The 57671-nt window shown below is 60.8% G+C and carries 49 protein-coding genes and 1 pseudogene (2 of these 50 only partly in view); 24 read left to right on the plus strand and 26 right to left on the minus strand.

All coding sequences use genetic code 11. The features are described 5' to 3' along the window. The 5 genes from BA011_RS28205 to BA011_RS28225 all read right to left on the minus strand — a co-directional run. On the minus strand, positions 1-143 hold the 5' portion of the coding sequence (locus BA011_RS28205; protein ID WP_065283239.1) for a carbohydrate ABC transporter permease. 790 nt of this gene lie to the left of the window's left edge; 143 of the gene's 933 nt are visible here — the first part of the coding sequence; its start codon is at positions 141-143; its stop codon lies beyond the left edge, outside the window. A gap of 73 nt (positions 144-216) precedes the next feature. Continuing rightward, the gene (locus tag BA011_RS28210) at positions 217-1509 is read right to left on the minus strand and encodes an ABC transporter substrate-binding protein (protein ID WP_065283240.1); all 1293 of its coding nucleotides are present in this window, start codon (positions 1507-1509) and stop codon (positions 217-219) included. 44 nt (positions 1510-1553) lie between these two features. Then, on the minus strand, positions 1554-2564 hold the full coding sequence (locus BA011_RS28215; RefSeq protein WP_065283241.1) for a LacI family DNA-binding transcriptional regulator: 1011 nt from the start codon (positions 2562-2564) through the stop codon (positions 1554-1556). A gap of 186 nt (positions 2565-2750) precedes the next feature. Further along, a complete protein-coding gene (gene putA / locus BA011_RS28220; protein WP_065283242.1) occupies positions 2751-6458 on the minus strand; it encodes a trifunctional transcriptional regulator/proline dehydrogenase/L-glutamate gamma-semialdehyde dehydrogenase in 3708 nt (1235 codons plus the stop codon). A gap of 28 nt (positions 6459-6486) precedes the next feature. Beyond that, positions 6487-6693 (minus strand): hypothetical protein, encoded by a 207-nt coding sequence (locus tag BA011_RS28225; protein ID WP_065283243.1) that lies wholly within the window; start codon positions 6691-6693, stop codon positions 6487-6489. A 150-nt stretch (positions 6694-6843) separates the two neighbouring features. Here BA011_RS28225 and BA011_RS28230 point away from each other — a divergent pair, with 150 nt between their 5' ends. Continuing rightward, a complete protein-coding gene (locus BA011_RS28230) occupies positions 6844-7338 on the plus strand; it encodes an Lrp/AsnC family transcriptional regulator (protein ID WP_065283244.1) in 495 nt (164 codons plus the stop codon). A gap of 30 nt (positions 7339-7368) precedes the next feature. On the opposite strand, the gene BA011_RS28235 is transcribed toward BA011_RS28230, so the two are convergent. Beyond that, positions 7369-7749, minus strand: coding sequence for a winged helix-turn-helix transcriptional regulator (locus BA011_RS28235; protein WP_065283245.1), 381 nt, complete (start codon positions 7747-7749; stop codon positions 7369-7371). Between the two features lie 157 nt (positions 7750-7906). On the opposite strand from BA011_RS28235, the gene BA011_RS28240 reads away from it, so the two are divergent. Then, on the plus strand, positions 7907-8299 hold the full coding sequence (locus tag BA011_RS28240) for a DoxX family protein (RefSeq protein WP_065283246.1): 393 nt from the start codon (positions 7907-7909) through the stop codon (positions 8297-8299). Between the two features lie 40 nt (positions 8300-8339). Then, positions 8340-9086: an SDR family NAD(P)-dependent oxidoreductase gene (locus tag BA011_RS28245; protein ID WP_065283247.1), complete on the plus strand. Its 747-nt coding sequence runs from the start codon at positions 8340-8342 to the stop codon at positions 9084-9086. Between the two features lie 56 nt (positions 9087-9142). Here the strand turns inward: BA011_RS28245 and BA011_RS28250 are convergent, their stop codons facing one another. Next, positions 9143-10039 (minus strand): LysR family transcriptional regulator, encoded by an 897-nt coding sequence (locus BA011_RS28250; protein WP_065283248.1) that lies wholly within the window; start codon positions 10037-10039, stop codon positions 9143-9145. A 94-nt stretch (positions 10040-10133) separates the two neighbouring features. Here BA011_RS28250 and BA011_RS28255 point away from each other — a divergent pair, with 94 nt between their 5' ends. From BA011_RS28255 to BA011_RS28265, 3 genes are read left to right on the plus strand one after another with little or no spacing between them, the layout of a single operon-like run. Beyond that, positions 10134-11321, plus strand: a complete 1188-nt coding sequence (locus BA011_RS28255) for an MFS transporter (RefSeq protein ID WP_065283249.1) — start codon at positions 10134-10136, stop codon at positions 11319-11321. A 32-nt stretch (positions 11322-11353) separates the two neighbouring features. Continuing rightward, positions 11354-12100, plus strand: coding sequence for an SDR family oxidoreductase (locus BA011_RS28260; protein ID WP_065283250.1), 747 nt, complete (start codon positions 11354-11356; stop codon positions 12098-12100). Positions 12101-12113: 13 nt separating this feature from the next. Beyond that, positions 12114-12584, plus strand: a complete 471-nt coding sequence (locus BA011_RS28265) for a cyclophilin-like fold protein (RefSeq protein ID WP_065283251.1) — start codon at positions 12114-12116, stop codon at positions 12582-12584. Between the two features lie 16 nt (positions 12585-12600). Here the strand turns inward: BA011_RS28265 and BA011_RS28270 are convergent, their stop codons facing one another. Further along, positions 12601-13638: a class I SAM-dependent methyltransferase gene (locus tag BA011_RS28270; protein WP_065283252.1), complete on the minus strand. Its 1038-nt coding sequence runs from the start codon at positions 13636-13638 to the stop codon at positions 12601-12603. Positions 13639-13818: 180 nt separating this feature from the next. Between BA011_RS28270 and BA011_RS28275 the strand changes: the two genes are divergently transcribed. Then, entirely contained in the window at positions 13819-15816 is a 1998-nt protein-coding gene (locus tag BA011_RS28275; protein ID WP_065283253.1) for a putative bifunctional diguanylate cyclase/phosphodiesterase, read from the plus strand. A 301-nt stretch (positions 15817-16117) separates the two neighbouring features. Further along, positions 16118-17770, plus strand: a complete 1653-nt coding sequence (locus tag BA011_RS28280) for an acyltransferase (protein WP_065283254.1) — start codon at positions 16118-16120, stop codon at positions 17768-17770. Between the two features lie 11 nt (positions 17771-17781). On the opposite strand, the gene BA011_RS28285 is transcribed toward BA011_RS28280, so the two are convergent. Beyond that, positions 17782-18669: a LysR substrate-binding domain-containing protein gene (locus BA011_RS28285; protein WP_065283255.1), complete on the minus strand. Its 888-nt coding sequence runs from the start codon at positions 18667-18669 to the stop codon at positions 17782-17784. Positions 18670-18780: 111 nt separating this feature from the next. On the opposite strand from BA011_RS28285, the gene BA011_RS28290 reads away from it, so the two are divergent. Genes BA011_RS28290 through BA011_RS28300 form a run of 3 tightly spaced genes read left to right on the plus strand, consistent with a single transcriptional unit; the run spans position 18781 to position 22436 of the window. Next, positions 18781-20034, plus strand: coding sequence for an aromatic ring-hydroxylating oxygenase subunit alpha (locus BA011_RS28290; protein WP_065283256.1), 1254 nt, complete (start codon positions 18781-18783; stop codon positions 20032-20034). A gap of 10 nt (positions 20035-20044) precedes the next feature. Next, positions 20045-21115, plus strand: a complete 1071-nt coding sequence (locus tag BA011_RS28295; RefSeq protein WP_186806570.1) for a hybrid-cluster NAD(P)-dependent oxidoreductase — start codon at positions 20045-20047, stop codon at positions 21113-21115. Positions 21116-21155: 40 nt separating this feature from the next. Beyond that, positions 21156-22436: a M24 family metallopeptidase gene (locus tag BA011_RS28300; protein ID WP_065283258.1), complete on the plus strand. Its 1281-nt coding sequence runs from the start codon at positions 21156-21158 to the stop codon at positions 22434-22436. Positions 22437-22442: 6 nt separating this feature from the next. On the opposite strand, the gene BA011_RS28305 is transcribed toward BA011_RS28300, so the two are convergent. From BA011_RS28305 to BA011_RS28345, 9 genes are all read right to left on the minus strand, one after another. After that, positions 22443-23456, minus strand: a complete 1014-nt coding sequence (locus BA011_RS28305) for a GlxA family transcriptional regulator (RefSeq protein ID WP_065283556.1) — start codon at positions 23454-23456, stop codon at positions 22443-22445. A gap of 322 nt (positions 23457-23778) precedes the next feature. After that, positions 23779-24351, minus strand: a complete 573-nt coding sequence (gfa, locus tag BA011_RS28310) for an S-(hydroxymethyl)glutathione synthase (protein WP_065283259.1) — start codon at positions 24349-24351, stop codon at positions 23779-23781. 54 nt (positions 24352-24405) lie between these two features. Continuing rightward, entirely contained in the window at positions 24406-25242 is an 837-nt protein-coding gene (gene fghA / locus BA011_RS28315; protein ID WP_065283260.1) for an S-formylglutathione hydrolase, read from the minus strand. A 3-nt stretch (positions 25243-25245) separates the two neighbouring features. Next, positions 25246-26373 (minus strand): S-(hydroxymethyl)glutathione dehydrogenase/class III alcohol dehydrogenase, encoded by a 1128-nt coding sequence (locus BA011_RS28320; protein ID WP_065283261.1) that lies wholly within the window; start codon positions 26371-26373, stop codon positions 25246-25248. Positions 26374-26525: 152 nt separating this feature from the next. Then, entirely contained in the window at positions 26526-27221 is a 696-nt protein-coding gene (locus BA011_RS28325) for a dimethylsulfonioproprionate lyase family protein (RefSeq protein ID WP_027664588.1), read from the minus strand. A 15-nt stretch (positions 27222-27236) separates the two neighbouring features. Then, positions 27237-28166, minus strand: coding sequence for an electron transfer flavoprotein subunit alpha/FixB family protein (locus tag BA011_RS28330; protein WP_065283262.1), 930 nt, complete (start codon positions 28164-28166; stop codon positions 27237-27239). Between the two features lie 25 nt (positions 28167-28191). Beyond that, complete coding sequence (locus BA011_RS28335; RefSeq protein ID WP_065283263.1) at positions 28192-28941, minus strand: electron transfer flavoprotein subunit beta/FixA family protein; 750 nt, start codon at positions 28939-28941, stop codon at positions 28192-28194. 19 nt (positions 28942-28960) lie between these two features. Next, on the minus strand, positions 28961-29566 hold the full coding sequence (locus BA011_RS28340) for a dimethylsulfoniopropionate lyase (protein WP_065283264.1): 606 nt from the start codon (positions 29564-29566) through the stop codon (positions 28961-28963). A gap of 48 nt (positions 29567-29614) precedes the next feature. Further along, positions 29615-31651: an NADH:flavin oxidoreductase gene (locus BA011_RS28345; RefSeq protein WP_065283265.1), complete on the minus strand. Its 2037-nt coding sequence runs from the start codon at positions 31649-31651 to the stop codon at positions 29615-29617. 147 nt (positions 31652-31798) lie between these two features. Here BA011_RS28345 and BA011_RS28350 point away from each other — a divergent pair, with 147 nt between their 5' ends. The 7 genes and pseudogenes from BA011_RS28350 to BA011_RS28385 all read left to right on the plus strand — a co-directional run bounded on the left by BA011_RS28350 (position 31799) and on the right by BA011_RS28385 (position 38652). Continuing rightward, positions 31799-32428, plus strand: a complete 630-nt coding sequence (locus tag BA011_RS28350) for a TetR/AcrR family transcriptional regulator (RefSeq protein WP_029871401.1) — start codon at positions 31799-31801, stop codon at positions 32426-32428. Positions 32429-32439: 11 nt separating this feature from the next. Continuing rightward, positions 32440-33234, plus strand: coding sequence for a pyrroline-5-carboxylate reductase family protein (locus tag BA011_RS28355; RefSeq protein ID WP_065283266.1), 795 nt, complete (start codon positions 32440-32442; stop codon positions 33232-33234). Positions 33235-33301: 67 nt separating this feature from the next. Further along, positions 33302-34303 (plus strand): ABC transporter substrate-binding protein, encoded by a 1002-nt coding sequence (locus BA011_RS28360; protein WP_017956863.1) that lies wholly within the window; start codon positions 33302-33304, stop codon positions 34301-34303. A 94-nt stretch (positions 34304-34397) separates the two neighbouring features. Beyond that, complete coding sequence (locus tag BA011_RS28365; RefSeq protein WP_017956864.1) at positions 34398-35285, plus strand: ABC transporter permease; 888 nt, start codon at positions 34398-34400, stop codon at positions 35283-35285. Then, entirely contained in the window at positions 35278-36357 is a 1080-nt protein-coding gene (locus BA011_RS28370; protein ID WP_028744028.1) for a quaternary amine ABC transporter ATP-binding protein, read from the plus strand. Before BA011_RS28365 ends, BA011_RS28370 begins: the two co-directional genes overlap by 8 nt. Before the next feature lie 128 nt (positions 36358-36485). After that, positions 36486-36638: pseudogene (locus tag BA011_RS46355) on the plus strand (malate dehydrogenase); the annotation flags it as partial. Positions 36639-37650: 1012 nt separating this feature from the next. Then, on the plus strand, positions 37651-38652 hold the full coding sequence (locus BA011_RS28385; protein ID WP_065283269.1) for an AraC family transcriptional regulator: 1002 nt from the start codon (positions 37651-37653) through the stop codon (positions 38650-38652). A gap of 26 nt (positions 38653-38678) precedes the next feature. Here BA011_RS28385 and BA011_RS28390 read toward each other — a convergent pair whose 3' ends face one another. From BA011_RS28390 to BA011_RS28420, 7 genes are all read right to left on the minus strand, one after another. Then, positions 38679-38963 (minus strand): hypothetical protein, encoded by a 285-nt coding sequence (locus BA011_RS28390; protein ID WP_065283270.1) that lies wholly within the window; start codon positions 38961-38963, stop codon positions 38679-38681. Next, the gene (locus tag BA011_RS28395) at positions 38960-41254 is read right to left on the minus strand and encodes an FdhF/YdeP family oxidoreductase (protein ID WP_065283271.1); all 2295 of its coding nucleotides are present in this window, start codon (positions 41252-41254) and stop codon (positions 38960-38962) included. The genes BA011_RS28390 and BA011_RS28395 overlap by 4 nt, the downstream gene beginning before the upstream one ends. A gap of 76 nt (positions 41255-41330) precedes the next feature. Continuing rightward, positions 41331-43259, minus strand: coding sequence for a diguanylate cyclase (locus tag BA011_RS28400; RefSeq protein WP_065283272.1), 1929 nt, complete (start codon positions 43257-43259; stop codon positions 41331-41333). Between the two features lie 428 nt (positions 43260-43687). Next, positions 43688-45127 (minus strand): coniferyl aldehyde dehydrogenase, encoded by a 1440-nt coding sequence (locus BA011_RS28405; RefSeq protein ID WP_065283273.1) that lies wholly within the window; start codon positions 45125-45127, stop codon positions 43688-43690. Between the two features lie 21 nt (positions 45128-45148). Then, entirely contained in the window at positions 45149-46255 is a 1107-nt protein-coding gene (locus BA011_RS28410) for an NAD(P)-dependent alcohol dehydrogenase (protein WP_065283274.1), read from the minus strand. A gap of 54 nt (positions 46256-46309) precedes the next feature. Further along, positions 46310-47134, minus strand: coding sequence for a p-hydroxycinnamoyl CoA hydratase/lyase (locus tag BA011_RS28415; RefSeq protein WP_065283275.1), 825 nt, complete (start codon positions 47132-47134; stop codon positions 46310-46312). Between the two features lie 41 nt (positions 47135-47175). Next, on the minus strand, positions 47176-48762 hold the full coding sequence (locus BA011_RS28420) for an AMP-binding protein (RefSeq protein WP_065283276.1): 1587 nt from the start codon (positions 48760-48762) through the stop codon (positions 47176-47178). 202 nt (positions 48763-48964) lie between these two features. Between BA011_RS28420 and BA011_RS28425 the strand changes: the two genes are divergently transcribed. The 5 genes from BA011_RS28425 to BA011_RS28445 all read left to right on the plus strand — a co-directional run bounded on the left by BA011_RS28425 (position 48965) and on the right by BA011_RS28445 (position 54681). Then, complete coding sequence (locus BA011_RS28425) at positions 48965-49450, plus strand: MarR family winged helix-turn-helix transcriptional regulator (RefSeq protein ID WP_065283277.1); 486 nt, start codon at positions 48965-48967, stop codon at positions 49448-49450. 123 nt (positions 49451-49573) lie between these two features. Next, positions 49574-50980 carry an adenylate/guanylate cyclase domain-containing protein gene (locus BA011_RS28430; RefSeq protein WP_065283278.1) on the plus strand — a complete coding sequence of 469 codons (1407 nt, stop codon included), beginning with the start codon at positions 49574-49576 and terminating at the stop codon, positions 50978-50980. A gap of 439 nt (positions 50981-51419) precedes the next feature. After that, a complete protein-coding gene (locus BA011_RS28435) occupies positions 51420-52550 on the plus strand; it encodes a TRAP transporter substrate-binding protein (protein ID WP_065283279.1) in 1131 nt (376 codons plus the stop codon). A 59-nt stretch (positions 52551-52609) separates the two neighbouring features. Further along, complete coding sequence (locus BA011_RS28440) at positions 52610-53257, plus strand: TRAP transporter small permease subunit (RefSeq protein ID WP_065283280.1); 648 nt, start codon at positions 52610-52612, stop codon at positions 53255-53257. Continuing rightward, positions 53254-54681 (plus strand): TRAP transporter large permease, encoded by a 1428-nt coding sequence (locus BA011_RS28445; protein WP_027668437.1) that lies wholly within the window; start codon positions 53254-53256, stop codon positions 54679-54681. Before BA011_RS28440 ends, BA011_RS28445 begins: the two co-directional genes overlap by 4 nt. A 678-nt stretch (positions 54682-55359) precedes the next feature. Here BA011_RS28445 and BA011_RS28455 read toward each other — a convergent pair. Then, positions 55360-56259 carry a helix-turn-helix transcriptional regulator gene (locus BA011_RS28455; protein ID WP_065283281.1) on the minus strand — a complete coding sequence of 300 codons (900 nt, stop codon included), beginning with the start codon at positions 56257-56259 and terminating at the stop codon, positions 55360-55362. A gap of 240 nt (positions 56260-56499) precedes the next feature. Here BA011_RS28455 and BA011_RS28460 point away from each other — a divergent pair, with 240 nt between their 5' ends. Then, positions 56500-57671 carry the 5' portion of an aldehyde dehydrogenase gene (locus tag BA011_RS28460; protein WP_065283282.1) on the plus strand. Its footprint extends 292 nt past the window's final position, so 1172 of the gene's 1464 nt are visible here — the first part of the coding sequence; the start codon lies at positions 56500-56502; its stop codon lies off the right edge, out of view.

The raw sequence follows: 57671 nt of genomic DNA on the forward strand, positions 1-57671 counted from the left end.
GACAAGAGGAACGGCGTGATCAGGAATATCGCCATAAGCAGAAAGGCAGGCGCGATCATCGCCATTTCCTGCCAGAGCCGCTGCCTATCGCGGCGTTTCGCCGGACGCCGCAAAGCGGGCGTGGAGGTCTGTTGCAAAGTCATTGTTTCCTCCTCATCGGTCGTCCTCCCGTGATAGTCCAGGGCCGGCAGGACGCACCGGCCCCGTCAAAACACCTTACTGCTGCTCGTCGAAGGGCGGGTAGCCGGCGTTGTCCTCGATATCCTCGTCGATCTTCTTGGCAGCGGCCGTCAGCGCTTCCTGCGCGTCACCACTGTTGAAGATCTTGTCGACCGCCTGCATGAAGGCCGAGGTGATCGTCGGATATGCCGGGTGCGGCGGACGGGCGATCGCGGTCTTGGAAGCCTGCTCAAAGGCGACGGCGAGCGGACCGCCTTCCGCATAGAGCGGGGAGCCGGCGGCGAAGCTCTTCAGGCCCGGATAGGCGGACTGGGTCTTGGCGTACTCCCGGTACTCCTTGTCCTTCAGCAGGAAGCTCAGGAACTTGCCGGCGATCTCAGGGTTTTCCGAGGTCGCGGAAATGCCCCAGATCCAGGTCCCGTTCGGGCTCACGCCCTTGTCGCCGATCTTCGGCAGCGGCATGACGACGATATTGTCCTTCATCGCTGCCGATGCCTCCGCGTAGAACCAGTGGCCACCCATGGCGAGCGCGGCCGGCTGTCCCTCGGCGTAGAACTGGTTGGTGCCCGACGAAGTCGGCACGACCCAGCCCTTCTTCACCCAGTCCTGCATCATCGTCAGCGCCTTGACGCAGGCCTCGCCATCGAGCGTGCCGGTGGCCTTCCAAGTCTTGCGGTCTATCAGGTCGCAGCCGGCGCTTTCGAGCAGGGGGCCGTAGGCATAGGTGATCCACTCGGTCTTGATGCCGTAACCTCGGAAGGTGTCGATCGGCCACTTCACGCCTTCGAGCTTGGAAAGCTTTTCGAGATAGCCTTCGAATTCCTCGCGGGTCCAGGCATCATCGACCGATTTCGGAATGCGGGCGCCAATGGCTTCAAGATATTTCTTATTGCCGTAGAGCACGACCGAGGAGTCGGTGAGGCCGATCGCATAGAGGTCCTTGTCGATCGGATAGGTGCCCTGGGCGATATTCGAATCCGTCATGTCATCGAGCAGGTCCTTGTCAATGAGCGGCTTGACGGGTTGCAGATAGCCGGACCAGACATAATTGGCGAGGAACGGAGCATCGAGTTCCATGATATCGGGCAGCTGCTTGGCCATGACGGCGGCGCTGAACTTTTCGTTATAGGCATCGTGCGGCGCGTAGATCATCTCGATGTCGACATCGGGATTGGCGGCCTCGAAGCGGGCGGCAACGTCGCCATAGGCCTTCACCCAGCCCGGATCGCCCTGGTGCATAACGTGGACGACGGTCTTCGCCTCGGCCAAACCGCCGGTCGCGACTAGCGCGGCGGATGCGAAGAGTGCGGAAAGTAAACGATTACCCATTGAAGTGCTCATTGATATTCTCCTCCTGTTAGACACTCGATGTTTCAGACGGATGCCCGTTCGACCAGATGGAACGGCAGTTTCCGCAGATGCGGCGGTTCGGGCTGCTCGGCCAGGAGGATCTCCATGGCAAGGCGGCCCATGGCGCGGTGCGGCAGGGCCATCGTCGTCAATGGCGGGTCCAGCCGCGAGGCAATCTCGACCTGGTTGTCGAAGCTTGCCACCGCGATATCATCCGGAATGCGAAGGCCGGCGCGGGCAAGCGCCGCATAGACTTCCATCGCCACGCGGTCATTGCCGCATAGGATGGCGTCCGGCCGTTGACCGGATTTCAGAAGCGCCTCCACATGAGAGGCAACAAGGCTTGGCGCGCGGTCGCTGTAGACGCTGCGGCGCACAGCCGGCAACACCCCGACGGGGTCGATGCCCGCCTCCTCAAGCGCCGCACGAAACCCCATCTCGCGTAGCGTGCCGGCGAGAATGCCCGGCAGATTGATGAAGGCGATACGCCGGCGGCCGGCGACGAGGAGATAACGCACGATCTCCCGCGCGCCGCCCTCTTCGTCCGGGACCAGCGCGGTGACGCGGCCGGCAGCCTCGCGGCAGTTGATCATCACGCCGACGGCGCCCGCCAACCTGTCCGGCAGGGCGACATCCTTGTGGTACATGGCGGCGTAAGCAACGGCGCGCGGCCGGAACTGCTGCACCTCGTCGAGCACCGAGCCGATAGACTGGCCGCTGCGGTGGTTGACCGCAAAGACCGCCATGCCGGCGCTGCGGGCCGCCCCGTCGAGGCCACGTACGATCTCGGTGGCGAAGGGCGAAGTGATGAGACCGTCGGAGACGACGCCGACCAGCGGCAGCCAGCCCTGACGCACGCCACGCGCTGCAAGGTTGGTCACGTAGCCGAGTTCTTCCGCAATGGCCTTGACCCTCTGGCGCGTATCGTCCGACATGCGGGCGGAGCCGCCGTGCAATGCGCCGGAAACCGTCTTTACCGAGACTCCCGCACGTTCCGCGATGTCAGAAAGAGATACTGCCACGATCCGCACCATCCTCCTTGGGTGATCGATTACCCAATAGTTGCGGCGGACGTGTTTTGTCAAGCGGCTTTTACGCGCACTGCACGACGGAACACGGCCTTTGCCTTATGAACATCCCTGGAATGGGCTTCTTCATTGGTAGATCGGCGCATGCTGTAGGCGGACGAAGGCGCATTTTCTGCGCCCTCGTCTTATCACTCAGCCGATGGCCATCAGGCTTGCATTGCCGCCGGCAGCCGCGGTGTTGATCGACGTCGACACCTCCTCCAGCAGCCAATTCAGGCAATAGGCTTCGGGATCGTCCGCCAATTCCTCGGTCGTCGCGGCCTGGACCAGCAGCAGCGGACCGGGCAGGTGAGCGATCTTCTGATTGACGGCCCGAACCCTGTCGCGATCCCCTTCGACGAGCGCGCCAGAGAACGGCCCGTCCTTCTCCCAATCCGAGGTCCAGGAAATCCGGCCGGCGACAGCCGCCGGAAGATCCGCCAGGACTGACTTCGATAGGGAACCCGCGTCCACGACGATGTGGTTACCGGTCGATAGGGCCGCGGCGATCTGGCGATGAAGCCCGCCTTCCGTCTGCGGCACGACGAGAATACGGCCGCGGGGATGGAGCGCGTAGAGATTGAGCTCCCCGACCGGACCGGTGAGTTCACGTTCGAGCCCGAGCGCCGAGCGGCTCGCATATCCACGCGCCACTTCCCCCTCGCCCGACAAGCCCTTCTTGTCGAGCCAGACGATGTAGTCACGAAGGGCAAGGTCCGTATGAACCGAATCCTGCTGCGGCGGCACGGGCGCACGTTGCACCAGCCGGCCGATGTAGAGCGGACCGCCGGCCTTCGGACCCGTTCCCGACAGGCCGCGGCCGCCGAAAGGCTGCACGCCAACGACGGCGCCGATGATGTTGCGGTTGACATAGAGGTTTCCAGCCTTGATGCGGCTGGTCACATGCGCGATCGTTTCATCAAGCCGGGTGTGAAGCCCGAATGTGAGACCATAACCCGATGCGTTGATATCGTCGATCAGACGGTCGAGCCCATTCCGCTTGAAGCGGATGACGTGCAGCACCGGGCCGAAGATCTCCCTCGTCAGGTCTGCCAGGGATTTGATCTCAATGATCGTCGGCGGAACGAAGGTCCCCGCCGCAGCACTTTCAGGCAGTGGCAGCTGATCCACCTTGCGGCCCAAGCCGCGCATATGCTCGATATGCTGGTCGATTTCCGTCTTTGCGCTGTCGTTGATGACGGGGCCGACATCGATGTTCAGCCGATCGGTACGGCCGATCGTCAGCTCGCGGAAGGCGCCCTTCAGCATGGCGAGGGTCCTGTCGGCCACATCGTCCTGAAGGCAGAGAACCCGGAGCGCCGAGCAGCGCTGACCGGCACTGTCGAAGGCAGACGCAATGACGTCAGCCACCACCTGCTCGGCCAAAGCCGAGGAATCGACGATCATGCCGTTCTGGCCGCCGGTTTCGGCAATCAGCGGAATCGGCTTGCCGGTCGCCGATAGCCGTTCGGCCAGCTGCGCCTGGATCATGCGGGCAACTTCGGTCGACCCGGTAAACATGACGCCTGCCGTCTCCTCCGCCCCGACCATGCCGGCGCCGAGACGGCCGCTGCCGGGCACGAACTGCAGGGCACCGACAGGCACGCCCGCCTCGTGGAGGATCTTCACGCTTTCCGAAGCGATGATCGGCGTGACGCCGGCTGGTTTTGCGAGCACGGGATTGCCGGCCACCAAGGCTGCGGCGACCTGTCCGGTGAAAATCGCCAGCGGGAAATTCCACGGGCTGATGCAGACGATCGGGCCGAGGGGCGCATGCGAGGGGCCGAGCGTCTTGCGAGCCTGTTCGGCATAGTAGCGCAGGAAGTCGATCGCCTCACGCACTTCGCCGACGGCATTGGCCGCCGATTTGCCGGCCTCACGCATGACGATGCCCATCAGCACCTTGACGCGGGCCTGCATGATGTCGGCCGCCCGTTCCAGGCAGGCGGCACGCTCGGCCGGCGGCACGGCTGCCCATTGCGGCGCATGCTCCGCCGCCATGCGAACGATGCGCGCAGCCTCGTCGACCTTCACCTCGGTCACCGTGCCGACGACATCCCGGTGATCGGCAGGATTGAGAACATCGCGCGTCACCCCATCCGTAGAGCCGTCGGCAAGGAGGGGAAGCGCATGCCACGGAGCAGCAGCCGTGGAGGCGAGCGCCTGTGACAAATCCAAAAGAGTGGCCTCGTTCGAGAGATCGACACCATCGGAATTGGTCCGGGCGTTGCCGTAAAGAGCCTTTGGCAAGGCGATCTGCGCGTGGGGCGCGCCAACGACGGGCATGGCCGCGACGATTTCGGCGGGATCGGCGATCAGCGCCTCGACCGAGACATTCGGATCGGAGATGCGGTGCACGAAGGAGGAATTGGCGCCATTTTCCAGAAGGCGTCGAACCAGATAGGCGAGCAGCGTCTCATGCGTTCCCACAGGCGCATAAATGCGGCAAGGCCGGTCGAGTTTTTCCTTCCCGACAACCTCGTCGTAGAGAGGTTCGCCCATGCCGTGCAGGCATTGGAACTCGTATTTGCCGACGGTGAAATCAGCACCCGCCAGACGATAGATCGTGGCGAGCGTCTGCGCATTATGGGTGGCAAATTGCGGGAAGACCGCATCCGGAGCATCGAGCAGCTTGCGCGCGCAGGCGACGTAGGCGACGTCAGTGTAGATCTTGCGGGTATAGACCGGATAGTCGTCGAGACCGTCAAGCTGGGCGCGCTTGATCTCCGCATCCCAGTAAGCGCCCTTGACGAGACGGACCATGACCCGACGCCCGGAGCGGCGCGCGAGATCAATGATATACTCGAGGACGAAGGGGCAGCGCTTGCCATAGGCCTGCACGACGAAGCCCAGCCCGTTCCATCCGGCAAGATCAGGCGCAAAGCAAAGCTCCTCGAGGAGATCGAGCGAAAGCTCCAGCCGATCGGCCTCCTCGGCGTCGATATTGAGGCCGATATCGTAGGTCTTGGCGAGAGCGGCGAGCTTCTTCACCTTCGGCAGCAACTCGCTCATCACCCGGCCGGCCTGCGACCTGACGTAGCGCGGATGCAGGGCCGAAAGCTTGATCGATATGCCCGGGCCGTCATAGATGCCGCGCCCGTCCGACGCCTTGCCAATGGCGTCGATCGCCTTTTCGTAATCCCGGTAATAACGCTCGGCATCGGCGCCCGTCGTCGCGGCCTCGCCCAGCATGTCGTAGGAGTAACGGAAGCCCCGCGCTTCCAGCGGCCGGGCGCGTTTCAGCGCCTCCGCAATCGTTTCGCCGGTGACAAACTGCTCGCCCATCATGCGCATCGCCATATCGACGCCGCGACGGATGACCGGCTCGCCGGCGCGCGCGATCAGCCGCGTCAGCGCTGCCGACAGGCTTCGGTCGTTGACCGTCGAGGTAAGCTTGCCGGTGACGACGAGGCCCCAGGTTGCAGCATTGACGAACATGGATTTTCCGCCGCCGATGTGGGAGGTCCAGTTGCCCTCGGCGATCTTGTCGCGGATCAGCGCGTCCCGGGTTTCGGTATCGGGAATACGCAGCAGCGCTTCGGCGAGGCACATCAGCGCCACGCCTTCCTGGCTGGAAAGCGAATACTCCTGTACCAGCCCTTCGACACCGGTTCCCTTGTGCTTGGCGCGCAACGCCTCGATCAGGCTGCGGGCCGTGCTGCGAATGTCATAGCGTTTTGCCTCGGAGACGCGCGCTGCTGCCACGAGCGGCGGCAAGCATTCGGTTTCCGGCCGGCGATAGGCTGCGGTGATGGACTGGCGAAGTTCGGATTGCGGCCGGATCGGTGGGGCAAAGCCGGAAAACGGCGCGCCGTCGGCGGGATCATTGGAGGGGGCGGGGTCGATCGCTGCGTTCAACATGGGAGTCCCTATTCAATCGATGTCTGTTTTAACGGATGAATGAGATGCCGGGCTCGTCGTCCCACTGCGCATCGTCCGTGAAGGCGGGGCCGGAATATTCGGTCTCCCGCAGCGGGCGCACATCCGGTCTGTCGCGCTTGAGGGTGAGCGCCGCGGCCACGGCTCTGATGGCCAGCGGCCGGTAGTGAGCGAGCAAATCCGGCGTCCGATCGTCATCCGCTTCTTTGTTATGCATGTATGATCCCCGTTTTGAGCGCGGCGCCGATACCGATTTCAGCACTCTTCTACCCGGCAGATAATCTATCATAATCCCAAATCGCAATCTCACTTGATTTCAACAGTTTCCAGGCTGTATGAACTTATTAATCCGTCCACGAGAGTTCAAATGGCTACTGAAACCGACATCTTTAGTGAATTGGACCAATTCGACAGAAAGATCCTCACCGCACTCACCGAGGACGGCAGGCTGTCGATCACCGATCTGGCCGCGCGTGTCGGATTGTCGAAGACACCGTGCCAGATCCGCTTCAAAAGGCTGATCAGCGAAGGATATATCGAAGGCTTCAAGGCCGTCCTCAATCCGTCGAAAATGCAGCTCGACCATATTGCTTTCGTCGAGGTGAAGCTTTCCGATACCCGCGAGGACGCGCTGAAAAGCTTCAACGATGCCATCAAGAAGATCAGCGAAGTCGAAGAGTGTCATATGATCGCCGGCAGGTTCGACTATCTCCTGAAGATCCGCACGCGCGATATCGGCCGCTACCGCCGTGTCCTCGGCGAGCGCATCTCGACGCTGCCCCACGTTGCCAACACCTCGACCAACGTCGCAATGGAGACGATCAAGGAAGGCTGGGACAAGTCCGGTTCGAGTTTTTCGTGAGGGTAATGTCGTTTATCGACCCGAAGCAGTTCAGCCACCTTTCGCTTTACGCCCGCGTGTGCTCGGTTTCACTGGCACACTCTTCCCGTACTCATTCCACCATGCCGTCAAGGCTTCCATGGTGGGACCGAGGCCCCGCGCCTTCTGCGTGATTGCATATTCGACGCGCGGTGGAACCTCCGCAAAGACTGTGCGGGATACGAGGCCGTCCGCTTCCAGCTCGCGGAGTTGCACCGTCAGCATGTGTTGGGTGATGCCGGGAATAGCCTTTCTCAGTTCGCCAAACCGGTGGACCCGCTGATGGAGCAGCCACATGACTTCCAGCTTCCATTTGCCGGAGAGCAGCGCGAATGCGCGACGCATCTCCTCATGCATATTGATTTCGCCATCGGCCATAGTCTGGTTTTCCATACTAGCTGCAAGTAATTCATCCTACTTGCAAAGATAGACCTTAGACGACATTTTCCATCCGTGCATCAGGGGCGCAGTAAAAGGAGCGCCTCTCACATAGAAACCGACAGACGCGACGAGAGGAATGTTGCTGCGTGAGCAGCGACAGGATGAACTTATGCTTGAATTTTACGGATACTGGATCAGCACGGCACTTCTATCCGCGCTCTACCTCGCTTCAGCCTACATGTATGCCACAAAGAAACAGTGGGTTCGTGAGGCGCTGACGGAACTCGGATATAGCGCCAACAACCTCGTTCCGTTCATGATCATTGTTAAGGTCCTCGGCCCGCTCGCGATCCTTTCGCGCGTCAGCGTCCCGCTCAGCGATCTCGCCTATGCGGGCATCTTCTTTCACCTGCTGCTATCGGGCCTCGCGCATATCGGCGTTCGAAAACCTGTCGGCGCCCTGCCAGCGGCGATCGGCCTGGCGCTGCTGATCGCATCGTTCATGACGCAGAACGACGTTCGCGACGTCCCCTCCCCTTACGTCCAGGCTGCCGTCCTCTGACGCCTCGACGATTCCCAAGCCTTATCAAATGGAGATACACATGGATCGACTCAATGGAAAAGTTGCCGTCATCACTGGCGCAAGCCGCGGAATTGGCCGCGCCACCGCAAAGCTGTTTGCGGCCGAAGGCGCGAGGGTGGCAGTTCTTTCGCGGACATCCGAAGGCGTCGAACGCGTTGTCGCGGATATCGTCGAAGCCGGCGGCACCGCGCTAGGCGTCGTCTGCGACGTCGGTGAAGCCGATCAGATCACGGCCGCGGTGGACAAGGTTGTCGCCGCATACGGCCGCATCGACATTCTCGTGAACAATGCTTTCGATGGTTCTGCCGTCTTGTCTTCAGTCATCGACCTTTCGGTCGAGCAACTGCAACGGAACTTCGACACCGGGCCGATCGCGTATCTGCGCTTCATGCAGGCTTGTTATCCTCACCTCCGGGAAAGCGGAGAAGGCCGGATCATCAACTTCGGGTCGATGGCCGGCACGATTGGATTGGCCGGGTACGGCCCGTACAACATGGCCAAGGAGGCGGTGCGCGCGCTCACTCGCACGGCGGCACGCGAATGGGGTGCCGACAAGATCACCGTGAACAACATCCTGCCGGTCGCGGACACTTGGGGCGCAGCAGAAAAGGAGGTTCCTCCACCGATGAGCGCACTTGCTCGTTTCGGCTCGCCGGAAGACGACATTGCCCCCGTGGTGCTGTTCCTGGCCAGCACGGATTCCCAATTCATTACGGGCTACAGCCTTACCCCCGACGGCGGCGCCATCATCGACAGCGCCCGGTAATTGTCGACGAATAAGAGGCGCGACGGGTTGCGCTGCTTCGCCCGGCCTGTTTTCCGCTACCGATACCGGTAGCCGAAAGCTTCAACAAAGGCGGAGAAAGCAGGGGATGGATGGCGCCGGCTGGGGTAATAAAGATGATAGCCCTGGAACGTTGGCGCCCAGTCCGCGAGCACTTCGTGCAGTTGACCGCTGTCACAATATTGCCGGACGAGGTCCCTCGGCACATAAGACAGCCCCGCCCCATCGAGAGCGGCATTGATCGCGGGCCCTATGTTGCTCATCACGAGCTGGCCTTCCACACGAACGCTGAACTCGCGGCCATCCCTTTCAAACTCCCAGGCATAGAGAGCGCCTGACGTCGGAAGACGCAGGTTCACGCAATTGTGGTCCGTCAAGTCTTGCGGGGTCGAAGGTGCAATGCGGGTCGAAAAATATTCCGGTGATCCGACTACGGCATAAGAGATATCGGGCCCGATGCGAACGGCCACCATGTCGCGCGCAATCGCCTCGCCGAGCCGCACGCCGGCATCGAATTGGCGCTCCACGATATTTGTGAAACCGTTGTCGACGATGAGTTCCACGGTGATATCGGGGTAATCCCGTAAAAATGCCGGCAGCCTCGAACGGAAGACCAGTTCCACCGCATCATCGGGACATACGAGGCGGACTGCGCCCGAAGGCTTGTCGCGCAACGCGCCGAGGGCACTGATCCCGGCGGCGATGCTATCGAAATGCGGCTGGATAGTTTCCAGGAGGCGCGCACCGGCCGCCGTGGGAGCCACGTCCCGCGTCGTGCGGGAGAGAAGCCGGACGCCGAGCCGGGCTTCGAGCGCGCTGATCGTATGGCTCAGCGCCGAGCGCGTGACTCCCAGCTTTGATGCAGCGCGCGTGAAACTCCGCTCCTGAGCCACCTCCAGAAACGCACGCATTTCCGTAAACTCGTCGCGCCGCATTGTTGAGTCTCCTTCATCACCACGTTCACATTATAGCGCCTAGTCGCGCAAAACCAGTCCGGCTATCTATCTGGCAACGGACAGGAGAACGTGAATGACCGTCGAGTTGACATTGAATGAGACCTCACTGATGGACGACACGGCGACCTCATGGTCTGCTGTGACCTGTCTCTCGCTTCTCACTTTCCTTTTGGTGGGTCTGGAATTTCTCCCTGTGAGCCTTCTGACCCCAATCGCCAGGGACCTCTCTATTTCAGAGGGGCAAGCCGGATTGGCGATCACCGTGTCGGGTGTCTTTGCGGTTATCACCAGCCTTTTCGGCAATGCGTTCCTGGCGAGGATCGACCGGAAGTCTGTCGTCTTGCTCTATACTACGGTTCTTGTTGCATCGAGCTTGGCGGTTGCCCTCGCGCCTAACTTCCTTGTTTTTCTGGTCGGGCGGTCCCTGGTCGGTGTTTCAATTGGCGGCTTCTGGTCGCTGTCGACGGCTATTCTGGCACGCTTGGCTTCGGACCGTGATCTGCCCAAGGCCATTGCGCTTCTGCAAGGTGGCACCGCATTCGCGCTCGTCCTTGCCGCGCCACTCGGCAGTTTTCTTGGCGGGTTCATCGGATGGCGCGGAACCTTCTTCATTACCGTGCCGATCGGAATTGCCGCACTCGTCTGGCAACTGGTCGTTCTGCCGAGGATGCCGGCGACCTCAACCGTCTCGATGGCCAGAATATTCGGGCTGCTGCGCAATCGCACATTCGCGGTTGGAATGGCGGCGACCGGCTTGGCCTTCATTGGCCAGAACGCACTGTCTATTTATCTTCGCCCGTTCCTCGAAGGCGTCACGGGACTGGAATTGAATGTCCTGTCGATGGTGCTTCTCGGCCTCGGCGTCGGCGGGCTAGCTGGAACCTCCGTGATCGGCTTCGTCGCCCGGCGCCACCTCCTCCTCGTTCTCGTAGGTCTGCCGGCTGCTCTTGCTGTCCTTGCCCTGCTGCTGATCGCTCTCGGGCCGTTCGCAGCGGTTACGACATTCCTGCTCGTCATCTGGGGATTTTTCTCGACCCCGATTCCGGTCGCCTGGAACACCTGGATGGCCGCCATCGTTCCCGGTGAATTGGAAGCGGCAGGTGGACTGCAGGTGGCGCTGATCCAGCTCGCCATTGCAGGCGGCGCTTTTGCTGGCGGCATGCTGTTCGACACCGCCGGATGGTGGAGCACCTTCCTTCTGGCCGCCTGCCTTCTCGCCGGTTCGGCTGTACTAGCCGCGATCGCCGGCCGCCGCGCCTGAAACCTTCCGAAACCTCAAAGCAGGAGATCATCATGTCTCAAGGAATTGAAAACAAAGTGGTCGTCATTACCGGGGCAAGCAGCGGGCTTGGCGAAGCCACGGCGCGTCACCTTGCTGAGCGTGGCGCTTCCGTTGTCCTCGGCGCCCGGCGTAGCGACCGCATCGCTAAGCTGGCTGAGGAACTGACCGCGAAAGGCTATAAGGCGCGGGCAGTCCAAACCGACGTCACGGACCAACATCAAGTCAAGAAGCTCGTCGACACCGCCGTCAACGCGTTCGGTCGCATCGACGTGATGCTGAACAATGCCGGACTGATGCCACTTGCGCCGCTCGAACGGCTCAAAGTTGACGAGTGGGATCGCATGATCGACGTGAACATCAAAGGGGTGCTCTACGGCATCGCAGCAGCGCTTCCGCACATGAAGGCGCAGAAGTCGGGGCACATCATCAACGTGTCCTCCGTCTACGGTCATGTGGTCGATCCGGGTGCCGCCGTCTATTGCGCCACGAAATTCGCCGTGCGCGCCCTCTCCGAAGGGCTGCGGAAGGAAGTCAAGCCATACAATATCCGCACCACGATCATTTCACCCGGCGCAGTGAGCACCGAACTGCTCGAGCACATCAGTGAGAAGGACATCCAGGCAGGCACCAAGGAGTTCGTCAGCAAGATCGCCATCAGCGCGGACACGTTCGCCCGAACGGTCGCCTTCGCGGTTAACGAGCCGGACGACGTCGACATCAACGAAATCCTGTTCCGGCCCACGGCTCAACCTGTTTGACGCGAGGCGCGCTATGTCGATGACATCCAAGTTCATGAGCCGTCGCGCGGTGCTGGGCGGAACCTTGGCCGCCGTCGCTCTCCCTCTCGTGGCGCACGGGCAGGACGAGCACAGCTCGACGAGTCACGGGGCGACAGACTTCAGGATCAGGATAGGCTTCAACAATCTAACCCTGACCGCGACACTCTTCGACAATCCGACGGCGCGCGATCTCATTTCCATGCTGCCCCTGAACCTCAAGATCGAAGACTACGGCAGGAACGAAAAGATCGTCCATCTGCCGCGCAAGCTGACCGAAGAAGGCAGCGGTGCTTTCGGAAGCGAGCAGCCGGGCGACCTTTGCTACTTCAAACCGTGGGGTAACCTGGCTCTGTTCCATGCGGATTACCGCTGGGACGGGCTGATCCGGCTCGGCCGCTTCGACAATGGCTTCGAGCCTTTGCTGGTGCGCGGCGAGTATCCGGTCCGCATAGAACGCATCTGACAAGGGCTTTATGGGCCTACTGCGGTCTTTGAATCTCACAGTAGACAATGCTGCGGTTTGAGCCGGGCCAAACAGACACCTTCACATCCGCCCCGGTCACGCTTTCACTGGCGATCAAGCCCATCTCTCGTTCCGACCGCAACAGCAGCGCCCAGTTCATGAATGTCTCCATATAGCCATCGACGTTCGTATCCGGGGAGAAGTTGGCGAATAGGAATGTACCGCCAGGCTTCAGCATGCTGATGCACTTTCTGGTCAGCCTTACGGCTACCGCGTCCGGCAAATAGTCATAGAGACCCGCGGCATAAACGAAATCGAACATTCCCAGCGCATGCCTTCCACCGAGCAGGGATTTGACCGACCCGTTCACCGCCTCGACGGACGTGCCGGCGAAATCGCGGGCGACGGTTCCAACGCTCATCGGGTCTTGATCCAAAGCCACCCAGCGTTTGATCGCGCCGGCACCGAGCGCGCGCGATAAAGGCCCCTCACGAAGATGCCCGGCGGCGATGGCGAGGACTTCGGTCGAACCAGGCCGGGTCGAAGCGATTTCGTCAACGCGGCGCGCCAGAATGTCTCGACGCTCCCTTACCGCGACGGATGACGAAGCAATTCGAGTGTAGGCGTAGATCGAGCGTCCCAAGTCGCTCGCTGACGCGACATCGTCCTCAATCTCAGGTCTGCCGTAGATGAAGTCGAGAAGGCGTGCGTCGCCAGAATAGCCGCGCGGCTTTTCGAACGACCAGCGGGTCAACGGATCTTGATGGAGATAGTGAGCAACGGGATGGGATTGCGCGATCTGAACGAGGACGTCCCACGCCTCCGGATGAAAGCGCCGCCTTATCTGATGCAAGGCGTCGGTAAGTCGTTCGATGATCGCATGAGGCTCGACGCCGGATTTGAACTGACGGATCGATACGTCAAGGCTGAGGGCGAGCTCGGCTCTGGCAACGATCAGGTCGCCGGGATCTGGGGCAGCAACCCTCCTGGCTGACCGACGAATCTCGCCGGGCGCAACAAGACTCTCACCGTCCAAGACCAGGCTTTGTGCCATTTCGAGACCCCCTTGATATAGCGTTAAGCATAATCAACCTCGAAATAGGATGCGACTAGAATCCACACGGGATAAGGGTAATTCTACTCTTGCGGGTCAGATGCTACCCCTCTAACAAAGCTAAGCAATAAGACAAACCGGTTGCAGGTCGCCGAACGCGATTTTGGAGGGCGCCGAAGTATGGCTTACTTTTCAACATACTTTAGATGGTTGTCAGGCCGGCGTCGTTGCATGATCGCGGCTTACGCTAATGTCCAGCGCGATGAATCAACCGCCAGCTTTTCATTCGCCGAGGCCCTCAAATCTCTGAAAACTGAAAATGATGCTGTCCGGAGGCGGAGCTCGCGGCAAGGTCTTTGGATGGCGGTTGCCGTTTATGTGGCCTTCGCACTTCCCGACCGATGGCTGATCCCCGATGTTGCGCCTGTGACGATCGCCGCGCGATTCGTCGTTGCAACGATCGCGCTGCTGGCGTTCGAAATCCTGCGACTGGCAAATGCGAAAACCGTCTGGCTTGACATCACGTGCGCCGCTGCACTGCTTGTGGGCTATGTAGGCTGGCTTTACCCGGCGATTGCTACCCGCGACGTCACCGCCATGTCATACTACATGATATTCGGCGCCATCTTCATGATGGGCGCCAACCTCTTTTTCAGTTTCCCGTTTCGGCTTTCGGTGATCACCTCGGGTCTCGTTCTCTGCGCATTTTTCATTACGATCGTGGAATTTTTTCCTTCAAGCGAAACCTACAAGCTTGCCTTCGGGATGTTCTACATTTCGTGCTTTGCCTTCACGTCTTTCGTCAATTGGCGATTGAACGTGGAGCGTCGAAACGTGTTGTTGAACGCAGCGGAGGCTCGCCACCAGCACTGGGAAGCGTCCGAGCGCGGAAGGTCACTGCTCGAGCTTTCGCATACTGACTACCTGACAGGCATAGGCAACAGACGCGCGCTGGATCGGCGGCTCGACGAATGCTGGGCCGCCTGGAAAGACGAACGCCGCGACTTCTCGGTGTTCCTCATCGACGTCGACTTTTTCAAACGCTTCAATGATCGCTACGGACATCAGGAAGGAGACCGATGCCTGACTGTCATCGCCAATGCGCTGAAGGCGGTTGTAGAGTCGTCCGAGGGCATGATCGGCAGATATGGTGGCGAGGAGTTTATCGTGGTCATGCCGGCTGCCCTTCCCAAGGTTGCGATGGCCCTCGCCGAGAAGATCAGAATGGAAGTCGAGTCTCTTGCGATTGCTCATGACGAGCGACCAGATGACATGTCGACCGTAACCGTCAGCATCGGCGTCGCCTTCACCCGCGAGAAAGTTGGAGAGAAAGTTGAACGAATAGTACGTGAAGCCGACCTCGCTCTCTACAATGCCAAAGCAAGCGGCCGAAACTGCATTCGCAGTTTTGATCCGTTTTTGCCTCGCCCCGACGACCATGCTGGCAAACTCGTCCCGCTGCTGGCGGCCGCCATCGATCGCAAACTGGTCTCCCTCGTGTACCAACCGATCTTCGACGTGACGAACGGGAAAGCAAGAGCTGTCGAGGCTTTGATGCGCCTCAGGATGCCGGACGGCACCGCGGTTTCGCCGAAGACGTTCATTCCGGTTGCAGAACGAAGTGGCGCTATCCTCGAACTGGGCAGGTGGGCGATCGAGACGGCATGCCGGGATATACTGATGACCGATCGCATGGCGACCGTCAGCGTCAACGTGTCGCCGATACAGCTGCGTTCCCCCGGCTTTGCTGCCAGTGTCGCTGATATCCTTGCTCGGTGCGGGGTCTGCGGGTCGCGACTAGCCTTGGAAGTCACCGAGGGCCTGGACATGGATATGCAGGCGGAGGTGCTTAAATGCATCGCCGATCTGCGGGCACTCGGCGTCGAAATCTGGCTTGACGACTTCGGCTGCGGCTTCGCGGGCCTCTCTTGGCTGAGGGCGATCGAGTTTCAGACGGTCAAGGTCGATAGAACCTTCCTGCACGACTGCTCGAACCCACGCGGTCTGATGATGCTTCAGGACATGATTGCTCTCATCCGCAATCGTGGGAATACAATCCTGGTGGAAGGCGTCGAAACTGCAGCACAGTTTTCCCTTCTCAAGGATCTTCGCATCGACCGCGTCCAGGGCTTTCATATGGGCATGCCGGTCAGCGCTGAACTTCTGAGCGCGGCATAACTCGCCTCAATGTTTCCAGATGGCAGCACGTTGCCGATGATCGGTGCGTGGTGCATGACGTCTCTGCAAATCGCGAACCCGGACGCCAGGCGGCACGGCAAAGCGCTATGAACGCTTGCGATCGCATCGGTCTCCGGGAGGCCGGACCCGATCAAAGCAATTTGGACCCCATTCAACGAGGGCTGCGCCGCCATTGTCGGAAGTCTTGCTTTTGGACGGATCAGGCCGTCTGATGCAGCGAGGCAATGGATCGCTGAATCAGACGAATAGTCTGCGGTTGAACCCGGGAATGAGGAGCAGAATGGATCACGTCAATAGCCCGCAAGCATCGGCGAGCGAAGAGAAGGAAGCGCGCAGGCTTCAATACCTGACCTGGGAACACATTGCGTCTGACCTCCGTCATCCGGCCCACCTTGCCCGCAAGGTGGAGCTCAGGAGATCATGCGGTGCGGAACTGGCCGAGACGTCCTACATTGCCGAGCATGCCGCAATCTTCACCGAAAGCCTGACGATGGGCGAGCGGTCGTGGATCGCCGGGCACGCGCTCGTTCGCGGCCATGTGACCCTCGGCGACGATTGCACCATCAATCCCTACGCCTGTGTTTCCGGAACGGTGACGTGCGGTCATGGCGTGCGGATTGCTTCGCATGCATCGATCGTCGGCTTCAATCATGGCTTCGACGATCCGACCATTCCTATACACCGCCAGGGCGTCGTCAGCATCGGCGTCGTGATCGGCGACGATGTCTGGATCGGCGCCAATTGCGTGATCCTCGATGGCGCCACGATTGGAAACGGTGCGGTGATCGCCGCCGGAGCGGTGGTCACGGGCGACATTCCCGCCATGGCGATTGCCGGTGGCGTGCCCGCTCGGGTGCTGCGGAGCCGAGGCTCGGCGCCCAGGAAATCTGGCACTGGCGACGTCGAAGATCAATTGGTCAGGCTGGGTCAGAAAGCGCAAGACCAATGGCCGGATGTCCTTGCACGCTGGAAAACGGACGGAGCCTATGAATCGCTGGAAGCAGACGGCATCCGGCGACCAGCGATCCGGCATCTCTGCGATGCAATTGAGATCGCTGCAGGCTTCGGCCAACTGCCGCCCGATCTCGATGCGGCGGAGACAGTCGAGCGTCTCCAAGGTCTGCAGGACCAAAAGACCGGCCTTTTCCCGGAAGAGCATGCACGAATGCATGGCAAGACGCTGAGGGATGACCCGAAGGCGCTCTATAACGTCCTTGCGGCTGGCTATGCGCTTGAACTGCTCGGTTCCGGTCCACGCCAACCGGTCCATGCGGTCGAGCTCGGCGCCGGGGAGCTGGATGAATGGCTGAGCCCCCTGCCCTGGTCGACCCGAGCATGGCACGCCGGCAGCGTGGTCGATGCGATCGGAACCGCTATGTACTTCAATGCGAGGTATTTCGGCATCAGGCATTCACGGCAGGCGCTCTTCGAGTGGCTGAGCCGGAATGCCAACAGCGTTTCGGGGCTGTGGGGTGGACCGACCGCGGCGGAAGGATGGCTTCAACCGGTGAACGGCTTTTATCGCCTGACGCGCGGCACCTACGCTCAGTTCGGCGTGGCCCTTCCCCACCCGCACGCCTCACTCGAAACGGTTCACCTCAACTATCGCAACCACGAGGGCTTCGTTGCCGCAAAATACAATGCGTGCAACCTGCTCGATACGATTCATCCTCTGCTGCTGATTGCCCGGCAGACCGACTACAGGCGGGCCGACGGGGTGGCGATCGCCCGCAAGGTCATATCGAGGGCGTTGGATAGATGGCGGGATGGCGAGGGATTCCCGTTTGCCGATGGTGCTGAACCGAGCCTGCAGGGAACGGAAATGTGGCTTTCCGTCATTCACCTGGCGGCCGATTTCCTGGGACTGGCAGATCGCTTCGCCTTCGTCCCGAAAGGCGTTCACCGAACGGCAACCGTGGGGCTCGGTTTGTGACTACGCTTCGATCAACCGTGCAATGATGCCGTCAGCCAGGCGGCGGCAAGGTCGCGCGCGTTGCTTCGCTTGGCTTTGACGGGCACGATCACGTTGTAACGATCTTCCGCGGCAAGCTCGCCGCCGCCGATCTGCACCAGGGTTCCATCCTCCAGAAAGGTGCCCACCAGCATGCGCCATCCCAATGCAATCCCTTGCCCTGCGCGCGCGGCTGCGATGGTTTCGGTATAGTGGTTGAACCGAAGCGACGGCTTTACCTCGAGGTTGGCGCCGGTCAGCGAAAACCACTGCGCCCAGCTATACCAGGAACGATCGAGAACATCCGTTTCGATGAATTCGTCGGCGCAGCCGAGCGGGCCATCTCCGCGACGCTTGAGATAGTCGGGAGAGCAGACGGGGCAGATGACGTCGCCATGCGAGGCGATGACGGTGCTATCGCTGAAGGGAGGCACACCATATCGAATTGCCACATCGACTTCTCCGTCATCGAGAGCGATCGGGCTGTCCTGGGATATCACCCGCACCAGGATGCCGGGGTTCGCACGGCGAAATTCGGCCAGCCGCGGCAGCAGCCAGAAAGAAGAAAATGCAACGGTCGCCCCTATGGTCAACACGTCCTGGCTGCGCGACTGGAGCGCTTCCACGCTCTCGGCAATATCGGCAAAGCTCTTGGCCAGCGTGGCTCCGAGGTTGATGCATGCCGCCGTCGGCTCGATCGCTCGATGCTTGCGCACGAATAGGGGCTGGCCGAATTCCTCCTCCAGCAAGGCAATCTGCCTGCTGACCGCCGCCTGGGTGACACCCAATTCGGTCGCAGCCGTGGTGAAGCTCTTCTTTCTGAGCACCGCCTCCAGGGTCACCAATGCCGTCAACGACGGGATCCGTCTTCTAAAGTGCATCACAGAACCCCTTATCGCATGATAAAAACTCATGCGAACCTAATTTTTTATGCCGTTGAAACAACGGAACTGCAAGGGCAATCTGGGGAAACTCTCGCATAAGAGGTTCTGATGCTAACCAAGCTCCCATCTTCCATTTCCGCCCTTCTCGACGCTCGTGCCAATGGTCACTCTCTGCCGGCCGGCCTTTACGTCAGGGAAGACGTGTTCGAAGCAGACATCGACGTCTTCTTCCACAATCACTGGATTTGTGTCGGTCTCGATTGCGATGTTCCCGAACCCGGTGACGCCACAGTGATCGAAATCGGCAAGACGAGCCTGATCCTTCTGCGTGACGACGACGGAGAAATTCGCGTCCTGCACAATGTATGCCGCCATCGCGGCTCCCGCCTTCTCGATCCGGGCAAGACGATCGTTTCAAAGCTCGTCTGTCCCTATCACACCTGGACATACGAACTGACGGGTGAACTCAGCTACGCGCCTCACATGGGCAAGGACTTCGACAAGGAGTGTCGGAGCCTCAAGCCCGTCACTTTCAAGTCGATCGGCGGACTGATTTATGTCTGTCTCTCCGACAATCCGCCCGAGGACATTGCTATCCTCGAACAGGCCATGACCGAGCGCCTCGCGCCCTACGACATCCGAAACGCAAAGGTTGCCTTCCAAACGGATGTCATCGAGGATGGCAACTGGAAGCTCACGATGGAAAACAATCGTGAATGCTACCATTGCTCCGCGAACCATCCGGAGCTCTGCGTCTCCTTCGTCGATCTCGACTTCGGCTTCGACCCGGAGACGCTGAGCCCGGAGGATCGCGAACAGGCCGAGGAACATTTCAGGCTGTATGAAGAGCGCACGAACGCGTGGGAGTCCGACGGCTTCCCCTCGGCGGCCGTCGAGCAGCTCGCCGACTGCGCCACCAACTTCCGCACCCAGCGGCTGATCATCGCAGGCGCCGGCGAATCCCAGACCCACGACGCCACCGCCGCATCCTCCAAGCTTCTTGGGCATATGACCCGCAAGGATCTCGGCGACACGCATCTTTGGGGCCACAACAGCTGGAATCACTTCATGGGCGACCATGCCGTGGTGGCAACCGTCATCCCGCTCTCGGCGGGCAAGACGCTTGTGAGAACCAAATGGCTGGTCCATAAGGACGCCGTCGAAGGCGTGGATTACGATCTCGACAAGCTGACGGATGTCTGGGTCGCGACGACTGACCAGGACGCCGATCTCGTCGCGCGCTCCCATGCAGGCACTCTCGACCCGGCCTATCAGCCAGGCCCCTACTCCCGCTTTTCCGAGACGAATCTCGACAAGTTCGCCAGCTGGTACATCGATCGGATGCGCGCCCATGGATACTAGGAGCCCGCAGATGCCCGCAACCAGGGCCGCCCTTCACGACCTCTGGAACCCGGAGGAAGACGACGCGCTCGTCTGCCTCGACGTTCAGCAGGAGACCCATGACGTCAAGACCTTCACCTTTGCGTCGCGCGAGGGCAAGCGGTTCGCGTTCAAGGCCGGGCAGTATTTTCTGTTCGACCTGGAACACAATGGAGACGCTGAAAACAGGTGCTACAGCATCTCCTCCTCGCCGCATCGGACGAACGCTTTCTCCGTGACGGTGAAGCGGGTTCCCGGTGGAAAGATCTCCAACTGGCTTCACGACACCCTGGTTCCCGGCGCGACCGTCAAGGCGAATGGGCCGCTCGGCCACTTCGTCAGGCCCGAGACGGCGGGACGCAAGCTTCTGCTTTTGTCCGGCGGCTCCGGCATTACCCCCGTCATGTCCATTCTGCGTGAGATCGCCGACAGTTGCGAACCTGCCGACGTGGTCTTCATGCACGCCGCCCGGACGCCGCAGGATCTGATCTTTCGCGACGAATTGGCCTGCATCGCCCGGAAGCTGAAGGGCCTTCGCCTTCATTTTCTCCCGGAGACGGTGGCCGGCGAGCCGTCCTGGCCCGGTCTGACCGGTCGCATTTCGAAAGACTACATGCGGCTTGCGGTTCCCGATATCGCCGAGCGAACCGTGATGTGCTGCGGCCCCGCCCCGTTCATGGCCGCCGCGCGCGGCATTGCCGCCGAACTCGGCTTGCCCGGCTCGAACTACCTGGAGGAAAGCTTCGACGCAGCGGTCATCGACGAACCCGAAATCCCTGCGGTTCAGGAGGCATCTGCCAAGGTCTTTCAGGTCACCTTCTCGAAGCAGGCCCGCAGCATCGACGTCTCCGGCGACCAGAGCGTGCTCTCTTGTGCGAAGAAGTCAGGCGTCAGAATCCCGTCGTCCTGCGCGAACGGCGTCTGCGGCACCTGCAAGTCGAAGCTTACGTCAGGCACGGTCGACATGAACCACAATGGCGGAATTCGTCAGCGGGAAATCGACGCCGGCTTCTTCCTGCCCTGTTGCTCCAAGCCGCTCAGCGATCTGGTCATCGAGCGCTGAACATCCGGGGCGTCGTTCACCGCAACAAGGACTGACTGAGATGCTGCGAGAGGAAAGCGATTCCGCCGAGCTGACCGGCTCGACGGTCTTCAAGGACGAGCGAAAGCAGGCATACCTCAATCCTGAAGGAGCCGACCGGCCTCTTATCAGTCCTGTGCCGGCCACGACGCTCGATCGGGCTCGCCGCTATCGTCTGGAGCGCCTGCGCGGGAAGATGCGCGAATGGGACTGCGGCGCCCTGCTTCTCTACGACCCCGTCAACATCCGATATGCCTTCGATTCATCGAATATGAGCATTTGGACGATGCATAACGCCTCGCGATACGCTCTGATCCTCGCCGATGGTCCGGCCATACTTTTCGAATTCGAAGGCGCCGAACACGTCAATGACGGGCTTCCCGGCATCGACGAGATCCGGCCGGCGAAGTCATGGATATTCTTCACATCAGGGAACCTTATGGAACCCCGCCTGAAAACCTGGGCGGACGAGGTCGCGAACCTCGTAAGCCGCAATGGCGGCAACAAACGCGTGGCGGTGGACAGGCTCGAACCAGCGGGCGCGTTCGAATTGCGGGAACGCGGCTTCATGCTCTTAGACGGCCAGGAACTGGCCGAGCGGGCGCGATCCATCAAAAGCACTGAGGAGATCGAGCTGATGAGATGGACGATCCGTGTCTGCGAAGCAGGCATGGCGCGGATGTACGAGGTATCCGAGCCCGGCCGCACGGAAAGAGAGATCTGGGCCGAGCTTCACTTCGAAAACGCACGCAGCGGCGGCGAGTGGCTGGAGACCAAGCTCTTGACCGCAGGCCCGAGAACAAACCCCTGGTATCAGGAATGTTCGGACTACGTCATCAAACGCGGGGAGATGATATCCTTCGACACCGATATGATCGGACCCTACGGCTATTGCGCCGACCTGTCGCGTTCGTGGACAGCGGGACACGTGGCGATGAGCGCCAAGCAGAAGGAACTCTACGCCGCTGCCAGGGATCAGATCGAGCACAATCTCGCCGCCCTGAAGCCCGGCATTACGTTCGAGGAGTTCAATGCGCTGTCGTGGCGGATTCCGGAGAAATACCAGCCTTATCGATACACGCTTGCTTTGCACGGAACCGGAATGGCGGACGAATGGCCAGGGATCCTTCTGCATCCGGATTTCGACCCTGATTTCAGTGGCATCATCGAGGAGGGCATGGTGCTCAACGTCGAAAGCCTGGTCGCCGAGGCCGGATCCGAGAGCATCAAGCTGGAAACCCAGGCACTGATCACGGCAAGGGGAGCGGAGCGGCTCGACACGTTTCCGTGGGAAGAGATCTGAATAAGCTCAGTGTGCTCTCGAAGCGGCGGCACGATGCTGCGATGGCGTCTGCCCGAATGTGCGCTTGAACGTTCGCGTGAACTGCGAGGCATTTTCAAAGCCGACATCCAGTGCGATCTCGATCAAAGGCGCCTTCGACTGGGCAAGGATCGATTTCGCCCGCTCCATGCGAACACGATTATAGGCCTTGGCAGGAGACATTCCCGTCTTATCGATGAAGATCCTCTCCAGTTGTCGCCGAGACAGGCCAACCGTGGCGGCAAGCTTCTGTATAGACATGCTGCCATCGACGAACTGTTCCATCGTAATCATCGCCGCCTTGACGCGGGCGTCGTCATAGTCGTCGTACAGCGGACGCCGGGGCTGTATGTCGGCCGGAGCCCGCGCCTTTTCGATCTGAAGGACCTCCAGCGCGTTTCGTTCGGCGTCGCGGCTGATACATTTTCGGACCAGCAACGCCGCCATGTCGGCGGAACTGCTGCCACCTGCGCATGATCCGCGCTGGCGATCGAGATTGAAGAGCCGATCGGAGCGAACGCTGAGATCGGGAAACCGCTCCCGAAACTCCTTGTAATGCAGCCAGCTCACACAGGACTCGTGCCGCTTCATCAGGCCAGCCGCAGCCAGAATGAACGAACCCGTGCACACACCGATCAGAGGCACCTTCTTGGCGTCCGCCTGCTTGAGAAAAGCGATGGTCTCCTGGTCGACAGGGTTTTCCACCGTCAGAAGGCCGCCGACGACCACGATGTAATTGAACTTCGACGGATCGACGAAATCGGACGTCGGAGCGACCTGGACGCCGCAGCTCGAGGTGATCAGGTGCCGCGTGCTGCCGATCACCTGCCAGTCGGCAAGGACCCTTCCGGAACGATCTTGCTCGTCGCTGGCAAGCCGCAGCGTATCCACGAAGAGCGCGAAGGCGGACAGCGTGAACGACCGCGCCAGAACGAAGCCCACCTTGAGCCGCTCAGCCGCCCTCGCGGCGTCGTCTCCCTGCCGATGCTGCCCGGATCGCATATTCATCCCCCTGCCGCTTGTAAGAGCGTGCTCATCGAATCCGAAAGACATGCGCTAGAGCATGATGCCGAAAATTGTGAAGCGGTTTTCGGACGACATCATGCTCTAACCCTTTAAATTAGAACAGGATTCAGATTTTAGGCCGACCCGGCCTAAAATCATCCTGTTCTAGCGGATCATGATCGTCAATGAAAATGGTTTGTCCAATGTTTCCCTCGGCTTCGATAGCCTGAGCCGCCGGCAGGCCATCACGGGATATCTCGATATCCGGAGAGCGGCGGTTTTGCTGGGGAGCGCCGCGTCGGCGCTCCCCAGGGTCAAATCACGCGGCCAGGACGCCGCTCTTCTTGGCCATCCAGGTTGCGATGTAGTCCATAAGGCCAGGGTTTAGGCAATCGTAAGGCTCGAGGCCGGACGTCCTCAACTGCGCCCTGACAGCGTCCATCTTCGCGGGGTCGAAGCCGCTTTCGATGATCGACGACACGAAGGCCGCAAAGCCCGGCTTCGCCCAGCCGCTTTCCTGAAAGCGTTCCGGATGGACGAACGACAATCCCTGGAACGGATGTTCGCGCACGACCGGCCCATACATATGCACGCCGCATTCCTTGCAGGCGTGGCGCTGGATCAAGGCTGTGGAATCGACGACGGCGAGCTTGTCGCCATTCTCCTGAACTTCGACGCTTTCGGTCGGCGCAACTGCCACGACTGAAAAGACGAAGCCCTCCGGCTTCCAGCACTTCGTGCAGCCGCAGGCATGATTGTGGGCGATGTCGCTCTTGATCCTGACCTTCACGGGATTGCTTGCGCACTTGCAGACGAGCGTCCCGCCTGCAAAAGCAGCGTCAGTCGCCCGAAAGCCTGAATCCACTGCCGGATGTATGGCTATGCTGGTCATGGGTTTCTCCTCCCCTTCTGGGCCGTTTGCGATATGCCCGGCCAAGCTCTGCAATCAGTCTCCCAACCTCCGCGCGTGCCAACGCAGATGGTCTTCCATGAATGTCGAAATAAAGAAGTAGGAGTGGCCGTAGCCTTCCTGCATGCGAAGCCGCAGGCTGATGCCGGCCGTCTCGCAGGCTTGCCTGAGCTCCTCAGGGCGCAATCCATCCTCCAGGAAGTTATCCGCCGTCCCCTGGTCGACGAGGAATTCGGGGAACCGGTGCCCGTCTTCGATCAGCGAGCAGGCATCATATGCCCGCCAAGCCGTTTCATCCGATCCGAGGTATTTCTGGAATGCCGGCTTTGACCAGCCGGAGACCGACGGATGGCTGATCGGCGCGAAGGCCGAGCAGCTGCCGAAGCGTCCGGGGTTCTTGAGCGCGATCGTGATCGCGCCATGTCCCCCCATCGAGTGACCGAAGATTCCCTGTCGCGTCATGTCGACTGGAAACTCGGCCGCGATAAGCTCCGGCAATTCATCGACGACGTAGCTGTACATCCGATAGTTCGGTGCGAATGGCGGCTCGGTGGCGTCGACGTAGAAGCCGGCACCCTTGCCGAACTGCCAATTATCAGGTTCGTCCGGGACGGCATCGCCCCGCGGACTGGTGTCGGGGCACACGATGATGATGCCGAGTTCTGCGGCAAGACGCCGATACTCTCCCTTTTCCATGACGTTGGCATGGGTGCAGGTCAGACCGGAAAGGTACCATAGAACCGGCAGCTTCCGTGCTTTGGCCTGCGGCGGCAGGAATACCGCAAAGGTCATGTCGCAGTCGCAGACATCCGAGCGATTGAGGTAAACGCCCTGGGTGCCGCCATGAGAATTTTCGGTCGAGATCGTCTTCATGGCTCAGTACACGACCACGCCGCGGATGCTTTCGCCCTTGTGCATCAGCTCGAAACCCTTGTTGATGTCTTCGAGCGGCATGGTGTGGGTGATCATCGGATCGATCTGGATCTTGCCCTGCATGTACCAGTCGACGATCTTCGGCACATCGGTGCGGCCGCGGGCGCCGCCGAAGGCGGTGCCCATCCAGTTGCGGCCGGTGACCAGCTGGAACGGACGGGTGGAGATTTCCTGGCCGGCGCCGGCAACGCCGATGATAATCGACTTGCCCCAGCCGCGGTGGCTGGCTTCCAGCGCCTGGCGCATCACCTTGGTGTTGCCGGTGCAGTCGAAGGTGTAGTCAGCCCCGCCGATCAGATCGCCGTGGCGCTTCGTCAGGTTGACGAGATAGGGCACGATGTCGTCGCCGACCTCCTTCGGATTGACGAAGTGGGTCATGCCGAACTTTTCGCCCCAGGCCTTGCGGTCAGGGTTGATATCGACGCCGATGATCATGTCGGCACCGGCAAGACGCAGTCCCTGAAGCACGTTGAGACCGATGCCGCCGAGCCCGAAGACGATGGCCGTCGCGCCGATCTCGACCTTGGCAGTGTTGATGACCGCACCGATGCCGGTGGTGACACCGCAGCCGATGTAGCAGATCTTGTCGAACGGCGCGTCGGGATTGACCTTGGCAAGGGCGATCTCCGGCAGCACGGTGAAGTTGGAAAAAGTCGAGCAGCCCATATAGTGGTGGATCTTGTCCTTACCGATCGAGAAGCGCGAGGTGCCGTCCGGCATCACACCCTGGCCCTGGGTCGCGCGGATTGAGGTGCAGAGGTTGGTCTTGCGCGAGGTGCAGGAATAGCATTCGCGGCATTCCGGGGTGTAGAGCGGAATGACGTGGTCGCCCTTCTTCACCGAGGTGACACCGGGGCCGACATCGACGACGATGCCGGCACCCTCATGGCCGAGGATCGCCGGGAAGAGACCTTCCGGATCAGCGCCTGACAGGGTGAAATCATCGGTGTGGCAGATGCCCGTCGCCTTGACCTCCACCAGCACTTCGCCGGCCTTCGGGGCCTCCAGCTGCACGGTCATCACTTCGAGCGGTTTTCCTGCCTGAACGGCAACGGCGGCGCGAACGTCCATCTTGATATCCTTCCTCTTAAATTGAATTCTGATGTTGCATATTCCGATCGACCGGCTTCTCGCCGATCTGCTTCGCTGCGTTACCGCCGAGACTTCAAGCTCTCGCCTTCGGGCTTTTGTTCATCTCGGACCCATTGTCGCCAAAGACCCCATCACGTCTCCCGCTCAACCTGGCACCAAACCGCAAGCAGCGGCCGGGCTGTGCATCTTATCGCGAAGGATTGCCCGGCGTCGTTCGCAAAGACCGTGCCGACACCGGCGGAGAACCACTCGGAATCGCCAAGGCGGATTTCGCCCGGCGAAAGCAGAATGAAGGCGCGGGGCTGCGTCTGAACATGATCGGGGAATCTTGTATAGCGATCCATGTAGATCACGCCGACCCTGAGATCGGCGCGTTCCTCCATGCCGCCGGGGCCGACCAAGACCGCATGGGAGTGCGTATTGCCAAAATTCAGGCTTGCGAACGGACCGGAGCGGCCGCGTCTCCAGAGCAGCTTATCGGCGAGGCTCTGGAACTGGCTGGCGATCGCCTCGTATTTCCGTCCCGATTTTGCAAGATGGCCGATGGCGTCATCCAGCCCTTCGGGCGCGCCGGGAAGAGGCCCGCCCTCCGGACGCACCTTGCCGGTCTTGAGCAGCCTCTGGAGAACCTTGCCCGCGACGAAACTGGCGACGGCAGGAGCCTCCGCCGACAGCATCAGCCCGCCAACATCATTGAGGAATTCCTGCAGTGGCCGAGAGCGCCGCTCTCTGCCGATGTCGTGCAGCCGTATGTATGCCGGCTTCTCGTCATCGTTGAGAAGAAGGTCGGCACCAGGTTTGATTGGACGTCCCACGACGCGCGCCACGTTCGGTCTCCCCCGCTAGAGCGCCTTTTCCAATTCCGGCAGGGCGTCGAAGAGATCGGCAACCAATCCGTAGTCGGCGACCTGGAAGATCGGCGCCTCCTCGTCCTTGTTGATGGCGACGATCACCTTCGAATCCTTCATGCCGGCCAGATGCTGGATGGCGCCTGAAATGCCGCAGGCGATATAGAGCTGCGGCGCCACCACCTTGCCGGTCTGGCCGACCTGCCAGTCGTTCGGCGCATAACCGGCATCGACGGCAGCTCTGGATGCACCGACGGCGGCGCCGAGCTTGTCGGCAAGCGGCAGGATGACTTCCTTGAACTTTTCCGCCGAGCCGAGTGCCCGGCCGCCGGAGATGATGATCTTGGCAGAGGTCAGTTCCGGACGGTCGGAGGCCGACAGCGCGTCGCCGACGAAGGTCGACAGTCCCGGATCGGAAACCGCCGGGATTGCCTCGATCGTTGCCGAGCCACCCTCCGGCGTAGAGGCAAAGGAAGCGGTGCGCACGGTGATCACCTTCTTGGCATCGCTCACCTGCACCGTCTGGATGGCATTGCCGGCATAGATCGGCCGCTTGAAGGTGTCGGACGAGATCACCTCGATGATCTCGGAGACCTGGGCGACGTCGAGCAGGGCAGCGACGCGCGGCAGCACGTTCTTGCCGACCGAGGTGGCGGCAGAGATGATCGTGTCGTAGCTGCCGGCCAGCGAGACGATCAGGTCGGCCAGCGGCTCGGCCAGATTGTTGGCGAGTCCGTCGCTTTCGGCCAGCAGCACCTTGGAGACGCCGGCAAGCTTGGCCGCTTGTTCGGCAGCAGGTTTGGCAGCCTTGCCGGCGACCAGAATGTGAATATCGCCGCCGATCTTTGCGGCAGCTGTCAACGCCTTGGCGGTCTGGTCGGACAGACTGGCATTGTCGTGGTCAGCCAGAAGAAGAATGGTCATGATGATGGCTCCTGTTCCAAGCTGATTACAGCACGCCGGCTTCGTTTTTGAGCTTGTCGATCAGTTCGGCGACCGACTTGACCTTGACGCCGGCCTTGCGGCCCGACGGCTCCTCGGTCTTCAACACCTTGAGACGCGGCGTGGTGTCGACACCGAAATCGCTTGGCGTCTTCTTGTCGAGCGGCTTCTTCTTCGCCTTCATGATATTCGGCAGCGAGGCATAGCGTGGTTCGTTCAAGCGCAGATCGGTGGTGACGACCGCCGGCAGCTTGATCTCGATCGTCTGCAGGCCGCCATCGACTTCGCGGGTGATCTGAGCCTTGCCATCCCCGATCTCGATCTTCGAGGCGAAGGTTGCCTGGGCAACTCCCATCAGTGCAGCCAGCATCTGGCCGGTCTGGTTGCTGTCGTCATCGATCGCCTGCTTGCCGACGATGATCAGCCCCGGCTGTTCAACGTCGGCCACAGCCTTCAATATCTTGGCGACGGTGAGCGGTTCGATCTGATCATCGGTCTCGATGAGGATCGCCCGGTCGGCGCCCATGGCAAGTGCGGTCCTCAGCGTCTCTTCGGCCTTGGCAGGACCGATCGAGACGACCACCACCTCCTCAGCCTTGCCGGCTTCCTTCAGCCGCAGCGCCTCTTCCACCGAGATCTCGTCGAACGGGTTCATCGACATCTTCACATTGGCAAGCTCGACACCCGTGCCATCCGGCTTCACCCGGATCTTCACGTTGTAGTCGACAACCCGTTTGACGGGCACGAGAATTTTCATGGGCAACCCCCCTTTATTTCTAAACTGCTGGCCGTTCGGCAAGTAATGCCCAAAAGGCGAAGAGCGGCGTGTCGAGCGACCTCATGGCATGCTTGATGTCGGGGACATTGTAGAAGGATCCGCCGATACCAGGCGAAAACCAGTCCCCTTCCCCCTGCTGGAACTCTCCCTCGGACAGTACGAGGTAGACCTCCTCTGGCGCATGAACGTGGTCGGGATAGCGCACCTGAGGCGCCATCAACGTCACGCCGAACCACAGGTCGCTCCGCTCCTCCAATCCTCCCGGGCCGATAATCATCGCATTGGCATGCCCATCGACAAAATTGTCGCTGGCCGTGTGGTCATACTTGGTGCGCCGACGCCATTCAAGCATTGGCTCGATGCCTTTGAACCCGTCGATCAATCGTGTCAGCGAAGGATAGGACGTATCGATCGAGAGCGCTACATCAAGCTGAGCGCACACGGGCAATCGGCTTCCCTCTCCCGCACGCGCGGCTCCCGGGCGCTCCAGCGCTGCAAAAATCTGACGGATCGAGCGGCGGGCTTCCGGAGCCTTGGCGAACTGGTCAAAAGCCACGAAAGCCGCATCCACGAAAATCTGCAGGCTTTCATTGCGTAAACTCATGTCATCACCTCCGGAGACGATCGGCCGGCAAGCGGTCCGCTCTTGCGATCAGATATCTTTCGCGATGCGCAGCCCGTCATAGACGGCGGCATGTGTGTTGCGTGCGGCGACCGCATCCCCGATCCGGAACAGCTGGAACTTGCCGTCAGGATTGCGAATGACGGACTGGGGTTCTCCGGAAAGAAGCTGGTCGTGCGACATCTCGCCGAGATTGCTCGAGCTGGGCTTCAGCTCGAAATAGAGCTCGTCGAGCGGAATGGTTCCATGATTGACGACGATCTGGTCGAAGCTCTGCTGCCTGGCGATCCCGCCGTAATCGCTGCCGACATGGGCGACGAGTTGGTTGCCGCTCTTCTCGACGGCTTCGAGACGGTAGGTGACGGTGAAGGTCACATCGTGCTTCTGAAGAGACCGCATATAAGGCACCAAGTTCATGGCCATGACCTCGGGCGCGAAGGACCGGTCCGGCGTCATGATCTCGACCTTGGCGCCGGCCTTGGCAAGAAACTCCGCTGCCTGAAGGCCGGCATGATCGCCGGCGTCGTCGAAGATCAGCACGTTGGTTCCAGGCTTCACGTCGCCGGAGATGATGTCCCATGACGAGACCACCAGGTCGTTGCCGCTGGCGAGAACCTCGGTATGCGGCAAGCCGCCGGTCGCGATGATGACGACATCGGGGTTCTCGGCCTCGATGGTATCGGCTTCCGCCCAGGTGTTGAAGTGGAAGGTGACGTCGTATTTCTCGCACTGGCTCATGCGCCAGTCGATGATGCTGATCATCTCCCTGCGGCGCTCGCTTTGGGCGGTGAGGCGGATCTGGCCGCCGGGATTGTTCGCCGCTTCGAAAACGACGACCTGGTGGCCACGTTCTCCGGCGACGCGCGCCGCTTCCAGACCGGCCGGGCCGGCACCGACGATGACGACCTTTTTCTTGGCGTCGGCTTTTTCCACGATATGCGGCATGGTCAGTTCGCGGCCGGTGGCGGCATTGTGGATACAGAAGGCGGCCCCGCCCTGATAGATGCGATCGAGACAGTAATTGGCGCCGACGCAGGGACGAATATCGTCTTCCCGCTTTTCGATGATCTTGCGGACGATGTGCGGGTCGGTCATGTGGGCGCGGGTCATGCCGACCATGTCGACCTTGCCGGAGGCGATCGCGTGGCGCGCGGTGGCGACGTCAGGGATTTTCGCCGCATGGAAGGTCGGGAAATTGGTTGCGGCGCGAATTTCGCCGGCGAAATCGAGATGCGGCGAATTCGCCATGCCCTGGATCGGGATCACGTCGGTCAGACCCGCATCGGTATCGATATGGCCGCGAATGACGTTCAGGTAATCGATCAGGCCGCTTGCCTTCAGACGCCTGGAGATTTCGATGCCGTCGCCCTTGCCGGTACCGCCGGGAAGACATTCGTCGGCGGTGTAGCGCACGCCCAGAATGAAGTCGTTCCCCACCCTTTGCCGGATCGCCTTGAAGACGTCGAAGCAGAAGCGCAAACGGTTGTCGAGCGAGCCGCCATAGGGACCGTCGAGTTCGTTGGTGAGCGGAGACGTGAACTGATCGATCAGGTGGCCGTAGGCTTCCAGTTCGACACCGTCCATGCCGCCTGCCTTCATGCGCTCGGCAGCGTCGGCGAAATCCTTGATGATGCGCTCGATGTCCCAATCTTCCATCTTCTTCGGGAAGGAGCGGTGGGAGGCCTCGCGATGATGCGATGGCGCCACGACCGGCAGCCAGTCGCCCTTGTCCCAGCGCGTGCGCCGGCCGAGATGGGTGAGCTGGATCATGATCGCCGCACCCTCTTCATGCACGGCGTCGGTCATTTCCCGGACCCAGGGTACGATCTCGTCCTTATAGGCGAGCAGGTTGTTGAAGACCGGCGGGCTGTCTCTGGAAACCGCCGCCGAGCCCGCTGTCATCGTTAAGGCCACCCCGCCCTTTGCCCGCTCCACCGTATAGGCACGGTACCTCTCCTTCGGCATGCCGTCTTCCGGATAGGCCGGTTCGTGGGAAGTCACGATGATACGGTTGCGCAGCGTCAAATGCTTGAGCTGGTAGGGCTGAAGAAGGGGATCGTTCGACATGGGCCGTGGTTCCGGATTAAAAACGTCAGAGGAGACGCTAAGCACAATGTACATATGTGTCAACATTGAAAACAACTGGGTCGTCGTTTTCGACACTGATGTACATTTTTCTTGTGCGCGGCTTCACAATTTGATAGGAGATAGCCCATGGATCAGGCTTTGAACGACACTGGCTGGCGCGGATCACAGGAGGGATGGCTGGAAGCAGCATACCACTCTCTGCTGGATTCCGGCGTGGATTCGGTGAAAATTCTGCCCCTGGCAAAGAAGCTCAACCTCTCGCGCACGAGCTTCTACTGGTTCTTCAAGGACCGGGAGGAACTTCTGGCCGGGCTCGTGGCGCGCTGGCGCGACAAAAACACCGGCAACATCGTCAAGCAGTCCGAAGCCTACGCGGAATCGCTCGCCGAGGCGATGCTCAACGTCTTCGATTGCTGGCTCAACAATGATCTGTTCGACGCCAGGTTCGAATTCGCTGTGCGCAGCTGGGCGCTGCAGTCCGACGAGATTCTCGCCGAGGTCCGGCAAGCCGATCAGCTTCGCCTGGAAGCTCTCAAGCGGATGTTTATCCGCTTCGGGCTACCAGAAGCGACATCGGATGTCCGAGCGCGAACAACTTACCTCGTGCAGATCGGATACATCTCTATGCAAGCCAAGGAGGAACTCGCCGTCCGCATGAAACGGATTCCCGAATATATCGCGATCTACACCGGCGAAGTGCCGCAGCAGAGGGAGCTCGATCGCTTCTTCTCGCGGCATGGGTACAGGCCGGGTTAGGGAGGGCCGGGATGAGCGTTTCCTTGAGGATCGGCATCATTGGCGGCGGCGGTTGGCTGGGCGGAGCAATCGCCGGCTCGATCCTTGATGCCGGCCTGGTCGAACCTCGAAATCTCTCCCTCTCCTATCGCAGCGAGCAGCCACACCGTTTCCCGAATTCTTTCTTGACCACCGACAATCAGGCGCTTGCCGACCGCTCGGACGTGATCGTCCTCTCCGTCCGTCCTGATGACTGGCATGCTCTTGATGTCGATGCCGGCGGCAAGCTCGTCATTTCAGTCATGGCGGGCATCCGTCTGGACGCACTTTCCGAGCGCCACAACACCGGCCGCGTTATCCGCGCTTTGCCGAATGCCGCCGCCGAAGTGGCCAAGTCCTATACGCCGTGGATTGGCGCGAGCGGTGTCACCGAAGACGACCGGGCGCTCGTCCGCGCGATTTTTCAGGCATGCGGATCTGAGGACGAGGTCGCAAGGGAAAGCGACATTGATTACCTCACCGGTCTTTCCGGGTCCGGACCGGCATTCCCGGCGCTGCTCGCGGCCGCCATGATGCGCGACGCCGTCGCAAATGGCCTGCCGGCGGAGATTGCGCGCCGCGCCGTCAACACGGTGATCACAGGCGCCGGCCGCCTGCTGGAGCGCCGCGACGAATGTCCTGACGACGTCGTTCAAGCCTTTGTCGGCTATCGCGGCACCACGGCGGCGGCCATCGAAAGCATGCGCGTTGCGGGGTTCGACGCTTCGGTCGCGAAGGGACTATCGGCGGCATTCAAGAAATCGGTGAGTATGGGAGACGCTTCCTGACAACCGTTGGAGTGGGTCCTGCGGCGCCCCGCTCAGCAAAATCGGCCGCTAAACAGAGGGAACGAGAATGAAAAAACTATTCGCATCGACATGTCTGACGTTCGGCCTGATCGGCGGGGCGTCCTTCGCCAGCGCCGCCGAATGCGGCACCGTCACCATCGCCAGCATGAACTGGCAGAGTGCAGAGGTTCTCTCCAACCTCGACAAGTTCATCTTGAACGAGGGTTATGGCTGTGAGGCCGAAATCACCGTCGGCGATACCGTCCCGACGATTACCTCGATGGCCGAAAAGGGCCAGCCGGACATCGCGCCAGAAGCATGGATCGACCTGCTGCCCGATGTCGTCAAGAAGGGAACGGAAGAAGGCCGGATCGTCCAGGTCGGCTCTCCGCTGCCCGATGGCGGCGTGCAGGGTTGGTGGATTCCCAAATATCTGGCCGATGCCCATCCCGACATCAAGACCATCGGCGACGTGCTGAAGCATCCGGAACTCTTCCCCGCTCCCGAGGATCCGAAGAAGGGCGCCATCTACAACGGGCCGCAGGGCTGGGGCGGCACCGTGGTGACCACGCAGCTCTACAAGGCCTTCGAAGCCGACAAGGCCGGCTTCACCCTCGTCGATACCGGCTCGGCTGCCGGCCTCGATGGTTCGATCTCCAAGGCCTACGAACGCAAGGAAGGCTGGGCCGGCTATTACTGGGCGCCGACCGCGCTGCTCGGCAAGTATGAGATGGTCAAGCTGGAAGCCGGCGTGCCGAACGACGCCGCCGAATGGAAGCGCTGCAATACCGTCGCCGATTGCCCCGACCCGAAGCCGAATGCATGGCCGGTCGACAAGATCGTCACCCTCGTTGCAAAGCCTTTCTCGGAAAAGGTCGGCCCTGAGGTCATGGACTACCTGACGAAGCGCTCCTGGAGCAACGACACGGTCAACAAGCTGATGGCGTGGATGACCGACAACCAGGCGACCGGCGAGGACGGTGCCAAGCACTTCCTCAAAGAAAACAAGGACCTCTGGACCAAGTGGGTTTCGCCTGAGGCAGCCACGAAGATCGAGGCTGCTCTTTAACACCGACTACTGCGGTGCGCGTAAAGCGCACCGCCTCTCGCTGCCGATAAAATCAAAAAGACTGCCACGGCTCTTTGAAGAAAAGGGGAACCGAATGGAATGGTTTTATAAATTCCCGCATATGGATGACGACGCCCTTCGCAATCTGAAGAAGGCGATCGATGACGGCTTTCGTACATTTACCCGCAGCTACGGCGACGCGATCGAAAGCCTCTTCTCCCCGCTGCAGCATTTCCTGATCGCCGCCGACCGCTTCATGACGCAGACGCCGTGGCCGATCATTACGGCAATCATCCTTGTCATCGCATGGTTTGCCAGCCGCAGCCTGAAGATCGTCCTCGGCTGTCTCGTCACGCTGCTGCTGATCGGCTATTTCGACATGTGGGACGATACGATGCGGACGGTCTCGATGATCTTCGTCTGTACCGTGCTCTCCATCGCCATCGGCATTCCGATGGGGATATTGATGGCGCGTTCCGACCGGCTGCAGCGCGTTATCAATCCGATCCTCGACGTCATGCAGACCATGCCGAGCTTCGTCTATCTGATCCCTGTCGTCATGCTGCTCGGCATCGGCAAGGTGCCGGGACTGATTGCCGTCGTCATCTACGCCATCCCGCCGATGATAAGGCTGACCGACCTCGGCATCCGCCTGGTCGACAAGGACGTGCTCGAGGCAGCCGATGCGTTCGGAACGTCGAGTTCGCAGAAGCTGTTCAAGGTCCAGTTGCCGCTGGCGCTTCCCACCATTATGGCCGGCATCAACCAGACTATCATGATGGCGCTTGCCATGGTGGTCGTCGCTTCGATGATCGGCGTCCAGGGCCTTGGCCAGCCGGTTCTGAAGGCGATCGCCAACCAGTACTTCACCCTGGGTATTTTCAACGGCCTTGCCATCGTCGGCATTGCCATCATCTTCGACCGGGTCAGCCAGGCGTATGGCAAACGGCTCCAGAAGCATCGGGAGATCGTCCATGGCTGATCAACGTTTCGGCGGCATCAAGATCCGCCACCTCTACAAGATCTTCGGTCCCAATCCTGGCGCTCATGTCGATGCCGTCAAAAAGGGATTGTCGAAGACCGAGCTCAACGAAAAGCACGGCCACGTGCTCGGCCTGAAAGATATCAATGTCGAGATACCCTCGGGCCGCATCCAGGTCATCATGGGCCTTTCGGGTTCGGGCAAATCGACGCTCATCCGCCACATCAACCGTCTGATCGATCCAACCGCCGGCGAAGTGCTTGTCGACGGCGTCGATGTCGTGAAAATGAACGAGACCGAATTGCGGACGTTTCGCCGGCACCAGACGGCAATGGTGTTTCAGAAGTTCGCGCTTCTGCCGCACCGGAACGTTCTCGACAATACTATCTTCGGCCGCGAAGTGCAGGGCATGGAGCGCTCGAAAGCCGTCGACGTCGCCATGGGCTGGCTGGAGCGGGTCGGCCTGAAGGGCTTCGAGAGCAAATATCCCAACCAGCTATCGGGAGGCATGCAGCAGCGCGTCGGCCTGGCGCGAGCCCTCTCGAACGATGCGCCGGTTCTGCTGATGGACGAGGCCTATTCGGCGCTCGATCCATTGATCCGCACCGATATGCAGACGGTCCTTCTCGACATTCAGAAGGAGATCAAGAAGACCATCGTCTTCATCACCCATGACCTCGACGAAGCCCTTCGGCTGGGCGACCAGATTGCGATCCTGCGCGATGGCGAAGTCATCCAGCAGGGCACCAGCCAGGACATCGTTCTGCGTCCGGCCGACGCCTACATCGCCAACTTCGTCAAGGAGGTCAATCGAGGCCGGGTCATCCAGGTCGATGCCGTCATGACACCCCTGCATTCCGGAGCGGTCCCAGGCGGATTGACGATCGCATCCGGCACGACCGTCGAAGACGCCGTCCGGATCCTGGCATCGGCGGCGCACGACGATGCCAGGGTGGTTTCACCATCCGGGGAAGCATTGGGTCTTGTCACCTTCCGCCAGCTCGCGGGCGCGATGGTGAACTCGCAAGAGGTGGCTCCCCGACGCGATAGCGCTCTCTCGGTCGCACTTTGACGCTCCAAATGCGGCCGTCTTTCCGCTTCGTTGGCGAGGCACATCGCCATCTCCGGAACCGGGAAGTCGGCCGTCTGACCCCTGGGGGTGACGATGTCAAAACTCTTCTCGTGTCTGTTTTCGCCGGTCCGGAGCGCGCCAAGGCCCAATTGGAACGGCTGCGTTCCAAGGGGGTCCGTATCCCCGGGGACAGAGCGAAGCCCGCGAGCGTCACGGAAACTGATAGTCTCGACGTTGACATCGGCGTGTTGGAAACGACCCGTCGCTTGTGCCTTCAGTGAGAAATCATCGCTCAGCTCAAAGAACCGAATGCATCGCGCGTGCCGCATCATGCCGGCGCGTCCCATCGTTCGTGCCCAATGAGAACCTAAAGATCTCTATCCACTTCGCGCAGTTCATTGCGCGGAACAGGCGGCTTCGGCGACGCTGGTCCATATACATTTTGCGCAAGGTCAGTCCAGACTGCGTCACGAAAAGCCGGTTGGCCGACAATATCGGGACCCGACAATTGCTCCACAGCTAAGGAACAGTAAGATGAAACCCGACCGTGACCATGATGGTTTGCGGTCCCAAAGCCAAGCCCGTCCATCCCATCACCCCCAAAAGGATGGAAGGGATTCGTACATACGCACTCCATCCCGTGCGTATGCCTGCATGCCTGTCAGCCTGCCGAAGGCCATCTTTAAGCGGTCCACTAAGAACCTTCGGCAGGCGACTGCGCGGCTCTCGAATGGGGCGTTCTCCATAGACTTCAGATGATGTGCATCTCGGCAAGATCGCCGCCGTTAAACTTGTGTCGTGGCGGATACAGGCGTAAAATCATTCCTTTAGCGTAATCGTTTTATCAGCGGGTTATCACCTAACCGGCAGCGTGACGTCTTGCCTATTCCGGCGGGTTCTGTCAGCTCTTGTCGTCTGGGCGACAATCTGCGCTGGATGGGAACGATCGATAATGCATTCAACGGGTTGGTCTTTTTGACGCCTGCCACGCCCGAATTCGGACTGCATCGGCTGCCGAAAGCCGCTGGTGTCGATGCCGATGCCGCACGGAAATCCACCGGCTCGGCGGCAAGCCGCTTCACTATAAATTATAGTCACCTAATATACAGGCATACTCCGCTCATCCAGACCGTCTGCTGGCCCTGGTGAAGCCCTGCGGCGGAGGATGCATGACGACTGACAAGACTGGCAGAGTGCACCAATCCGGCACCCGCGCGGATCGCCATCAGGCTGGCATCTCAGAGCGGCCAAGAAGGGCATGTCGAAACAGCCAGATCGAACAATGGGAGCAGCATGACTGAAAATAGCCCTCCCCCATTTTCATTTCGATTCAGTGGTTCGTCCTTCGACAACATGGTCGAAACGCTGGGCGGCGCTTTTGGCGCATTCGATGCCGAGCCCGTCGGCCGCGCCCAGGACTTCCATTGGGGACTGGATTTCTCCGTCTGTGACAAAGCCGTCCTGCTTACGGGTTATCACGAGGCGGAGTTCCAGTTCAATATCGAGCCGACCGTCGATACGTCGGAGTATCTGTCGATCGTCGTGCCGCGCAGCGGCGGCATGGGGGTAACCTATGGATCGTCCCGCATCGCCGAGGCCGGGCAAGGAAAATTGCTTCTCTATAACAATTTCGAACCTAACAGCGTCATCATGCATGGGCAATCGAACGTGATCGACGAGTTGCTGATCAACTGGCCTGTCATCCTGCAGACGATCGGCCAGACGTTCGAGATGCCGTTCAGCGGCTCCCTCGACCTGCTGCCCGAACTGGATCTGTCCAAGCCGGAAGGGCGCCTTATCAGCAATCTCACGGAAACGATCATCTCGGGTATGCGCGACGATGGCCCCTTGCTGCAGTCGCCGATCGCCATGGCGCATATGACGCAGGCGCTGGCCGATCTGGTCGTGCGCCTGGTGCCGCACCGGCTGTCGCATTTCCTGGAGAATGGCCCCGCCCTGATCGCCCCCCGGCATGTCCGCAGAGCGATCGAATTCATGCACGCCAATATCGATCAACCGATCACCATGACGAAGGTGGCCGAAGCGGCCGGCGTATCCAGCCGGGCGCTCGAAACCGGTTTTCGCGCGTTCAGAGGAACCTCTCCCGCCGCCTATCTGCTGACGCTTCGTCTGCGCGCCGCGCGCCAGGATCTGCTCGATCCCGAGAGCAAGGAGACCATGAAGGCCATCTGCCTCAAATGGGGCTTCTTTCATTTCGGCCGGTTTTCCGCAGTCTATAAGACCACGTACGGAGAATACCCCTCCGACACCAGGAAACGCGTGATCCGTCGATAGCGGCCGTGGCTTGCGGTGCAGGGTGTTTACACCTCGTCCCGCGGCGGCAACATGTAATGCACTCGCATTGTCCTCAGATCGCGCTTCACGATCCGCAGCAGCCCTTCGCGTTCCGCCAGGACGTTGAGTTCCCTGAGCACGAGAGAATGCGCGATCCCCAGCTTGCGCGCAAAGGCGCGGCTGTCACCCGCAATCCCCAGTTCCGCGGCGACAAGGAGACCGGCCTGTATGGATGTCAGCCTGATATCCCTGCCTTGCGCCGCGGCGACGAGGGCAAGAAAGCGATCGACGTCGGAGCCTTCTTCGCTCACGCGGCTTTTCGCCGGCGGAAGGAAACCATGATGGATTTCGAGGTGGGCGTATCGCTTTCCGTACCTGCGCTGCCGAGCGGCACGAGCACGTTCAGTTCAGGATAGTAACCCGCGATGCTTCCACGCGGAATGTCATAGGGCACAAAGCGGAAATTCTCAGCGATGCGCTCGATACCGTCATCATGCTCGCCGACCACGTCGATCCGGTCACCGGCCTCGGCATTCATCGCCTCCAGGTCGGCTGGATGAATGAAGATGACCTGCCGCTCCCCGTAAACGCCGCGGTATCGGTCATCGAGACCGTAGACCGTCGTGTTGTATTGATCGTGCGAGCGGAACGTCTGCAGGGCGAAACGCCCCTCGCCCTTTCGCGCCCGCTGATGCACCGTCTCCTCCGGAAGCGCTTCGCAAGAAAATGATGCCTTGCCTGCCGGCGTATCCCACTCCCGATGGGCGGCGGTGTTGCGCAGGTGGAAACCGCGCGGCTTGCGCAGGCGCTTATTGTAGTTTTCGAAGCCTGGAATGGTCGCCTCGATATGATCGCGGATGCGGTCGTGGTCGTCGGCAAGCTCTGCCCAGTCGACCAAGGCGGAGCCGACCGTCGCTTGTGCAATGCCGGCTATGATGGCGACTTCCGAGAGGAGATGCGGCGAGGCCGGACGATTGATGCCGGCAGAACCATGCACCATGCTCATCGAATCCTCGACACTCACCAGCTGGGAGTTGCCCGCCGCGTTCAGATCCATCTCGGTGCGTCCGAGGCACGGCAGGATGAAGGCCGTCTCGCCGGGCATGAGATGCGAATGATTGGGTTTGGTCGCGATATGCACCGTCAGCTTCAGCCGCCGCAGCGCCTTTTCAACGAGTGCGCTGTCGGGCGTGGCGCGGGCGAAATTGCCGCCAAGCCCGATGAAGGCCTCAGCCGAGCCGTCGAGCATTGCTCCGATCGCGGCAAGGACATTGTGGCCATGTTCGCGGGGAACGGTGAAGCGGAAGTGATTCTCCAGCGCATCGAGGAAATCATCCGATGGCTTTTCGTTGATGCCGACGGTGCGGTCGCCCTGCACGTTAGAATGGCCGCGGACCGGGCAAAGGCCGGCCCCCGGCCGGCCGATATTGCCGCGCAGGAACATGAAATTGGCGATCTCGCGGATCGTCGCCACGGAATGCAGATGCTGGGTCACACCCATCGCCCAGGTGCAGATCACCCGCTCTGCGTTGATATAGACATCGGCAGCCCGTTCGATCTCCTGCCGGCTCAGTCCCGACTGGTCCTCGATCTCGGCCCAGTTCGTCGCCTCGACCGCTGCCCGGTATTCTGCAAAACCCGCGCAGTGTTCGGCGAGAAATGCGTGGTCGAGAATGGAGGGCAGGCCGGCGGCGACCGCTGCGTCTTCCGCGGCCAGCACGGCCTTTGCCATCCCGCGCACCGCGGCCATGTCGCCGCCGAGCTGTGGCTGCAGATAAAGGCTGGCGATATCCGTCGAACCGCCGCGCAGCATCTCGACCTTGTTCTGCGGGTCGGAGAAGCGCTCCAGGCCGCGTTCGCGGATGGGATTGAAGACGACGACGCGCGCGCCGCGGATCGCCGCCCGGCGCAAGTCGCCGAGCATCCTCGGATGGTTGGTGCCCGGGTTCTGCCCGATCACGAAGATCGCGTCGGCCTCTTCGAAATCCTCCAGCAGCACGGTACCCTTGCCCACACCGACCGCCTGACGCATGGCGATGCCGCTCGCCTCGTGGCACATGTTGGAGCAATCGGGAAAATTGTTGGTGCCGTAGACGCGCACGAACAGCTGATACAGGAAGGCGGCCTCGTTGCTCGCCCGGCCCGACGTGTAGAATTCCCCCCGGTTGGGACTATCGAGACCCCTCAGAATGCTGCTGATCTCGGCAAAAGCATCCTCCCATGCGACCGGCAGGTAACGGTCGCTCGCCGCATCGTAGCGCATCGGATGGGTCAGACGCCCGTTGAGTTCCAGTTCATAATCCGTCAACTGGCGAAGCTGCGATACAGTCTTTTCCGCGAAGAAGGCGGGCGTTGCCCGTTTCTCCGTTGCCTCCCAGGCGACGGCCTTCACGCCGTTCTCGCAGAACTCGAACGACGATCCGTGCTCCGGGTCGCCCCAGGCGCAGCCCGGGCAATCGAACCCATCCGGCTGGTTCGCCTTCAGCATCGTCCGCGCCGCTGAAATGGGCATGCCGCTTTGAAGCAAACGCTTGCCGCAGCTCTTCAAAGCGCCCCAGCCGCCGGCGGCCGCCGATTTTTTACCAATGAATTTTGTGTCCATGCGCCCTTATTGTCGAAGCGGGGAAAACATCAAGGGCGCACGAGCGATGGCTCGATAGGAAAAACCTATCAAGGATCTAGCCGACGTCCTTCATGCCCTGCCGTTCCTCAGGCGAATGTGCCAGGATGCGATTGCGGCCTTGCGTCTTGGCGTCGTAGAGCGCGGCATCGGCCTCGGTCAGAAGGCGGCTCGGGTCGATCCTCAGGGTGGCTCCCGTCGCGCAGGATATGCCGATGCTGGCCGTCACCCGTCCGAATTCGCTGCCGGAATGAACGATATTTTGCTGGCTTAGGAGACGCGCGAATTGCTCGGCAACGATCATCGCCCCTTTCGCACTGGTAGCGGGGAGCAGAACCACGAATTCCTCTCCGCCGTAGCGTGCGACTATATCTGCCGGCCGGCTTACGGACTGGCGCAGACACCTGCTGACGACACGCAGGCATTGGTCTCCGGCGGGATGACCATAGGTGTCGTTATAGGCCTTGAAGCGGTCGATATCGACCATCAGAAGGCTGAACGACGTGTTTTTCCTGGCGCTGCCTGCGGTCTCGCGCGCGAAAGCTTCGTCGAAGGCCCGGCGGTTGACCATGCCGGTGAGCCCATCGGTCTCGGCGAGATTCCTCAGTTGCTCCGCCGACAGCCTGAGGGCGATTTCCGCCTGCTTCGTCGCCGTGATGTCCGAGACAACGGCCATCGCCGTGCCGTCTTCCGCTAGCCTTGTCCGGATGCTGCGCCAGTCACCGTTGTGAAGCTGAACCTCTTCGTCCTTGTTGCTATGCAACGTAGCGCTGGCGGCCTTGATCCACTCTTCGCGGTCATTGTCCGGGATACCGGTGCGCTCGCCCGTTTCCGCGACGCGGCGAAGGATGTCGCTGATATGCGCGCCAACCACGCGGGCGTCCCCGGATAGCGGAAAGGCGGTGCGATACTGATCGTTGCAAAAAACGAGGAAACCCTTGCTGTCGTACATGGCGATACCATCGGACATGCCGGCCATCGCATGTGACAGCAGGTTCTTGCTCTTGCGCAATTCCCGCTCCAGGGCAGTCCGCTCCGTTACGTCACGCGTGACGCCGGCAAGGCCGATCACCCGTCCCTGCCTATCCTTCAGCGGCACCTTGGAGGCGAGCAGGTATCTGCCTTCGATGCGCTCGATGGAGTCGATCAGAGGCACCCCGGTGTCCATGACCTGCTGTTCGAGATAATAAAATTCTTCGGCGAGCGGCCGCGACAGAAGATTGAAGTCCGACAATCCGGTCATCTCCGCCGTCGTCTTGAACCGATAAAGGCGGGTCATATTCTCATTGACGGTGATGAACCGGCTGTTTCGGTCCTTCACGTAGAGATAATCGGGCGACTGCGAAAACGCGGTCACCAATATGCTTCGCTCCAGCTCCCATTGTTGCGTCTTCAACAGAACGAAACCACACAGCACCGTCGCCAGGCAGTTCAATATTGTCATCGGCAGACCGATGATGGCCAGTACGCGGGCGTGCACCAGGGTGGGAAGCACCGCCATCAAAACGATAAGCGCGCCGCCGAGCGCGAGGCTCAGCAGCGCAACGTCCATGAGCTCGGGAGATCTCTTCCGGATCCAGACATTGGCAGCCAGGCCGATACCGGTCGCGACAGCAATTGCGATCAGACCGTCGATCATTGCCGTGCCGCCGACACAAAAGCGGAAGACCATTGCCAGCGACGCCGCAAAGGCCGCCGCGATCGGTCCGCCAAACATGCCCGCCAAAGCAAGCGGCGAAAAGCGGATGTCGATATAAATGCCGGGATTGAATTCGACGGCCAGCAATATGGATCCGATGGAGGCACCGCCGGCTATGATTCCGAAGGCGATTTTTTCCTGTGTGACCGAACGACGTTGAAATTGGATCGAGAAATGCGCCCAGAGCGAAATCGCCAGGCACACGAATGACAGGTTGCCACCGAATTGCGTCCAGATGCCATTCACCGCGTTGGATCCACCTTCCAATACATGTACCGAACCAATCATAGGGCAACAGTGGTTTGAGCTTCGTTAAATCGCGGGCCCGTCAGGCTTTATTCGTCAGCAGTTGCGTCTCCAGGCCGGTCTGCAGCAATGCGACGACAGGAAAGCGGGCGTCCGCCGCGACAATGAGCTATGGGCAGAGAGGCCCGCTGCCAGATTTGACGACATCAGAAATACGCGAAACCGGAATTGAAAGGTCATGCCCGAGGACGGCAGGAGACATCATGTCCGCAATACCCTGCGGTTCAACGGCTAACAGCCTATGCATAAGGCATGTTTAACAACGGCATCCTCTGCGTCGGGACATGGAGCCTGATGACACAATATAGCGTTATCCGGATAAGCCTGCGCAATCGGGCCATTCGTTGCGAGCAGCCATCCCGTGCGTCGGCAGCCGCGGCTGCCGACGGCATCGTCCAACACTTCTTCGACTACTTGCAGATCGCCGCCGCCAAAAAACCACGCATCGCATCGCCGTAGGGCGGCCGCATCATGTATTCCGCTTCCACCATCCTGCTCTGGTGATAGACGGCGCGCGGATGCGAGAAGGCGAGGAAGCCAAACTTGCCGTGATAGGCACCCATGCCCGAATGGCCGACACCACCGAAGGGCAGGCCTTCCGCCGTGACGTGGCTCATGCAGTCGTTGACCGTCACCCCGCCGGAGGTCGTATTGTCGAGGACGCGGGCCTCCTCCTGCTGATCCTGGCTGAAGTAATAGAGAGCGAGCGGGCGCGGCCTGGCATTGATACGATCGATGACGTTGGCGATATCGCGATAGGGAAGGACCGGCAGCACGGGTCCAAAGATTTCCTCCTGCAGCACGCGCATGTCTTCGGTGGGATCGAGGATCAGGGTCGGAGGCATTCGGTGGGCCGATTGCTGGGAAAAATTCTCTGCCGCCGGGTTGATCTCGACGATCCTCGCGCCCTTGGCCCTGGCATCGTCGATCAGGCCCTGGATGCGGGCGTGATGGCGGGCATTGACGATCGAGGTGTAATCAGGATTTTCCTTCAGCGCCGGATACATCGCGCCGACCGCCGCGACCGCGTGCCCGGCAAAGGCCTCGACGCTTTCCTCGGGCACATAGACATGATCCGGCGCCAGGCAGATCTGGCCGGCGTTCAGCGTCTTGACGGTCATGACGCGGCGCGCCGCGTCTGCGAGGTCAGCCGAGCGGCCGATGATGACGGGCGACTTGCCGCCGAGCTCAAGCGTCAGCGGCGTCAGGTTTTCCGCCGCCGCGCGCATGACGTGATGGGCGACTGCGGTCCCGCCGGTGAAGATCAGATGGTCGAAGGCAAGTGATGTAAAGGCCGTGCCTGTCGCCGGTCCCCCCTGAACAACGGCGATTTCCGTTTCGTCGAAGGCGCCGGCAATGAGCTCCGCCATCAAGGCGGCCGAGGCCGGCGTCACCTCCGACGGCTTGATCATGGCGCGGTTGCCGGCGGCAAGAATACCGGCAAGCGGCGCCAGGGCGAGCTGATAGGGGAAATTCCACGGGCTCAGAATTCCGACAACTCCCTTCGGCTGATAGACCACTTCGGCCACCGCGTCCGGGAACAATGCCTCGTGCTGCTCGGGCTTCAGCCATTCGACCAGATGGGCCTTTGCATATTTGAGCGAGCCGACGCAGGTAAAGACGTCGAGAAGCAGGCTCGCCTCGACGCTGCGGCTGCCGAAATCCTCCGACAGGGCAGCGGCGATCGCATCCTTATGGTCGACGAGAAGGGCGATGACGCGGTCGATACGATCGATGCGGGTGTCGATGCCCGGCGGCCCGTCCCTCAGGAAAGACGCCCTTTGCCGGTCAAGCAGCGCCTTCATGACATCGAAGCTGGTATCGGTGGCGATTGGGGTGACGGTGTTCATTGTTTCCTCCCTTGAACGGTGTCAGACGGCCGGCTGACGCACGACCGGTTTCAGCACGATGCCCTTTTCCGAATCCTCCACCGCCTGGTTGATGTCGGCGAAATCATAGAAGGTGATGAGCCTGTCGAACGGGAAGCGGCCCTGCCGATGCAGGTCGATCAACAACGGGATCAGCACGTCGGGATTGGAATCGCCCTCGACGATGCCGCGGACCCGGCGCCCGCCGGACAGGATATGGGTGAGGTCGAGCGTCAACGTCGCGCCATGGGGCGAGGCCCCGACGATGCCGCAGGTGCCGCGCGGCGCCAGCACCCGCACGCACTGGTCGATGACGGCGGGCACGCCGGAGGCATCGATCGAATAATCGACGCCGGCGCCGGTCAGCGCCATGATGGCGGCAACCGCGTCGCTCGCCTTGCCGTTGACGATGTCGGTCGCGCCGAGTTCCGCCGCAAGTGCCAGCCGCGTCTCGTTGACGTCGACGGCGATGATCCGTGAAGCGCCGACGATCCGCGCGGCCATCACGGCGGCAAGACCAACGGAGCCCATGCCGAAAACTGCGAGCACTTTTCCCGGCTCGACCTTCAGCGCGTTCATGACCGCGCCGGCGCCGGTCTGGATGCCGCAGGCGAGCGGCCCGAGCAGCGCCAGATCCGCATCCTCAGGCACTTTCACGACATTGCGCTCATGGCACAGCGCGTGGCTGGCAAAGGAGGATTGGCCGAAAATATTGCCGTGAACCCGCTCTCCCTCGCATGAGAGCCCGCTCGAACCATCGGCGCGCGCACCGAAGAAGTTGCGCGGGAAGAATTCGTGGCAATAAGTCTCCTCGTGATCGTTGCAGCTCGGGCAATGACCACAGGAATTGAAGGTCATGACCACGTGATCGCCGGGCTTGACCTTGGCAACGCCCGGCCCGACACGCTCGACGATGCCGGCGCCTTCATGGCCGAGCACGACCGGCTGCGGCACCGGCAGATGCTGGTCACGCATGACGATATCGGTGTGGCAAACCCCTGTCGCCACGACGCGAACCAGGATTTCACCCTCGCGCGGCTCCTCCAGATCGAGCCTTTCCAGCGAAAACGGCGTATGGGGCGCACGCGCCACCGCGGCATGGATCTTCATTGCTTCCTCCTCCCGATGATCGGCTCGCGAATGGCCCGGCGAGCCGGGCTCGTCTCAGCGGCCGCGCTTGTAGGCGCCGAGCCCCGGCTGGTAGGTCTTGTCGTCGAGGAATTGCTTCAGCCCCTCGTCGCGTCCCTTGGTCTTGTCGAGAAACAACATCTGTTCCAGCTTGGCGTAGATGTAATCGTCGGCGAGATCCCATGGCAGGTCGCGCACCCGCTTGTAGGTGTCCTTGGCGGCCTTCAGGGTCACCGGGTTCTTTTCGAGCAGGCTGGCGCAGATCTTACGGACCCGGTTTTCCAGCTCCGCCAGCGGCACGGCTTCGTTGACGAGACCCATTTCGGCGGCCTTGCGCCCGCCGAACAGTTCACCGGTCATGATGTAATAGAGAGCGTCGCGATGGCGCATCACTTCGGCGACTGCGCGGGTGACGTTGCCGCCCGGCAGAATGCCCCAATTGATCTCGGAGAGGCCGAAATTCGCCTCCTCGGCGGCGATGGCGAGATCGCAGGAAACCAGTGGCGTGAAAGCGCCGCCGAAGCACCAGCCGTTGACCATGGCGATCGTCGGCTTTTCGAAATACATCAGCCGGCTCCACCAGCCGCCGGACTGCCGCCGCGCCTTCAGCGTCGCATTGCGCGGCTTGTCGTCATTATCACGGAAATATTCCTTCAGATCCATGCCGGCGGACCAGGATTCGCCGGCGCCGCGCAGGACGAGAACACCGCAGCGCTCGTCGCCCTCGAGCTCGTCGAGCACTTCGAGCATCCGGGCATTCAGGGCCGGATTCATCGCATTGCGCTTTTCCGGGCGGTTGAGTGTCACGAAGGCGATGCCGTTGTCGAATTCGACCAGAACCGGCGATTGCATATCAGTCATGAGATTACTCCATGGGTTTCGGCGTGAATGCCGGGGCCGCTTCACAGGGCCTGTCGTTGAAAAGTTTCATCGGAATGGAATTGGCGCAGGACATGTTTCTGCACCTTGCCGGAGGCGGTACGGGGAATGGCCTCGACGAAGAGGATGCGCGCCGGGCGCTTGAAGGCGGCGAGCCTTTCCGCGCAATGGCCGGCGATCTCATCGCCCGTCGCCACGGCACCCGGGCGCAGCACGACATAGGCGAGGCCGCATTCGCCCCATCGGATGTCGGCAATTCCGACGACCGCGGCGTCGAGGATATCGGGATGACTTGCGAGCACTGCTTCGACCTCGGCGGGATAAACATTCTCGCCGCCGCTGATGTACATGTCCTTCAGCCGGTCGACGATGCGATAGAAGCCGTTCGCTTCGCGTCGGCCGAGATCGCCGGTGCGGTACCAGCCGTCGGTGAAGGCGGCAGCGGTTTCCTCAGGCTTGTTCCAGTAGCCCGGCGTCACGGCCGGCCCGCGCAGCCAGAGTTCGCCGATCTCGCCGTCATCAACCTCGCGGACGTCTTCGCCGACGATGCGAATGTCGAGCAAGGGTGCCGGAAGACCGACGCTGCCGGGATTGTCCTGCACGGCGCGCCGATCGATCGGCACGTGCAACACCGTTCCGGCCTCGCTCATGCCGTAACCGTTGACCAGCGCAACGCCGTCGTCGAGATAGCTTTCGATCAGCGCCTGCGTCAGCGGCGCGCCGCCGACGAAGAGCGCATGCAGGCCGGCGAGCGCCGCGGCGCTATAGGCGGGATCGTTGCGCAAGGCGAGCGCGATCTGCGGCACGGCGAAATAGTGAGTGATGGCACGCTGCCGGTCGGCAAGGGCTGCGAGTGTGCGAGCCGGCGTGAAGCGGTCGGAGACGACGAGCGTGCCGCCCAGCATCAACGTAGTGCGCGCGACGGCGATCAGCCCGATCGTGTGGAAGAATGGCAGGTCGCACAGGGCGACGGATCCCGGCCCGATCTCGCCGACGACGGAAAAATTGATGGCGGCGAAAAAGGCGTTGCGACGGGTGATGATGACGCCTTTCGGCTGTCCCGTCGTGCCCGAGGTGTAGAGGAGGACGCAAGGTGCGTCGGCATCGCCGGTCACCGGAGCGACCGGAAGACTTGTCTCGATCCGTGCTGCCAGCCCGGCCGGACCGTCTGCCGTCGATATCACCGTCATCTCAGGATCGGCGCCCGCAAGGCTGGCGACGGTTGCCGCGAACTCCTCGTCGTGAACGAGCAGAGCCGGCGCGCAATCGGCAAGGATCGGCCGAAGCTCGGCGGCGTTGAGGCGCCAGTTGAGCGGCACGTAGATGGCGCCAGCACGCTGGCAGGCAAAGGCAAGCACGATCGAATCCATCGAGTTGCGCGCCAGCATGGCGACACGCGCCCCGTCGCGGCGCACTCCGAGCACATCGCTCAGCAAGCCGGCGCAGCGGGCGATCCGCGCATCGAGTTCGGCATAGCTGAGCTGCCGGCCGGTAGCGATCTCGAACAGAGCCGGACGGTCCGGTGCGACGCGGGCGCGGTAAAGGATCGGATCATCCGTCACCAGTCCGCAATCCGCCGACGAAGCCATCCCGGAAAAGGAATGCGCCATTTTGTCCTCCCATGCCCGCCGCTCCCCGCGGCAGGCATCAAATTTGTATGCAACACATACTAATATCTTTTCCCGGCAGGATGCAAGAGGCTGTTTAAAGCAAATCCGATCGCTCGAATGGCACAGGGAAATCCGCAAAACGGATATTGACTAACCTGCTGATTTTGATGGTTATGGCGCCTGGACGAGGCGAGAACGAACGATGGCGACAAAATCACCACAGGACGATTTCGAGGGCGAAGATGCGCCCGCGACGCCAGGCCTCGACGTCGGCCGGCTTGGTGACCTGCTGGGATTTCATCTGCGCATGGCCCATGTCGCGATCTATCGCGACTTCGCCGAAACCGTGGAGGAACTGGCGCTGACGCAGAAGCAGCTGGCGGTGATGGAACTCGTCGCCGGCAATCCGGGCGCATCGCAGATCGACCTTGCCAATACGCTCGGCACCGACCGGGCGACGATGATGGCCCTTGTCAACCGGCTGGCAGCCCGCGACTTCATCGAGCGCCGCCCTTCCAACGCAGACCGCCGCCGCCAGGAACTTCATCTGACGAAGGCGGGACGCACAATGCTCGCCCAGGCGCGTGAGCTGATCGATAGGCACGAGCAGCGTTTCATCGAGTTGTTTTCGCGCGACGAACTGGATGCGCTGCTGACGGCGCTGAAGCGAATATACAAGGGGAACTGAAACCCGCCTTCGCTTGGGAAGCAAGCAGCATCCAAGCCTTTAGATTTCTATTGGGTAACCCCCGTGTTATGATCCCCATCCTGGCGTCGTCCGCCGTGGGTTCTGCACACGGAGACTTGTCTCATGAGCGAAGTGGACGTACTTTTTGCCTCCCTGCGACAGGCGGCTGACCCGCAGACGGTCGAGTGCATCGAAAACGTCGTCACGCATGGCTCGGATCGTGAGCTCAATCGCATCAATGCGCTCGCTTTCGCCGATAAGCTTGATCTCGATGAAGAGAAAACCATCGCCGCGTTTCTCCATGCAGCCCGCATAGGCGCATTCGAGATGACGTGGAATGTCCTTTGCCCGGGATGCGGCGGCGTCCTCGACAGCGGCGCAACCCTTAAAACCGTCGTGCATGAGACGTATCATTGCGCGCTCTGCGCGGCGGGATACGAACCAACCCTCGACGAGATGGTCGAGGTGACGTTTACGGTCAGCCCGCGCGTTCGCAGGATTGCCGGTCACGATCCAGATCGGTTACCGCCGCTCGAGTACTACCGCCAGATCTTCTTCAGCTCCGGGGTCGACCTGCCTGACGATCTCGAAGCAAGGTTTTCGCGCATCCAGCTGGAGATGATCGAGCTGGCTCCGGGCGAGAAGGCTTTCGTCTCGCTGCAACTGCCGGCGCAGTTCGTCATCATCTTCGATGCGGTCACCCACTCGGCGCAGTTCATCGACGTGCAGGGTGAGCCCACCGACGAACGTCAAACCCTCTCGATGATTATCAGTCGGACGCATGCGCTGAACGAAACGCTGACCCTTCGTCCGGGCTTACTGCGGCTCACGCTTGAGAACCACACCGATCGCAGAGTGGTGCCGAACGTCTGCATCGCTGGCGATGACCTGCACGACCTCTTGGGCCGCAGGCGGCCTTTTCTGACAGCCAAGCGCCTGCTGACGAACCAGAGTTTTCGCGACATCTATCGGACCGACACACTCGACGTCGACCAGCGCCTCAAGATCACCAGCCTGACCTTCCTCTTCACCGATTTGAGGGGCTCGACCGCGCTTTACGAGCGCGTCGGAGATCTTGCCGCTTTCGATCTGGTGCGCGCGCATTTCCGGGTTCTTCACGAGATCGTCGCCACAGAGGCCGGAGCAGTCGTCAAGACCATAGGCGATGCCGTGATGGCGACCTTCCCGAGCCCGGATCGCGCGGTAGCGGCGGCACTCAAGATGCGGGAGGCGATGCTTCGGTTGAATGCCGAACACGGCAGCGACGATCTTCTGCTGAAGATCGGCATCCATGAGGGGCCATGCCTCGCAGTCAACCTGAACGACCGGCAAGACTACTTCGGCCAAACCGTCAATATCGCCTCCCGCGTCCAGGGGCTCGCCGATCCCAATGTGATCATGACGACAGAGGCGATCGTCGGGGATGTCCAGGTTTCAGAGATCCTCCGCGACAGCGGCATCACATCGGCCTCCCGGATGGCGGAGCTTCAGGGCATCGGGAGAGAGGTAAAGATCTTCGCGCTGTCGTGAGCCTGGTCTTCGTTGCCGCTCCCCGAAAGCGGCCATAGCATTGGTTTGACGAGACGACATCTGTGCGCCATGTGTGGACGTCGGCTCTCGTCGGCTTAATCGACTTGGGACGAAGGCGATCAAGAACGAGCACATGGTTCCAGTTCAGCACATGGCTCCAGTTCATCGTCGACGGGCGAGCAGCTTTTTCTTTCTAGGCTGAGGTAGTCCGGACAACGCGGAGTAGCGGTACTGTGCCTTGGTCGTTGGACCACAGCCCCAAGCTGTGATCAACAACACTTGAACGTCTGTCAGAATTGCAAAAAGTGTGCATAATAGACAAATGAGAACAATCAGTTGTTGATACTGATCGCGAAAAGGTTGGGAGCCCTCCTCTTCAACTTAGCAGACTATCAGGAAATGCAGGGAGAATTCGACTACAATCCAGGGAGGAAGAACAATGAACAAAAAGGCAGTATCGCGTCGAGAGTTGCTGGGAGCATCTACGCTCGTTGGAGTAACCGCAGTTGGGGCTCTTGCCGCCCCGGCGGTGCTGGCCCAGGCACCCACCGTCATTAAAATGCAAACATCCTGGCCCGCGTCGGACATCTGGATGGATTTTGCCCGCCTGTACGTCGAACGGGTCGAACGAATGTCCGGCGGACGCCTGAAGTTCGAACTAATGCCTGCCGGTACGGTCGTCGGCGCGTTTCAGGTGCTCGACGGCGTCAACGATGGCGTGATCGACGCAGCCCACACCGTTCCGGTCTATTGGTACGGAAAGCACAAGGCAGCTTCCCTCTTCGGTACCGGGCCGGTATTTGGCGGCAGCGCAACCACCATGCTCGGATGGTTCCATCAAGGTGGCGGCAAGGATCTCTACCGAGAACTCACCCAGGACATCATGGGGCTGAACCTTTACGGCTTCTATGGCTTCCCGATGCCCGCGCAGCCGTTCGGCTGGTTCAAGAACCCGGTCGCGACCGTGAACGACGTCAACGGCCTCAAATATCGTACGGTCGGGCTCGCCGCCGATCTCATGCAGAATATGGGCATGAGCGTCGCTCAACTTCCGGGCGGCGAGATCGTGCCGGCAATGGAGCGAGGTGTGATCGACGCCTTCGAGTTCAACAATCCCTCCTCTGACATACGGTTTGGTTCGCAGGATGTCGCCAAGAACTACATGCTGTCGTCCTACCATCAAGCGAGCGAATCTTTCGAGTTCCTCTTCAACAAGGATGTGTTTGACGACCTTCCCGACGATCTGCAGGCGATCCTGGAATATGGCGTGGAGGCAGCAAGCACGGCGATAACAGCGTCCGCGATGGACAACTATTCAAGCGACCTTCAAAAACTCCAGGCCGAACATGGCGTGACCGTGCACCGCACTCCAAAGGAAATTCTGGATGCGCAACTCAAGGCCTGGGATGAGATCATCCCCACGCTTGAAGCGGATGCGTTCATGAAGAAGGTGCTCGACAGTCAGCGGCAGTGGGTGGAGAGGGTCGTGTACTACGAATTGATGAACTCCGCCGATCTCGCACTCGCCTATGAGCACTATTTCCCCGGAAAATTGAAGCTCGGAAAATAGATGGTGAAGGCCCGGTATTTCCGGGCCTCGTCCCTCTTCGAGATTAGGGAGGCGCTTGCATGCTCCGTTACATTGCATTCGCCGACGAATTGTCGGCGTGGTTCGGCAAGGTGTTCGCGTGGGGGATACTCATCATGGCCTTCGGCGTCGGCTATGAGGTTGTTGCACGCTACCTCTTTCGCGCGCCGACCCCCTGGGCCTTCGATCTGAGCTACATGCTCTATGGAACGATCTTCATGATGGCGGGAGCGTATACCCTCTCGCGTGATGGCCATGTGCGCGGCGACTTCATCTACCGGCTCTGGAAACCGCGCACCCAGGCCAGGCTGGAACTGGTGTTGTACTTCATCTTTTTCTTTCCCGGTATTACCGCGCTTGTGATCTCGGGCTGGAAATATGCCGCACGCAGTTGGGGCTATCTGGAGGTCAGTTCCAACAGTCCCGCCGGTGTGCCGATCTTCCAGTTCAAGGCCGTGATCGTCGCCGCCGGCATTCTCCTGTTCCTGCAGGGCGTGGCGCAGGTCTTCCGCTGCATTCTCTGCATAAGGACGGGCGAATGGCCGAAGCAGGCCGAAGATGTCGAAGAACTGGAAAAGGTACTACTGGAAACAAAAAGCCTGGACGTGCTCAAGTCCGAGGACGAGGGTTTCCTTCCGTCGCGGGAACTTGACGCTGGACGTGAACCACGGGATCGGGACGCTCAATGACGGATGCGCATATCGCCGTCGGGATGCTCCTCATCCTGATCCTCACCATCTTCCTCGGCTTCCCGGTGGCGTTCACCTTGATGGCTCTGGGTGTCGGCTTCGGATACTATGCCTATTTCGATGCCGGCCGCATGTGGCGCGGCTATGACCGCGCGCTCGAATCCGGCGGCGATGCCGCTACACTGGCGCAGACCTGGATCGGCGGTTTCTTCAACAACCGGATCTTCGATCTGTTCGTCAACCAGACCTACTCGGTCATCCAGAACGACGTGCTGACGGCTATCCCGCTGTTCCTGTTCATGGGCTACATCGTCGAGCGAGCCAACATCGTCGATCGGCTGTTCTCGACGCTATTCAGCGTCACGCGCCGGGTGCCCGGCTCGATGGCGGTCGCCGCCCTGGTCACCTGCACACTCTTTGCCACGGCAACCGGCATCGTCGGGGCCGTGGTGACGTTGATGGGACTGCTCGCCCTACCAGCGATGCTGAAGGCAAAGTATGACGTGCGCTACGCGACGGGCGTGATCTGCGCGGGCGGCACGCTCGGGATCCTGATCCCGCCTTCCATCCTGCTGATCGTCTATGCGGCCACCTCCGGGATCTCGGTTGTCCGAATGTATGCGGCGGCGCTCCTGCCCGGCCTCGCCCTGGCCGGGTTTTATCTCATTTATGTCGTGGTGCGAGCAATCCTGCAGCCGCAACTGGCGCCGCGGCCAACGAAAGAAGATGTGGGCGAGCACACGCCGGTCCAACTCGCCTGGATGATGCTTACATCCTTCGCGCCGCTCGCCTTTCTGATTCTTGCGGTGCTGGGTGCCATTCTCTTTGGCCTGGCAACGCCGTCGGAAGCCGCCGCAATCGGCGCATTGGGGGGACTGGCGCTTGCTGCGGCCTATCGGGCGCTGACTTGGCAGCGACTGAAGGAGTCGGTGTATCTGACGGCGCGAACGACCGCGATGGTCTGCTGGTTGTTCGTCGGTTCGGCGACCTTCGCATCGGTATTCGCCTATCTCGGCGGCCAACAGTTCATCAGTGACTTCGTGACCGGCCTGGACATGTCGCCGCTGATGTTCCTGATCCTGGCCCAGATCATCATCTTCATTCTCGGCTGGCCTCTGGAATGGACTGAAATCATCGTCATCTTCATCCCGATCTTCATTCCGCTGCTGCCGCATTTCGGGATCGATCCGCTGTTCTTCGGTATCCTCGTGGCAATCAACCTGCAGACGGCCTTCCTATCACCACCCATGGCGATGTCGGCATACTACTTGAAGGGCGTCTCGCCTCCGCATGTCAAACTGACCGACATCTTCCGCGGCATGATGCCGTATATGTTGATCGTCATTCTCTGCATGGTGGTCATCTATCTGTTCCCGAGCATCGTCTACATGCTGCCGAATCTACTCTATGGAGTACAGAGATGACGCAGTGTCTGGCCAATTCCGAAAGGATAGACCGATGAACAGAAGCCGGTTTTTTGCAATATTTGCATTCGTGACGCTTGTCGCGTTCTGCGCGGTCATCCTGGCGTTTGTACCACGGTTCGATTTGGCCGCTGCACTGCTGATCGGGATTGTCCCTGCGGGGTACGACATCTGGGATCAGCTCTTTCGGCGACGCCCGTCGAAATCGTCTGGATAGACTGCAATCGTTCAACCGCCGCCCTTTCGTGACGGCAATCCGCTGCAAAAAGCCCGTTCGTCCATCGACCTACGGGCTGTTGGCTTGGAAATTGATCACCCATGGCCCCTCCCTGTGAAAGCGAGAGGCACCGTCGTTACGCGAACTTCCGGTTAACTCGCGTCGAGAAGGCGTCGGTGCGCGACGTCCGCGATGAGCGCCAAATCGAGCCGTACGTCATACTCGTGGTCTACGACTGCTCCGGGCCGATCCCGGACGTTCGCACCGAGGCCCCGCATGTCCGCTTTCGTGCTAGGTGTCCTCGCAGCGGACGGTCCGCCGTCGGCCCCAAATCGGTCATTCCTTCAAGCCGAGGCAACGACTGCTCCTGGCGCATGGCAGTCCTACGCGCCTTGCGATTCCGGCAGCATGATTGTGTGACCCAAGATTGGCAAGCCATTGCTTTGACCAATGCCCTGAACCTAAGGCCAATCCGCATAACCCGAGGACAGCATACTGTTTTCCGAGCCGGCCGAAGCGCGGGCGATCTGGCGGTAGCCGGCGGGTGAAAGGCCGGTCTTGCGCTTGAAGAAATGGCTGAAATAGGTTGGGTCGCGAAAGCCGAGACTGTCGGAGATTTCCTGGATATTGCGGGCCGAGCGCTCCAATCTGAGCTTTGCCTCCTGCACCACGCGCTCGTGCAGAAGCTGGATCGGCGAGCGGCCGAGCGCCCTTTGGCAGGTGGAATGCAGCCGGTCGGCCGTGACGCCCAGTTCTGCGGCATAATCGCTGATCGGCCGGTGCTGGCGGAAACCGGCCTCGACGAGTTGGCGGTATCTCTGCAGGATCGATCCGGTTTCGCCCTGCCCACGCTGCTCGCCTCTCTCGCCATCGGAACCGCGCCAAAGCGCCATCAGAATGAGCCTGATATAGGCGGATGCGACCATCCAGGAGGAGCGGGAGGGATCGCCCAGTTCCCGCACGAAGCCCGAGATCAGCGGGCTGATTTCAGTGACCGTCAAGGGATCCAATGCCTCGACCAGCTTGCGCTGTTCGGTGAAGATGCGCAGCGAATAGGATTCCACCTTGTCGCCGATCGCATCGACCATGATCTGCGGCGAAGCCCCGACCAGATGAGCCGCGGTTCCGGCTGCTATTGACAGGTCGCATCGCGCCTGCGGCGGCAGGAAGGCAAGCAGCGGTCCGTGCAGCGGCCGATGTTCGCCATTGTCGAAATGAAGCTCCCCACTCCCCTCCCCGAGCAGCAGGAAATGGTGGAAATCGGCATAAAGTCCTTTTTGAAAACGGATACGCCGGTGCGACAGCGACGGCCCGTGCCACTCGCCCCTGGCATAGTGATGAATCCCCCCGTCCGTTGCCAACGCTTCCCCTCCATCCGCCAGGTCAAACAATGCTGATATCACCGGATAAATACAATATTAACCCAATAAATCGCATTCCATCCGCGCCAGATCGGCGTAACCTTTTCTCCATCAGCCTTTGGGAGGAGGCACTTCAACAGATGCAGGAACGGTCAGGCAGCTCTCGTGGCGCGCCGCGCCCGCTCGTTTTCTCCCATGGCAACAATGCAAGCGTCATCACGTGGAACCAACGCGTGGGGAATGGGTGGAACGGTGTTTTCGGCACAGCTGATGATCAACAACGAGGCGATGGACGCTTCCGAAGGGGCCACCTTCGAACGCATCGATCCGTTGACCGGCGACGTCGCAACGATCGCTTCGGCAGGATCCGTTGCCGACATGACAAGGGCAGCCAATGCGGCAGCAGCCGCCTTTCCAGAATGGTCGCAGACCGGCCCGGGCGAACGGCGCAGGCTCCTGAATGCCGCAGCCGACATCCTGGAGGCCCGCACCCCCGAACTCGTTGCCGCCATGACCGGTGAAACCGGCGCCACCGCGCAATGGGCGGCGATCAATTGCGGGCTCGGCGCGGATATTCTTCGCGAGGCGGCGGCGATGACCACGCAAATATCAGGCGAGATCATTCCTTCCAGCATTCCGGGAAGCCTCGCCATGGCGGTCCGCCAGCCGGCAGGCGTCTGCGTTGGCATTGCCCCCTGGAATGCGCCTGTTATCCTCGGCACCCGCGCCGTCGCCATGCCGCTTGCCTGCGGCAACACCGTCGTCCTGAAGGCTTCCGAACTCTGCCCGAAGACCCATGGCCTGATCGGCGACATCATGCGTGACGCCGGCTTTCCGCGCGGCGTCGTCAATGTCGTTTCCAATGCACCGAGCGATGCCGCCGCTGTCGTCGATGCGCTGATCGCCCATCCCGCGGTGCGCCGCATCAACTTCACCGGCTCCACCCGTGTCGGCAGGATCATTGCCGAATCCGCGGCAAGGCATCTCAAGCGCTGCCTGCTCGAACTCGGCGGCAAGGCGCCGTTCATCATCCTTGCCGACGCCGATATCGACGAGGCCGTGCGCGCTGCCGCCTTCGGCGCCTTCATGAACCAAGGCCAGATCTGCATGTCGACCGAACGGATCATCCTGATGGACGAGATCGCCGACGGCTTCGTCGGCAAGTTCCAGACGAAGGCCGCAACCCTCGTTGCCGGCAATCCCAGGGACGGCAACACGCCGCTCGGCACGCTGATCAACGCCGAGGCCGTCCGCCGCGTCCGGTCGCTCGTCGATGATGCCCTGCAGAAGGGCGCAGTGCTCGTCTGCGGCGGCCAGGCCAACGGCACGCTGATGGACGCGACCGTCATCGATCACGTAACGCCCGCCATGCGCATCTACCGCGAAGAGAGCTTTGGGCCGGTCGCGGCGAT

This window comes from Rhizobium leguminosarum (assembly GCF_001679785.1).
Classification (GTDB): Bacteria; Pseudomonadota; Alphaproteobacteria; order Rhizobiales; family Rhizobiaceae; genus Rhizobium; species Rhizobium leguminosarum_R.

Excerpts from the sequence above, each read along its gene's own strand:
- BA011_RS28270 (WP_065283252.1), bottom strand. The coding sequence starts at position 13,638 with ATGGCACAAAGCCTGGTCTTGGACGGTGAGAGTCTTGTTGCGCCCGGC.
- BA011_RS28260 (WP_065283250.1), top strand. The coding sequence starts at position 11,354 with ATGTCTCAAGGAATTGAAAACAAAGTGGTCGTCATTACCGGGGCAAGC.
- BA011_RS28335 (WP_065283263.1), bottom strand. The coding sequence starts at position 28,941 with ATGAAAATTCTCGTGCCCGTCAAACGGGTTGTCGACTACAACGTGAAG.
- BA011_RS28395 (WP_065283271.1), bottom strand. The coding sequence starts at position 41,254 with ATGGACACAAAATTCATTGGTAAAAAATCGGCGGCCGCCGGCGGCTGG.
- BA011_RS28295 (WP_186806570.1), top strand. The coding sequence starts at position 20,045 with ATGCCCGCAACCAGGGCCGCCCTTCACGACCTCTGGAACCCGGAGGAA.
- BA011_RS28305 (WP_065283556.1), bottom strand. The coding sequence starts at position 23,456 with ATGCGATCCGGGCAGCATCGGCAGGGAGACGACGCCGCGAGGGCGGCT.
- BA011_RS28400 (WP_065283272.1), bottom strand. The coding sequence starts at position 43,259 with ATGATTGGTTCGGTACATGTATTGGAAGGTGGATCCAACGCGGTGAAT.
- BA011_RS28420 (WP_065283276.1), bottom strand. The coding sequence starts at position 48,762 with ATGGCGCATTCCTTTTCCGGGATGGCTTCGTCGGCGGATTGCGGACTG.
- BA011_RS28410 (WP_065283274.1), bottom strand. The coding sequence starts at position 46,255 with ATGAAGATCCATGCCGCGGTGGCGCGTGCGCCCCATACGCCGTTTTCG.
- BA011_RS28350 (WP_029871401.1), top strand. The coding sequence starts at position 31,799 with ATGGATCAGGCTTTGAACGACACTGGCTGGCGCGGATCACAGGAGGGA.
- BA011_RS28385 (WP_065283269.1), top strand. The coding sequence starts at position 37,651 with ATGACTGAAAATAGCCCTCCCCCATTTTCATTTCGATTCAGTGGTTCG.
- BA011_RS28405 (WP_065283273.1), bottom strand. The coding sequence starts at position 45,127 with ATGAACACCGTCACCCCAATCGCCACCGATACCAGCTTCGATGTCATG.
- BA011_RS28430 (WP_065283278.1), top strand. The coding sequence starts at position 49,574 with ATGAGCGAAGTGGACGTACTTTTTGCCTCCCTGCGACAGGCGGCTGAC.
- BA011_RS28300 (WP_065283258.1), top strand. The coding sequence starts at position 21,156 with ATGCTGCGAGAGGAAAGCGATTCCGCCGAGCTGACCGGCTCGACGGTC.
- BA011_RS28370 (WP_028744028.1), top strand. The coding sequence starts at position 35,278 with ATGGCTGATCAACGTTTCGGCGGCATCAAGATCCGCCACCTCTACAAG.
- BA011_RS28250 (WP_065283248.1), bottom strand. The coding sequence starts at position 10,039 with ATGCGGCGCGACGAGTTTACGGAAATGCGTGCGTTTCTGGAGGTGGCT.
- BA011_RS28245 (WP_065283247.1), top strand. The coding sequence starts at position 8,340 with ATGGATCGACTCAATGGAAAAGTTGCCGTCATCACTGGCGCAAGCCGC.
- BA011_RS28285 (WP_065283255.1), bottom strand. The coding sequence starts at position 18,669 with ATGCACTTTAGAAGACGGATCCCGTCGTTGACGGCATTGGTGACCCTG.
- BA011_RS28355 (WP_065283266.1), top strand. The coding sequence starts at position 32,440 with ATGAGCGTTTCCTTGAGGATCGGCATCATTGGCGGCGGCGGTTGGCTG.
- BA011_RS28330 (WP_065283262.1), bottom strand. The coding sequence starts at position 28,166 with ATGACCATTCTTCTTCTGGCTGACCACGACAATGCCAGTCTGTCCGAC.
- BA011_RS28265 (WP_065283251.1), top strand. The coding sequence starts at position 12,114 with ATGTCGATGACATCCAAGTTCATGAGCCGTCGCGCGGTGCTGGGCGGA.
- BA011_RS28435 (WP_065283279.1), top strand. The coding sequence starts at position 51,420 with ATGAACAAAAAGGCAGTATCGCGTCGAGAGTTGCTGGGAGCATCTACG.
- gfa (WP_065283259.1), bottom strand. The coding sequence starts at position 24,351 with ATGACCAGCATAGCCATACATCCGGCAGTGGATTCAGGCTTTCGGGCG.
- BA011_RS28275 (WP_065283253.1), top strand. The coding sequence starts at position 13,819 with ATGGCTTACTTTTCAACATACTTTAGATGGTTGTCAGGCCGGCGTCGT.
- BA011_RS28415 (WP_065283275.1), bottom strand. The coding sequence starts at position 47,134 with ATGACTGATATGCAATCGCCGGTTCTGGTCGAATTCGACAACGGCATC.
- BA011_RS28230 (WP_065283244.1), top strand. The coding sequence starts at position 6,844 with ATGGCTACTGAAACCGACATCTTTAGTGAATTGGACCAATTCGACAGA.
- BA011_RS28320 (WP_065283261.1), bottom strand. The coding sequence starts at position 26,373 with ATGGACGTTCGCGCCGCCGTTGCCGTTCAGGCAGGAAAACCGCTCGAA.
- BA011_RS28360 (WP_017956863.1), top strand. The coding sequence starts at position 33,302 with ATGAAAAAACTATTCGCATCGACATGTCTGACGTTCGGCCTGATCGGC.
- BA011_RS28290 (WP_065283256.1), top strand. The coding sequence starts at position 18,781 with ATGCTAACCAAGCTCCCATCTTCCATTTCCGCCCTTCTCGACGCTCGT.
- BA011_RS28340 (WP_065283264.1), bottom strand. The coding sequence starts at position 29,566 with ATGAGTTTACGCAATGAAAGCCTGCAGATTTTCGTGGATGCGGCTTTC.
- BA011_RS28345 (WP_065283265.1), bottom strand. The coding sequence starts at position 31,651 with ATGTCGAACGATCCCCTTCTTCAGCCCTACCAGCTCAAGCATTTGACG.
- BA011_RS28225 (WP_065283243.1), bottom strand. The coding sequence starts at position 6,693 with ATGCATAACAAAGAAGCGGATGACGATCGGACGCCGGATTTGCTCGCT.
- BA011_RS28440 (WP_065283280.1), top strand. The coding sequence starts at position 52,610 with ATGCTCCGTTACATTGCATTCGCCGACGAATTGTCGGCGTGGTTCGGC.
- BA011_RS28215 (WP_065283241.1), bottom strand. The coding sequence starts at position 2,564 with ATGGTGCGGATCGTGGCAGTATCTCTTTCTGACATCGCGGAACGTGCG.
- BA011_RS28210 (WP_065283240.1), bottom strand. The coding sequence starts at position 1,509 with ATGGGTAATCGTTTACTTTCCGCACTCTTCGCATCCGCCGCGCTAGTC.
- BA011_RS28235 (WP_065283245.1), bottom strand. The coding sequence starts at position 7,749 with ATGGAAAACCAGACTATGGCCGATGGCGAAATCAATATGCATGAGGAG.
- fghA (WP_065283260.1), bottom strand. The coding sequence starts at position 25,242 with ATGAAGACGATCTCGACCGAAAATTCTCATGGCGGCACCCAGGGCGTT.
- BA011_RS28365 (WP_017956864.1), top strand. The coding sequence starts at position 34,398 with ATGGAATGGTTTTATAAATTCCCGCATATGGATGACGACGCCCTTCGC.
- BA011_RS28280 (WP_065283254.1), top strand. The coding sequence starts at position 16,118 with ATGGATCACGTCAATAGCCCGCAAGCATCGGCGAGCGAAGAGAAGGAA.
- BA011_RS28255 (WP_065283249.1), top strand. The coding sequence starts at position 10,134 with ATGACCGTCGAGTTGACATTGAATGAGACCTCACTGATGGACGACACG.
- BA011_RS28445 (WP_027668437.1), top strand. The coding sequence starts at position 53,254 with ATGACGGATGCGCATATCGCCGTCGGGATGCTCCTCATCCTGATCCTC.
- putA (WP_065283242.1), bottom strand. The coding sequence starts at position 6,458 with ATGTTGAACGCAGCGATCGACCCCGCCCCCTCCAATGATCCCGCCGAC.
- BA011_RS28425 (WP_065283277.1), top strand. The coding sequence starts at position 48,965 with ATGGCGACAAAATCACCACAGGACGATTTCGAGGGCGAAGATGCGCCC.
- BA011_RS28240 (WP_065283246.1), top strand. The coding sequence starts at position 7,907 with ATGCTTGAATTTTACGGATACTGGATCAGCACGGCACTTCTATCCGCG.